Source organism: Sunxiuqinia indica, from assembly GCF_009847015.1.
GTDB classification, from domain to species: Bacteria; Bacteroidota; Bacteroidia; order Bacteroidales; family Prolixibacteraceae; genus Sunxiuqinia; species Sunxiuqinia indica.
The window spans coordinates 288356-346026 of sequence record NZ_WVEM01000005.1 but is presented as its reverse complement, the minus strand read 5'-3'; the positions used below and the strand labels follow the sequence as shown (position 1 = coordinate 346026).

The 57671-nt window shown below is 39.9% G+C and carries 56 protein-coding genes and 1 tRNA gene (2 of these 57 running past the window's edge); 31 read left to right on the top strand and 26 right to left on the bottom strand.

The genetic code is table 11. The features are described 5' to 3' along the window. Nucleotides 1–815, bottom strand: partial view of a M23 family metallopeptidase gene (locus tag GR929_RS10140; protein WP_159519347.1) — the start only. 895 nt of this gene lie to the left of the window's left edge; only the first 815 of its 1710 coding nucleotides appear in the window; the start codon lies at nucleotides 813–815; its stop codon lies beyond the left edge, outside the window. Nucleotides 816–957: 142 nt separating this feature from the next. Here GR929_RS10140 and GR929_RS10135 point away from each other — a divergent pair, with 142 nt between their 5' ends. From GR929_RS10135 to GR929_RS10090, 10 genes are all read left to right on the top strand, one after another. Next, nucleotides 958–1251: a hypothetical protein gene (locus GR929_RS10135; protein WP_159519345.1), complete on the top strand. Its 294-nt coding sequence runs from the start codon at nucleotides 958–960 to the stop codon at nucleotides 1249–1251. A gap of 15 nt (nucleotides 1252–1266) precedes the next feature. Next, entirely contained in the window at nucleotides 1267–1560 is a 294-nt protein-coding gene (locus GR929_RS10130; protein WP_159519343.1) for a cell division protein ZapA, read from the top strand. Between the two features lie 117 nt (nucleotides 1561–1677). Beyond that, nucleotides 1678–3228 (top strand): ribonuclease Y, encoded by a 1551-nt coding sequence (rny, locus tag GR929_RS10125; RefSeq protein ID WP_159519341.1) that lies wholly within the window; start codon nucleotides 1678–1680, stop codon nucleotides 3226–3228. Between the two features lie 217 nt (nucleotides 3229–3445). Continuing rightward, nucleotides 3446–4207 (top strand): 5'/3'-nucleotidase SurE, encoded by a 762-nt coding sequence (gene surE, locus GR929_RS10120; protein WP_159519339.1) that lies wholly within the window; start codon nucleotides 3446–3448, stop codon nucleotides 4205–4207. After that, nucleotides 4207–4515 carry a hypothetical protein gene (locus GR929_RS10115; RefSeq protein ID WP_159519337.1) on the top strand — a complete coding sequence of 103 codons (309 nt, stop codon included), beginning with the start codon at nucleotides 4207–4209 and terminating at the stop codon, nucleotides 4513–4515. The genes surE and GR929_RS10115 overlap by 1 nt, the downstream gene beginning before the upstream one ends. Beyond that, the gene (gene lpxB, locus GR929_RS10110; RefSeq protein WP_159519335.1) at nucleotides 4512–5645 is read left to right on the top strand and encodes a lipid-A-disaccharide synthase; all 1134 of its coding nucleotides are present in this window, start codon (nucleotides 4512–4514) and stop codon (nucleotides 5643–5645) included. Before GR929_RS10115 ends, lpxB begins: the two co-directional genes overlap by 4 nt. 40 nt (nucleotides 5646–5685) lie before the next feature. Next, the gene (gldG, locus tag GR929_RS10105; protein ID WP_159519333.1) at nucleotides 5686–8097 is read left to right on the top strand and encodes a gliding motility-associated ABC transporter substrate-binding protein GldG; all 2412 of its coding nucleotides are present in this window, start codon (nucleotides 5686–5688) and stop codon (nucleotides 8095–8097) included. Between the two features lie 130 nt (nucleotides 8098–8227). Beyond that, nucleotides 8228–9358 (top strand): DNA polymerase III subunit beta, encoded by a 1131-nt coding sequence (gene dnaN, locus GR929_RS10100; protein WP_159519331.1) that lies wholly within the window; start codon nucleotides 8228–8230, stop codon nucleotides 9356–9358. A gap of 81 nt (nucleotides 9359–9439) precedes the next feature. Continuing rightward, complete coding sequence (locus GR929_RS10095) at nucleotides 9440–10243, top strand: 3'-5' exonuclease (protein ID WP_159519329.1); 804 nt, start codon at nucleotides 9440–9442, stop codon at nucleotides 10241–10243. Nucleotides 10244–10362: 119 nt separating this feature from the next. Continuing rightward, nucleotides 10363–10977 carry a fumarylacetoacetate hydrolase family protein gene (locus GR929_RS10090; protein ID WP_159519327.1) on the top strand — a complete coding sequence of 205 codons (615 nt, stop codon included), beginning with the start codon at nucleotides 10363–10365 and terminating at the stop codon, nucleotides 10975–10977. A gap of 252 nt (nucleotides 10978–11229) precedes the next feature. On the opposite strand, the gene GR929_RS10085 is transcribed toward GR929_RS10090, so the two are convergent. Next, nucleotides 11230–12519 (bottom strand): hypothetical protein, encoded by a 1290-nt coding sequence (locus GR929_RS10085; RefSeq protein ID WP_159519325.1) that lies wholly within the window; start codon nucleotides 12517–12519, stop codon nucleotides 11230–11232. A 429-nt stretch (nucleotides 12520–12948) separates the two neighbouring features. Here GR929_RS10085 and GR929_RS10080 point away from each other — a divergent pair, with 429 nt between their 5' ends. From GR929_RS10080 to GR929_RS10065, 4 genes are all read left to right on the top strand, one after another. Further along, complete coding sequence (locus tag GR929_RS10080; protein WP_159519323.1) at nucleotides 12949–14508, top strand: reverse transcriptase domain-containing protein; 1560 nt, start codon at nucleotides 12949–12951, stop codon at nucleotides 14506–14508. A 25-nt stretch (nucleotides 14509–14533) separates the two neighbouring features. After that, complete coding sequence (locus tag GR929_RS10075) at nucleotides 14534–15754, top strand: metallophosphoesterase family protein (RefSeq protein ID WP_159519321.1); 1221 nt, start codon at nucleotides 14534–14536, stop codon at nucleotides 15752–15754. Next, nucleotides 15751–18831 carry an SbcC/MukB-like Walker B domain-containing protein gene (locus tag GR929_RS10070; RefSeq protein WP_159519319.1) on the top strand — a complete coding sequence of 1027 codons (3081 nt, stop codon included), beginning with the start codon at nucleotides 15751–15753 and terminating at the stop codon, nucleotides 18829–18831. The genes GR929_RS10075 and GR929_RS10070 overlap by 4 nt, the downstream gene beginning before the upstream one ends. A 111-nt stretch (nucleotides 18832–18942) precedes the next feature. Continuing rightward, the gene (locus GR929_RS10065) at nucleotides 18943–20295 is read left to right on the top strand and encodes a voltage-gated chloride channel family protein (protein ID WP_159519317.1); all 1353 of its coding nucleotides are present in this window, start codon (nucleotides 18943–18945) and stop codon (nucleotides 20293–20295) included. Nucleotides 20296–20390: 95 nt separating this feature from the next. On the opposite strand, the gene groL is transcribed toward GR929_RS10065, so the two are convergent. The 6 genes from groL to GR929_RS10035 all read right to left on the bottom strand — a co-directional run bounded on the left by groL (nucleotide 20391) and on the right by GR929_RS10035 (nucleotide 25329). Continuing rightward, a complete protein-coding gene (gene groL, locus GR929_RS10060) occupies nucleotides 20391–22031 on the bottom strand; it encodes a chaperonin GroEL (RefSeq protein ID WP_159519315.1) in 1641 nt (546 codons plus the stop codon). Between the two features lie 33 nt (nucleotides 22032–22064). After that, nucleotides 22065–22343: a co-chaperone GroES gene (locus GR929_RS10055; RefSeq protein ID WP_159519313.1), complete on the bottom strand. Its 279-nt coding sequence runs from the start codon at nucleotides 22341–22343 to the stop codon at nucleotides 22065–22067. A gap of 261 nt (nucleotides 22344–22604) precedes the next feature. Beyond that, entirely contained in the window at nucleotides 22605–22964 is a 360-nt protein-coding gene (gene secG, locus GR929_RS10050) for a preprotein translocase subunit SecG (RefSeq protein WP_159519311.1), read from the bottom strand. 13 nt (nucleotides 22965–22977) lie between these two features. After that, entirely contained in the window at nucleotides 22978–23580 is a 603-nt protein-coding gene (locus GR929_RS10045) for a hypothetical protein (protein WP_159519309.1), read from the bottom strand. Then, entirely contained in the window at nucleotides 23580–24110 is a 531-nt protein-coding gene (locus GR929_RS10040; protein ID WP_159519307.1) for an LptE family protein, read from the bottom strand. The genes GR929_RS10045 and GR929_RS10040 overlap by 1 nt, the downstream gene beginning before the upstream one ends. Further along, on the bottom strand, nucleotides 24097–25329 hold the full coding sequence (locus tag GR929_RS10035) for a sigma-54 interaction domain-containing protein (protein WP_159519305.1): 1233 nt from the start codon (nucleotides 25327–25329) through the stop codon (nucleotides 24097–24099). The genes GR929_RS10040 and GR929_RS10035 overlap by 14 nt, the downstream gene beginning before the upstream one ends. Nucleotides 25330–25497: 168 nt before the next feature. Between GR929_RS10035 and kdsB the strand changes: the two genes are divergently transcribed. Further along, nucleotides 25498–26265 (top strand): 3-deoxy-manno-octulosonate cytidylyltransferase, encoded by a 768-nt coding sequence (kdsB, locus tag GR929_RS10030; RefSeq protein ID WP_159519303.1) that lies wholly within the window; start codon nucleotides 25498–25500, stop codon nucleotides 26263–26265. 19 nt (nucleotides 26266–26284) lie between these two features. Here kdsB and GR929_RS10025 read toward each other — a convergent pair whose 3' ends face one another. The 3 genes from GR929_RS10025 to GR929_RS10015 form a co-directional block, all read right to left on the bottom strand. After that, nucleotides 26285–26560, bottom strand: coding sequence for a hypothetical protein (locus GR929_RS10025; RefSeq protein WP_159519301.1), 276 nt, complete (start codon nucleotides 26558–26560; stop codon nucleotides 26285–26287). A gap of 56 nt (nucleotides 26561–26616) precedes the next feature. Further along, nucleotides 26617–27054: a peptidylprolyl isomerase gene (locus tag GR929_RS10020; RefSeq protein ID WP_159519299.1), complete on the bottom strand. Its 438-nt coding sequence runs from the start codon at nucleotides 27052–27054 to the stop codon at nucleotides 26617–26619. A 66-nt stretch (nucleotides 27055–27120) separates the two neighbouring features. After that, nucleotides 27121–27924, bottom strand: a complete 804-nt coding sequence (locus GR929_RS10015) for a CPBP family intramembrane glutamic endopeptidase (protein ID WP_159519297.1) — start codon at nucleotides 27922–27924, stop codon at nucleotides 27121–27123. A 346-nt stretch (nucleotides 27925–28270) separates the two neighbouring features. On the opposite strand from GR929_RS10015, the gene gdhA (GR929_RS10010) reads away from it, so the two are divergent. The 10 genes from gdhA (GR929_RS10010) (at nucleotide 28271) to GR929_RS09965 (ending at nucleotide 36361) form a co-directional block, all read left to right on the top strand. Continuing rightward, nucleotides 28271–29623, top strand: coding sequence for an NADP-specific glutamate dehydrogenase (gene gdhA, locus GR929_RS10010; RefSeq protein ID WP_159519295.1), 1353 nt, complete (start codon nucleotides 28271–28273; stop codon nucleotides 29621–29623). A gap of 239 nt (nucleotides 29624–29862) precedes the next feature. Continuing rightward, on the top strand, nucleotides 29863–31197 hold the full coding sequence (gdhA, locus tag GR929_RS10005; RefSeq protein WP_159519293.1) for an NADP-specific glutamate dehydrogenase: 1335 nt from the start codon (nucleotides 29863–29865) through the stop codon (nucleotides 31195–31197). Between the two features lie 99 nt (nucleotides 31198–31296). Next, nucleotides 31297–32076 carry a TatD family hydrolase gene (locus GR929_RS10000; protein WP_159519291.1) on the top strand — a complete coding sequence of 260 codons (780 nt, stop codon included), beginning with the start codon at nucleotides 31297–31299 and terminating at the stop codon, nucleotides 32074–32076. A gap of 142 nt (nucleotides 32077–32218) precedes the next feature. Continuing rightward, a complete protein-coding gene (locus tag GR929_RS09995) occupies nucleotides 32219–33247 on the top strand; it encodes an asparaginase (RefSeq protein WP_235934248.1) in 1029 nt (342 codons plus the stop codon). A 66-nt stretch (nucleotides 33248–33313) separates the two neighbouring features. After that, nucleotides 33314–33401, top strand: a tRNA-Ser gene (locus GR929_RS09990). Nucleotides 33402–33568: 167 nt separating this feature from the next. Continuing rightward, nucleotides 33569–34396 carry a MotA/TolQ/ExbB proton channel family protein gene (locus tag GR929_RS09985; protein WP_235934245.1) on the top strand — a complete coding sequence of 276 codons (828 nt, stop codon included), beginning with the start codon at nucleotides 33569–33571 and terminating at the stop codon, nucleotides 34394–34396. A gap of 8 nt (nucleotides 34397–34404) precedes the next feature. Continuing rightward, nucleotides 34405–34860 (top strand): hypothetical protein, encoded by a 456-nt coding sequence (locus GR929_RS09980; protein ID WP_159519289.1) that lies wholly within the window; start codon nucleotides 34405–34407, stop codon nucleotides 34858–34860. A 37-nt stretch (nucleotides 34861–34897) separates the two neighbouring features. Next, nucleotides 34898–35476: an ExbD/TolR family protein gene (locus GR929_RS09975; RefSeq protein WP_159519287.1), complete on the top strand. Its 579-nt coding sequence runs from the start codon at nucleotides 34898–34900 to the stop codon at nucleotides 35474–35476. A gap of 1 nt (nucleotide 35477) precedes the next feature. Beyond that, nucleotides 35478–35945, top strand: coding sequence for an ExbD/TolR family protein (locus GR929_RS09970; protein ID WP_159519285.1), 468 nt, complete (start codon nucleotides 35478–35480; stop codon nucleotides 35943–35945). Between the two features lie 77 nt (nucleotides 35946–36022). Next, the gene (locus tag GR929_RS09965; RefSeq protein ID WP_159519283.1) at nucleotides 36023–36361 is read left to right on the top strand and encodes a cupin domain-containing protein; all 339 of its coding nucleotides are present in this window, start codon (nucleotides 36023–36025) and stop codon (nucleotides 36359–36361) included. 48 nt (nucleotides 36362–36409) lie between these two features. Here GR929_RS09965 and aspS read toward each other — a convergent pair whose 3' ends face one another. Then, entirely contained in the window at nucleotides 36410–38170 is a 1761-nt protein-coding gene (aspS, locus tag GR929_RS09960) for an aspartate--tRNA ligase (protein ID WP_159519281.1), read from the bottom strand. Nucleotides 38171–38234: 64 nt separating this feature from the next. Here aspS and GR929_RS09955 point away from each other — a divergent pair, with 64 nt between their 5' ends. Beyond that, the gene (locus GR929_RS09955) at nucleotides 38235–38702 is read left to right on the top strand and encodes a nucleoside deaminase (RefSeq protein ID WP_235934242.1); all 468 of its coding nucleotides are present in this window, start codon (nucleotides 38235–38237) and stop codon (nucleotides 38700–38702) included. Between the two features lie 57 nt (nucleotides 38703–38759). On the opposite strand, the gene nqrF is transcribed toward GR929_RS09955, so the two are convergent. From nqrF to GR929_RS09925, 6 genes are read right to left on the bottom strand one after another with little or no spacing between them, the layout of a single operon-like run. Then, nucleotides 38760–40022 (bottom strand): NADH:ubiquinone reductase (Na(+)-transporting) subunit F, encoded by a 1263-nt coding sequence (gene nqrF / locus GR929_RS09950; RefSeq protein WP_159519279.1) that lies wholly within the window; start codon nucleotides 40020–40022, stop codon nucleotides 38760–38762. 20 nt (nucleotides 40023–40042) lie between these two features. Continuing rightward, complete coding sequence (nqrE, locus tag GR929_RS09945; RefSeq protein ID WP_159519277.1) at nucleotides 40043–40660, bottom strand: NADH:ubiquinone reductase (Na(+)-transporting) subunit E; 618 nt, start codon at nucleotides 40658–40660, stop codon at nucleotides 40043–40045. A 20-nt stretch (nucleotides 40661–40680) separates the two neighbouring features. Beyond that, entirely contained in the window at nucleotides 40681–41331 is a 651-nt protein-coding gene (locus GR929_RS09940; protein WP_159519275.1) for an NADH:ubiquinone reductase (Na(+)-transporting) subunit D, read from the bottom strand. Between the two features lie 6 nt (nucleotides 41332–41337). Then, nucleotides 41338–42030: an NADH:ubiquinone reductase (Na(+)-transporting) subunit C gene (gene nqrC, locus GR929_RS09935; RefSeq protein WP_159519273.1), complete on the bottom strand. Its 693-nt coding sequence runs from the start codon at nucleotides 42028–42030 to the stop codon at nucleotides 41338–41340. Between the two features lie 19 nt (nucleotides 42031–42049). Then, the gene (locus GR929_RS09930) at nucleotides 42050–43207 is read right to left on the bottom strand and encodes an NADH:ubiquinone reductase (Na(+)-transporting) subunit B (protein WP_159519271.1); all 1158 of its coding nucleotides are present in this window, start codon (nucleotides 43205–43207) and stop codon (nucleotides 42050–42052) included. Nucleotides 43208–43241: 34 nt separating this feature from the next. Continuing rightward, entirely contained in the window at nucleotides 43242–44594 is a 1353-nt protein-coding gene (locus GR929_RS09925; protein WP_159519269.1) for a Na(+)-translocating NADH-quinone reductase subunit A, read from the bottom strand. Nucleotides 44595–44790: 196 nt separating this feature from the next. On the opposite strand from GR929_RS09925, the gene GR929_RS09920 reads away from it, so the two are divergent. Further along, a complete protein-coding gene (locus GR929_RS09920; RefSeq protein ID WP_159519267.1) occupies nucleotides 44791–46074 on the top strand; it encodes a type IX secretion system plug protein in 1284 nt (427 codons plus the stop codon). Here GR929_RS09920 and GR929_RS09915 read toward each other — a convergent pair. Next, on the bottom strand, nucleotides 46071–48161 hold the full coding sequence (locus GR929_RS09915; protein WP_159519265.1) for a PAS domain-containing sensor histidine kinase: 2091 nt from the start codon (nucleotides 48159–48161) through the stop codon (nucleotides 46071–46073). The genes GR929_RS09920 and GR929_RS09915 overlap by 4 nt on opposite strands. A 179-nt stretch (nucleotides 48162–48340) precedes the next feature. On the opposite strand from GR929_RS09915, the gene pruA reads away from it, so the two are divergent. The 3 genes from pruA to GR929_RS09900 all read left to right on the top strand — a co-directional run bounded on the left by pruA (nucleotide 48341) and on the right by GR929_RS09900 (nucleotide 51122). Further along, the gene (gene pruA, locus GR929_RS09910; RefSeq protein WP_159519263.1) at nucleotides 48341–49978 is read left to right on the top strand and encodes an L-glutamate gamma-semialdehyde dehydrogenase; all 1638 of its coding nucleotides are present in this window, start codon (nucleotides 48341–48343) and stop codon (nucleotides 49976–49978) included. A gap of 99 nt (nucleotides 49979–50077) precedes the next feature. After that, nucleotides 50078–50380, top strand: a complete 303-nt coding sequence (locus tag GR929_RS09905; protein ID WP_159519261.1) for an FtsB family cell division protein — start codon at nucleotides 50078–50080, stop codon at nucleotides 50378–50380. Nucleotides 50381–50528: 148 nt separating this feature from the next. Next, on the top strand, nucleotides 50529–51122 hold the full coding sequence (locus GR929_RS09900) for a YqgE/AlgH family protein (protein WP_159519260.1): 594 nt from the start codon (nucleotides 50529–50531) through the stop codon (nucleotides 51120–51122). Here the strand turns inward: GR929_RS09900 and GR929_RS09895 are convergent. Genes GR929_RS09895 through GR929_RS09875 form a run of 5 tightly spaced genes read right to left on the bottom strand, consistent with a single transcriptional unit; the run spans nucleotide 51114 to nucleotide 54830 of the window. Beyond that, nucleotides 51114–51938, bottom strand: coding sequence for an aminotransferase class IV (locus GR929_RS09895; protein WP_159519258.1), 825 nt, complete (start codon nucleotides 51936–51938; stop codon nucleotides 51114–51116). The two genes, GR929_RS09900 and GR929_RS09895, sit on opposite strands and share 9 nt — an antisense overlap. Further along, entirely contained in the window at nucleotides 51935–52423 is a 489-nt protein-coding gene (locus GR929_RS09890; protein ID WP_159519256.1) for a D-glycero-alpha-D-manno-heptose-1,7-bisphosphate 7-phosphatase, read from the bottom strand. Before GR929_RS09890 ends, GR929_RS09895 begins: the two co-directional genes overlap by 4 nt. 3 nt (nucleotides 52424–52426) lie before the next feature. Continuing rightward, nucleotides 52427–53035 (bottom strand): rhomboid family intramembrane serine protease, encoded by a 609-nt coding sequence (locus tag GR929_RS09885; protein ID WP_159519254.1) that lies wholly within the window; start codon nucleotides 53033–53035, stop codon nucleotides 52427–52429. 10 nt (nucleotides 53036–53045) lie between these two features. Beyond that, nucleotides 53046–54044, bottom strand: coding sequence for a DNA polymerase III subunit delta (holA, locus tag GR929_RS09880; protein ID WP_159519252.1), 999 nt, complete (start codon nucleotides 54042–54044; stop codon nucleotides 53046–53048). 15 nt (nucleotides 54045–54059) lie between these two features. Continuing rightward, nucleotides 54060–54830: an AMP nucleosidase gene (locus GR929_RS09875; protein WP_159519250.1), complete on the bottom strand. Its 771-nt coding sequence runs from the start codon at nucleotides 54828–54830 to the stop codon at nucleotides 54060–54062. 186 nt (nucleotides 54831–55016) lie between these two features. On the opposite strand from GR929_RS09875, the gene GR929_RS09870 reads away from it, so the two are divergent. After that, nucleotides 55017–55469, top strand: coding sequence for a type I restriction enzyme HsdR N-terminal domain-containing protein (locus GR929_RS09870; RefSeq protein ID WP_159519249.1), 453 nt, complete (start codon nucleotides 55017–55019; stop codon nucleotides 55467–55469). Here the strand turns inward: GR929_RS09870 and GR929_RS09865 are convergent. Together GR929_RS09865 and GR929_RS09860 are read right to left on the bottom strand one after the other, a co-directional pair. After that, complete coding sequence (locus GR929_RS09865) at nucleotides 55464–55991, bottom strand: GNAT family N-acetyltransferase (RefSeq protein WP_159519247.1); 528 nt, start codon at nucleotides 55989–55991, stop codon at nucleotides 55464–55466. The genes GR929_RS09870 and GR929_RS09865 overlap by 6 nt on opposite strands. Then, a protein-coding gene (locus GR929_RS09860; protein WP_159519245.1) for a glycosyltransferase family 2 protein crosses the window boundary here: on the bottom strand, nucleotides 55988–57671 show its 3' portion. 266 nt of this gene lie beyond the right edge of the window; 1684 of the gene's 1950 nt are visible here — the last part of the coding sequence; its start codon lies off the right edge, out of view; it ends in the stop codon at nucleotides 55988–55990. Before GR929_RS09860 ends, GR929_RS09865 begins: the two co-directional genes overlap by 4 nt.

Genomic DNA, 57671 nt, shown 5'->3' with positions numbered 1-57671 from the left:
AAGCTTAGTTTATTCATTTGAAAGGAGTAGATAGCCTGGTTGTCCACTTTTAACTTAATCTCGTAGATGCCACATTTGCTCCAGCTTCCGTCAAGGTAATCAATTGTTTGGAGGCCAAAACCAATATTTCCATAAACAGGGACAGTCGGATTTCCTTTTAAATGGTAAGCGCCGTCGTAAAAAACTGTTTCAATCAGTGTTTTTTGTGTTTTTCCATACACATGAGAATCATCCGTTAGCGGATAAATTGCAGCTGATAAGATCTTTGGTTTAATCTCATCTTTAATCGGGAAATTGAAAAGTAAGGGATTTAGAGGGTGTTGACTGTCGGTATCGCGTATCTCGAAATGGAGATGCGGGCCACCGGAGCCACCGGTATTTCCACTTAGAGCAATTTGGTCGCCCTTGTTTACCGAGAATGTTCCTTTGGGAACAGCTAAGTCAACATCGAATGATTGACGCTCATATTGAATGTTCTTTGCATATTCCTGAATGTCATCACGAAAGCTCAATAAGTGTCCATAAACAGTCGTTTGCCCATTCGGGTGATCAAGATAAAGTGCAAGCCCAAATCCGTAGGGCGATATTTTTATTCGCGAAATTTCTCCGTCGGCAGCAGCATATATCGGGAGTCCGGTTTTGCCCTGAGTTTTGATGTCAATGCCCGAGTGAAAGTGGTTAGATCGAAGTTCTCCGAAATTACCCGATAAAATAAGAGGGATGTCAACAGGTGGTCGAAAGTAGTTTCGATCAGGGGCTTGAGCCAATATGATGGATGAAATCAGAACAAAAGATATTAGAAAACGAATTTTCATAAATAGAATCCTTAAGTGTTTGGTGATTAAAACTAGTCAGAGCCAGAATTGTTGTACGGCGGTTTGCATTAAGCAAAATAAAACTATCTTCGTATAAACTATTGGGCAAAAATATTAATTTTGTCCTAGAAAGCATGCAGAAATGACCGAGAAGGATCAATATTTAATTGATGAATTTAAGACCCGACTCAGACTGCTAATTGGCAAGCAAAATCGCTTGAAAGATGAAAATAAACAGCTGCGGGATCAGCTGAAAGGCATGCAGGATGAGTTGGATGTCGTTCGCAATGAAAATGAGATTTTGGTCAAAAAGTATGAAAATCTTAAGTTAGCAAAGATTTTTTCTGCTTCGGATGATGAAAAACAGGATGCGAAGCAAGTGATAAATAAAATAGTGCGGGAAATTGATAAATGTATTGCTCAACTAAACGTGTAGCCAATACAAAAAGAAATGACAGATAAGCTTTCAATAAATATCAACATCGATGGGCGAGTTTACCCATTGACTATTGTTAGGGAAGACGAGGAGAAATACAGGAAAGCGGCGAAAATATTAAATGACATTATTCTTCAATACAGAAAAAAATATGCTGACCATGATTCTAAAGATTTTCTTGCAATGACTGCTTTTCAGTTTGTATTGAAGAATTTGGCGTTGGAAGAACAAGCAGACGATTCTCCTTTTATTGAAGAAATAAAAATACTTAATGAGCAGTTAGGTGATTATTTGTCGATTAACGAGTAGATTTAAATAAGATTATTGAAGCCCGCTTTTTATTCACTCCCAACTGATTTGTCTTGGGAATGAATGTATTAGCGGGCTTTTTGTTAAACTAAATATATACAGTAATAATTTATTGAAATGGAAATAATATATGCTATTTCCGGGTTCTTGCTAGGCGGAGGGCTTTCCTACTTTTTGTGGGATAAAGCACTAAAAAGCAAGAAAACGAAGATCATAACAGAGGCCGAGGCTGAAGGCGACGTAATAAAAAAAGATAAGATACTTCAGGCAAAAGAGAAGTTCTTACAGTTAAAAACAGAACATGAAAAGTTTATTTATGAGAAGAACAACAAGATTGATTCGGTCGAAAATAAACTAAAACAAAAAGAAAGTGCTTTTTTACAACGTCGGGATGAACTGCAACGAAGAGTAAAGGAGTTTGAAACAACCAAAAAAGATGTTGACGTTATTCGCGAGAACCTGACAAACCAATTGAATGTGGTTCAGCAAAAGGAAGATGATCTGGATCGTATGCACAAACAACAGGTTGAGCAGTTAGAAGCGATCTCCGGACTGTCAGCAGAAGAAGCCAAAAGCCAGTTGGTGGAATCATTAAAAGGAGAAGCACAAACGGAAGCCATGTCTTACATTAACGAAATAATGGAAGAGGCTAAACTTACTGCCAATAAAGAGGCGAAGAAAGTTGTGGTGAAAACCATACAGCGAGTGGCAACCGAAACTGCAATTGAAAACTCCGTTACGATTTTCCACATCGAGAGCGATGAAATTAAAGGTCGGATTATTGGTCGTGAAGGACGTAATATCCGCGCATTGGAAGCTGCAACAGGTGTTGAAATTATTGTTGATGATACTCCCGAAGCGATTGTGCTTTCAGGTTTCGATCCGGTACGTCGTGAAATTGCCCGTTTGGCTTTACACCAACTGGTAACTGACGGACGTATTCACCCTGCTCGTATTGAGGAGGTTGTTTCGAAAGTGAAAAAACAGATTGAAGAAGAAATTATTGAAACCGGTAAACGCACCACGATTGATCTTGGAGTACATGGTCTGCATCCTGAGTTGATCCGCATGATTGGTAAAATGAAGTATCGTTCGTCGTACGGACAAAACTTATTGCAGCACTCCCGTGAGGTGGCCAATCTCTGTGCAATTATGGCTTCAGAGCTTGGACTAAACACCAAGTGGGCTAAGCGTGCCGGCTTGCTTCACGATATTGGTAAAGTGCCGGACGACGAGCCGGAACTTCCACACGCAGTGTTGGGCATGAAACTGGCTGAAAAATTCAAAGAAAAGCCGGATATCTGCAATGCCATTGGAGCGCACCACGACGAGGTGGAGATGCAAACCATGTTGGCGCCTATTGTTCAGGTTTGCGATGCTATTTCAGGTGCCCGTCCGGGAGCTCGCCGCGAAGTGGTGGAATCATATATCAAGCGTTTAAAAGCATTAGAAGATTTGGCGCTTTCGTATCCAGGCGTATTGAAAACTTATGCCATTCAGGCAGGACGCGAATTGCGTGTAATTGTTGGTAGCGATAAGATTTCTGATAAAGAGTCAGAACAGCTGTCATTTGATATTGCGAAGCACATCCAGGATGAAATGACTTATCCGGGACAAATTAAGATTACTGTTATCCGCGAATTGCGTGCAGTAAACTACGCGAAATAGTCAATTATTTTTTCGATATAATAACAGCCCGACTTCAATTGAAGCCGGGCTGTTTTACTTTGCAGAAAACCGAAAAGTTTACCACCTTTAATGGTCACCACCGATCAGTTTATTGAGTGTAACAATTGGATTGATGCTGTTGGAAAATTGGGATTAAAAATTTAGTCAGGCAAGGAGATAAACGTATCTTTGTGTTTCGCAAAAAAGAAATGTAAAAATGAAACAACGTCCGCTCATATTTATTACCAACGACGATGGAATTCAGGCTAAAGGACTGAAAGAGGTTTCTGATGTGATGCGTCTTTTTGGAGATGTCGTGGTAGTTGCTCCCGAGATGGCTATGTCGGGTATGTCCAATGCAATTTCAGTTGATCGTCCGTTGCGGGCTTCTAAAGTTGAGGAAGAGGACGGATATATTTCGTATAAGTGCAATGGTACTCCGGTAGATTGCGTGAAACTGGGGTTCAATCATTTGGTGGATCGATTACCTGATTTTGTCATCTCAGGCATTAACCATGGTTCTAATTCATCGATAAGTGTGGTGTATTCCGGAACAATGGGAGCTGCCATCGAAGGGTGTTTGCATGGTGTGCCGTCAATCGGATTTTCGTTGTGCGACTATTTGCCGGATGCTGATTTTTCGAAGGCAAAGATGTGGGTTGCCCGTGTTTTTCAATCGGTTTTCGAGCAAGGGTTACCACCTTTTGTCTGCCTGAATGTGAATATCCCCAAGGGAGATGTTGAAGGCATTGAAGTATGCCGGCAGACCTCAGGCAAGTGGGTGGAAGAACTGGAAAAACGTACCGATCCGCACAATCGTGAGTATTACTGGTTGTCTGGATACTTTAAAAATTTTGAACCCGATGCTGAAGATACTGACTTGTTTGCTTTAGACAATCAGAAAGTGTCGGTGGTGCCTATTCATGTAGATATGACCTGTCAAGGGACATTGGAAATAATGAAAGACTGGAAGTTTTAATGAATAACTCAGCATCAAATATCAACCACCTGAAATATGGTTTTTGGCCCGGGCTAATTTTCCCGCTAATCATGTTTCTGATTATGTACCTCGTTCGTTATCACGAAGTAGGAATTCTTGAATACTTGTCAAATCTTTGGCGGTTTCAAATTCTCATCAAATTGATGACTCTGTGTGTATTACCCAATCTGCTGCTTTTTCTGGTGTTCTTCAAAAAAAAATATGACATGGCAGCCCGCGGTGTTTTAATGGCGACATTCATATATGCTTTTTTTGTAATCATTTCAGTGGCTATCCAATCATTATGAAGTACTATTTTATAGCCGGCGAAGCTTCGGGCGATTTGCATGCTTCAAACCTCATCGCAGAACTTAAAGAGAAAGATTCAAAAGCCGAAGTTCGCGGATTTGGTGGCGAGCTCATGGAACAAGCCGGAATGCAGTTAAGCAAGCATTATCGTGAAATGGCTTTCATGGGCTTTTTGCCGGTGCTGATGAACCTGAAAACCATTCAACGAAATTTTAAAGCCTGCGAGGAAGATTTATTCGAATTTCAGCCGGACGTATTGGTGTTGGTTGATTATCCCGGGTTCAACCTTCGTATGGCTGAATTTGCAAAAAAGCATGGCATTCGGGTATTTTACTATATTTCTCCTAAAATATGGATTTGGAAGAAATACCGAATCAAAAAGATCAAGGCTTTTGTTGATGAAATGTTTACCATTCTTCCATTTGAAACCGAGTTTTATAAAGGGCTTGGTTATGAGGTAAACTATGTTGGCAATCCGGTATTGGATGCAATAAGTGCCAAACCTGCGAAAACTGATTTTTCCGATTTTATCAATCAAAATAAGTTAGCGGATAAACCCATCATCGCATTGCTTCCGGGTAGCCGGCTGCAGGAAATAAAATCGTTGTTGCCCCGAATGCTGGAAGGCACAACCTCTTTTTCGGAACACCAGATTGTGGTAACAGCTGCACCAAATATTGACGAGCCTGTTTATGAGAAGCTGATTCAGGCTTATCCTGAAGTGCGCGTTTTGCATGACAAAACCTACGAATTAATGCAGCAAGCAGAAGCTGCCGTGTTGGCATCAGGTACCGTTTCGCTGGAAGCTGGTGTTTTACGATGCCCGCAAATTGTGTGCTACCGAATGGATGGCGGAACCCTGTTTTATTGGATTGGCCAATATGTTGTTGGAATTACATTGGTGTCGTTGGTAAATCTTATTTTGAAACGGATGGCCGTGAAAGAATTGTTGCAACACCACTGCACTGCGGCCAATATTCGCAAAGAGCTGAACTTGATTCTGAATGATGCCTCGCACAAAAAGCAAATCATGAAAAGCTACGACGAATTAAGCGAAAAATTGGGAGAGCCGGGTGCTTCTGCCCGTGCTGCATCGATGATGATTGATAAATTGAACGAAAAGAATTAATCTTTTTCTATCTTCGTTTGAGCAAAAAGCGAAAGCCAATATGTACAGTTTATTTCGAAAAGAAATCACCAGTTTTTTTGGATCAATAACAGGATACTTAATTGCCTTTGTGTTTTTGATTACTAATGGTCTTTTTTTATGGGTGTTTCCCGGTACTTACAATCTATTAGACGGTGGTTATGCTACACTCGATGGCTATTTTTCACTAGCCCCATGGATTTTTCTTTTTCTGATTCCGGCATTGACCATGCGGTTGTTTGCCGAAGAAAAGCGATCCGGCACTCTCGAGATTTTGATCACCAAACCAATATCGTTGTTACAACTCGTTTGGGCAAAATACTTCGCCGGACTTGTGCTTGTATTGCTGTGCCTGCTTCCAACTTTGGTTTATTTCTACTCTATTTATTGCTTGGGTAATCCGGTTGGAAACTGGGATTCCGGCGCGGCCTGGGGATCGTTTATTGGCCTGTTTTGCTTGGCAGCTGCCTATGTTGCGATCGGTGTTTTTGCCTCGGCCATTACTGATAACCCGGTGTTTGCTTTCGTAGTTGCTTTGTTCTTGTCGTTTGCTGCTTACCTGGGCTTCGAGTTTGTTGCCTCGTTAAACTGGCCGTCGTCAGTCAACGGGTTTCTAATTGAACTGGGTATCAACGAGCATTACCTGTCTGTTAGCCGGGGGGTGGTGGATTCACGCGATCTGTTTTATTTTATTGCTTTTAGTTTCTTTTTCCTGTTATTAACCAGCGTTTTTTTGCGTCAAAAGCAGACTGCAATTAGTGGTCAGTTGAGAAAAATGGGCATGCTGGTTGTCGGACTTGTTTTGTTGACTTATATCTCGTCGGTTTGGTTTTTTCGTATCGACCTGACTTCTGAAAAAAGATACAGCTTATCGCCAATTTCGAAGCAGTTTATTAGTCAGCTGGACTCACCCGTGAAAATTGATATTTTTTTGGAAGGGGAGTTGCCTCCCGGCTTTCGGAAGTTGCAGCAAGCAATCATCGAAAAAATACAGGATATTAACGCTTATGCCAACTACCAGATTCGCGACGAATTGATGGATCCGTATGAAATGGTTAGCAATACAGAAGAGCAAAAGCAGTTGTTTGAACGCCTCGTGTCGTTGGGGCTGAAACCAACTGATTTGCGCTTACAGCGTGACGAGGGAACGGTAACAAAACTCATTTTCCCGGGAGCAGTCATCCATTACAAAGATTATGAAATAGGCATCAACCTGCTGAAAAATAACCCATCCTTATCGGCCGAACAAAACTTAAATCAATCAGTTGAAACACTCGAGTTTGAGCTGATTCGTGCTTTTAAACTGTTGGTTGACGATAATCGTCCAACTGTTGCTTTTATGGGTGGTCACGGAGAATTGGGAGAGCCTGAAACCCGGGATATCCGCCAGGCACTTTCGGAGAATTTCTCGCTTGCCGATGTGGTTGCCGATGAGTTGATTCAGGATACCTTGCCTGATGCGGTGGTCATTGCGGACCCTGTTCAGGCCTTTAGCGAAAAGGACAAATTCTACATCGACCAGTATTTGATGCGTGGTGGAAATTTGCTTTGGCTGATTGATCCGGTGCAGGTAAGCTTGGATAGTTTAAGTAGTGGGGAGACAACTATTGCTTTTCCTCGCGACCTGAATCTGAATGATCAGTTGTTTCGATATGGCGTTCGGGTAAATACCGACTTGGTGCAGGACGTGGAGTGCGTCATGATTCCGGTAAATACCGCACCACTTGGAAGTGCGCCAAAATACACACCCGCTCCTTGGTATTATTCTCCTTTGCTCAGCCCGTCTCAATCACACGAGTTAAGTCGCAATCTGAATCGTGTCAAGTCAGAGTTTATTAGTTCGATTGATACGGTTGGTAAAAATCCGGCAATCAAAAAGTCAGTTGTTTTGCACACGTCCAATTATTCACGGCGGGTAGAAACTCCTGTAGAGGTGAGTTTGCAAAGTATAAATAGTCCGCCGGCCCGCAGTTTGTTTAGTCAATCGGAACTTGCTGTTGGTGTTTTGTTGGAAGGACAGTTTGCATCGGTGTTTCAAAATAGAATGTTGGGCAATTTCAATACAAAAAATATAGAAGTACTTCCCCAATCAAAACCGGCAAAAATGATGGTGTTGTCCGATGGTAGTCTGATCGCTAATCAGGTTTCCAGGCGCAATGGTCAGATTCAGACGCTTCCTTTGGGCTACGATCGCTATTCGCAGCAAACGTTTGGCAATAAAGCCTTTTTAGTCAATGCCATTAGTTATTTGTGCGACGATGCCGGAATTATGTCGCTGCGGACGCAGGTATTTAAAATTCGCCTGCTCGATAAAGTTCAAATTCGGGAGCAACGCTTGTTTTGGCAGCTGTTAAATGTGGTGGCTCCACTTGTGTTGATCTCCTTATTGGGACTGATTTTCAACATTGTTCGCAGACGGAAATATGGTCGTTAATTACTTTGTATAAAATCTCATAAGAAAGGATAGGTTAAAAAAACCAAAGTTTGTATATTCGTGTAATTGTGCTGAAAAATATTTCAGTGAACAGCGCAGGATCTAGAACAAAAATTTAAAATACATATCAATGAAATTTGTTGTTTCCAGTACCGAATTACTGAGTCATCTGAACGCGATCAGTAAGGTGATCAGTTCAAAAAATACATTACCCATTTTGGATAATTATTTGTTTCAACTGGAAGATAATCGGTTAACGATTACTGCCTCAGATTTGGAGTCGACCTTAATTACCAGCATTGAACTGGATAATACCGAAGGAACTGGTGATGTTGCTGTTCCTGCAAAGTTGCTCAACGACACGCTGAAGGAGTTTCCGGAGCAACCGCTGACCTTCCAGATAAATGGCGAAAATTCGGCGATTGATATTTATTCCGAAAACGGTAAGTTCAGTATTGTTGGGCAAAACGGAGAAGATTTTCCTGAGCTGCCTGAGCTAAAGGAAGAAGCAACTGCGACTATTGATGTGAACCACGATGTGCTGTTGAATGGAATTACAAAAACATTGTTTGCCACGGCCGATGATGAACTTCGCCCGGTAATGAATGGTATATTTGTTGAATTGGGAAATGACGATCTGACTTTTGTGGCTTCTGATGCACATAAGTTGGTGCGTTACAAACGCGCTGATGCCAAAGCGGAAGTGGAATCATCATTTATTTTACCTAAAAAACCGGCTGCCTTATTGCGCAACCTTCTTCCAAAAGAAGAGTTCGATGTGAAATTGCAGTTTGATGATAAGAATGCTTTTTTCACCCTGAGTAATTATAAATTGATTTGTCGTTTGGTTGAAGGAAATTATCCAAGCTATAACTCTGTAATTCCGACCAATAACAGCAATCGAATGATTGTTGACCGTCTGGAATTATTCAACACAATTAAACGGGTTTCAGTGTTTGCTAACCAGGCCAGTAATTTGGTTAAGTTACACATCGATGATAACCAGTTGGTGGTTTCAGCACAAGATGTTGATTTCTCCATTTCGGCTGTCGAACGATTGAAATGTCAATATGAGGGTGATGAAATTGAAATTGGATTTAAATCAACCTTCTTACTGGAAATCCTTTCAAACTTGTCGTCTTCTGATGTTAAAGTTGAACTTTCTGATCCAACTCGCGCAGGCTTATTGCTGCCGGCTGAGAAGGAATTTGACGAAGAAGATGTACTGATGCTTTTAATGCCAATGATGATAAATGCGTAAATTGTAACTGAATACATGCTAAAACCTAACAAGATTTTGTTTTGTTAGGTTTTTTTTATTTCAGTAAACTAAAAATATACCATGAATTTAAATCTGAAAAATCCACTGGTCTTTTTAGACCTCGAAACAACCGGAATTAATATTGTAACTGATCGTATTGTTGAAATCGCTCTGGTAAAAGTGCATCCGGATGGGAAGGAGGAAGAAAGGGATCTGCGTATAAACCCGGAGATGCCAATTCCTGAACATGTCAGCAAAATTCATGGCATTTATGATGAAGATGTAAAAGATGCTCCAACCTTTAAAGAGGTTGCCAAGTCGTTGGCAAAGTTTCTGGAAGGAGCCGATTTGGCCGGCTTTAATTCGAATCGGTTCGACATTCCCTTGTTGGCTGAAGAGTTTTTGCGGGTTGGTGTAGATATTGATTTTAAAAAGCGCAAGTTTATTGATGTGCAGGCCATATTTCATAAAATGGAAAAGCGCACACTGGCGGCGGCTTTCAAGTTTTATTGCAAGCAAGAATTGGTTGATGCGCATAGTGCCATGGCCGACACCAGAGCAACGTACGATGTGCTGAAATCTCAGCTTGATATGTATAAAGAGACTGAATACGAGGATAATAAAGGGAAGAAAACTACACCGATTCAAAATGATGTGAATGCGCTGAGTGAGTTTTCATCGTACGATAAAAATGTGGATTTCGTTGGACGCATTGTTTTTAATGAAGATGGTGTTGAGGTGTTTAACTTTGGCAAGAACAAAGGAGTTCCGGTCGAAAAAGTACTGCGCGAACAGCCCGGCTATTTTGGTTGGATCATCAACAGTGAATTTCCGCTTTACACTAAAAAGGTGTTAACTGCTATTAAACTAAGAATGAAAGACTGAGAGAAGCGGTTGACGAAGAGACAGTTCGAACTCGAGAAAGTGAGAGTTGTAGTCATGCTTTTAACAAAAGACTAGTTTCGAGTGGCCGATTTTCTAAAGACCAAATAACTAATTGTATCATGAAAATCATTTGTATCGGACGAAATTACAGTGATCATGTGCGGGAGTTGAATAATGAAATTCCGGACGAACCGGTTATTTTTATGAAACCGGATTCCGCTTTGCTTCGCAATAATGATCCTTTTTACATCCCCGATTTTAGCCAGAACGTACATTACGAATGTGAACTGATTGTTCGCATCAGCCGATTGGGAAAAAACATTGAACCCCGTTTTGCAAATCGTTATTATGATGAGATTGGATTGGGGGTTGATTTCACCGCGCGCGACCTTCAAAATAAACTGCGAGACAAAGGTCTACCGTGGGAGAAAGCAAAAGGCTTTGATCGGTCGGCTGTTATTTCGGCCAACTTCGTAAAAAAGGATCGCTTGCCTGATTTGAATGCCATCAAGTTTGAGCTCAAAAAGAATGGAGAAATGGTGCAGCAGGGAAATTCTGACTACATGCTTTTCCCGATTGATGAAATTATCAGTCAGGTATCTAAATACTTCACCTTGAAAATTGGTGACCTGATTTATACCGGAACACCGGCAGGAGTTGGTCCGGTGGCCATTGGCGATCGGCTGGAAGGGTTTTTGGAAGGTGAAAAGATGTTTGATTTTCAAGTGAAATAACAAACAGTAAAAAAAAATGCAAATAAAGCCCGGAAGTTATCTCCTGGCTTTATTTTTTTACGCTGTCGCTTGCTCGGTGGAACAAATTTATTCCCTTTTAGTTTTTGGCAGTGTCCGGTGAATTAATTCTTGCGAAGTTTTTTATCCGATCAATGAGGTTAAGGAAATAAATTTTGTTGATTTGACATCAAAATTCACAATATTCGGATAATTTATAAAAGGGAATTTTTAAGGGTGTGTGGAAAGTTAACTCTATTGTTTAGTAACCTTCTTCAAAGAAACAGGACATTCAATTACATCAAATTCTTTGATGATATTATTCAGTTTGTTATTAATGATTAGAAGTTTGGATTTAATATCCTTACGGTTGTACTTCTCCTTTAGTAGTTCTTGAATGATATAAGCCCGGCCATTATAAAGAGAAATTTCTTGGCAAATTTCATTACTCCTCTCATTCTCCTCTCCCTCTTGACGTTTTTGAGACAGTGAGTTCAATTCTGATGTTATCTGACCATCGTTAATTAGGCTATTTCCAGAAATTAAATCGATAGCAAAAGATTCATCAGAACCTTTCTTTTTAACGATTAAATCAACAGGAGCATAGAACGATTTAAAGCGATTTATGCCTTCACTATTTACTGATATATTGAACTTTTCTATCTCGTATTTATTCTTTTTCAGGTATTCATCAAAAGCATGTACCCGTTCGTCAAGAATTACTCTTTGGCTATTCTGATGATAGTAAAATATTAAGCTTTCTAAATTTTGACCTAAGAGACTATTTTGAATAAAGTAGTTGTGATTGCTGCTATTTAAATAATCCATTAATTTAGTAGAAGTTTCCGCATTAAAAGATTTATCAGAATCGGTTAAGAATGTCCATTTTTTTCTCATTAACTCAGGAGTTGCTTTAAAGAACTCAAAGGGTAACCACTCTTCACTGTACTTGCCTTTGGCGACATTAAACCATTGAACTTTAACTTTTGTTTTGGAAATGAGCTTCTCTGTAAATCCGTGTTCGCTATTAAGCCATTCGTATTGGCTTTCAGCTCTTTTTTCTTTGATAACAAATGAAGACGAAACGAAACGATCATTTTCCCTAGCCTGATTTTTTATCGTTTTGTAACGCTCGATAATTGTGGTTCGGAGAAAAGCCTGGAAGGGAAATTTAGTCTCGTCTATTGAACAGGGGTCTTTGTCTTCCTCCGATACCGTAGGAAAATCAACAAGTGAATCTTGATAGAACCAAGCCTCTTGGAATCGTCCTAGCTTTGAATCGTACCAAGAACACAAGTATTTTGTTTTTAATTTTGGATTTTCATTCAGTGTTAATGTATTTTCGTTAAACTTTTTTCCCGTATCAAAGCTTTGTGTATATTCCTTAACTAGCATTAACGGATAGTTGTCTGAAGAGGAAGTGATGGTACTTCCAATATATTTAGCATTTAGATTCTGTTTGTTGTCCTTTTCTCTTGGAATTACAAAATAAGGATGATTGCGAATAGCTACTAGCTGACCGATTTTATAATGAATTTGATTCATGAGTGTTGTTAGTTTAGTTTTTTGACTAATTTAAATATAATATTTAAATTAGCGTAGTTTCTGAAACCAAGAGCCGGAGGTTTGTTATTGTTGGTACCATTGTGCCTTGGTAAAGGTCAACCGTTATTTTATGAATTAACGGGAACATTTAGTTAGGATAAATTTATTTAATTTCCAAATTTGCAACTTAAATAAATTTCCTGTAATACTAGCAACATTGTATATCATTGCAACTGTCAAATCAATTAAGATTGTTTGGGCTATTTGGTCTATCATCATTATTGGATCGTTGTTTGTCGATATTAATAAGCTTGTAATAAGCAAAGTATAAAGTAAAGAGAGTTCGGGAATCTGGATTACGGTACAACTGAAAAGTGTAAACAGACCTTGTTATCGATATCTCTACTTGGTTTCAGAAACTTTTTTTATATGGAAAATAAGGATTGGTTCAAAGCGAGGGGTTATCGGCATATTGACAATAAAATTACGTTCTCAGAGAAACGTCTTATTCAGAAAAGTGTATCTAACCCCAGGTGTATAGCGAAGCATGCTTTTCTACCATTGATTTATAAAACAATCAATGAACGAAAATACAAAAAGCTGAAAGATGGCGATGGGGTGTACTACCGTTCCCACTCAGATAGAGGAACTGGTGAATCGACCAAGAAGGTTCGGCCCATTCACTACGCCTGCCATCTCGATGCTCAAATTTATTCCTACTATAATCATAAAATCTTAAATCCTGCTTATGAGAGCTTGATAAAAAATACTTCAGGTTTATCCGATTGTATTTCTGCTTACCGAAGTATACCAGCGCCGGAGGGCTTTCGAAGCAAATCGAATGTGCACTTTGCCAAAGATGTTTTTGATGAAGTGAGAAAACGTGGCGAATGCATAGCTATTGCCATAGATGTAAAAAGCTTTTTTAGTACGCTTGATCACAAAATATTACTCGAAAGATGGAAAGAAGTATTAGGAGTTAGTTTTCTCCCTCCTGACCATTTTAACTTGTATAAGTCAATAACCAGATTTCGATATCTCAGGTTGAATGATTTAAGAACCGTAAAAGGGGGATTTGACGAGCGAGAGATAGCAAATTATCAAAAAAATGGTGTCGATGCTTTTTTTAGATCGATGACTGATTTTCGAGAGCGGTTAAAAGCAAAAGAATTTATTGTGCGGAAGAATCAGTTCCATAAGTCGGAGAATGGAAAACGCTATTTGATTGGTATTCCCCAAGGGCTGCCAATTAGCGCTCTGCTAGCTAATATTTATATGTACAGATTTGATTTAGAGGTGTACAACGAGCTTTCTCTGGAGCAGAATGTCTTTTATCGAAGATATTCTGATGATATTGTTTTGGTCTGTTCAATCAATCAGAGGGAATATGTAGAAAACTTCATTCGCGATACAATTGAAGGTGAGTTGGCAAAACTAAAACTGTCGGAAACTAAAACTGAACGAACAGTTTTCAGGGAGTTCAGAGTTGGTGGAAAGGCGAGGCTGCAATCTTCTGCATTATCAAAAGGTGGAGAAGAAACCTTCAATATTCCATTTAATTATTTGGGCTTCCAGTTTTATGGGTATCAAACGTTAATCAAGAATAATCGTGTATCTAATTTTTACCGAAGGATGAAACGTGCAGTAAGAGTACAGCACTTAAAAGCAGAGAAAGCAAAAGAAAAATACCTTACAGAAAGTAAGACCATTTATAAGGCAAGGCTTTTTCGATTATTTAGTTACAAGGGAATAAAAAAGCGAGAGCTTCCTCGAAGGAGCAGATATATTCTGACTAAAAGTCGTTTGGGGTATTGGGAGCGAAAGACGAATGGAATTCCAAGAAGACACAGAGGGAATGCCCTTAAATATGCCCAAAATGCTGCTGATATTATGGGGGCGCCAGAAATAAACAGGCAATATAGGAATCATTTTAAGATTCTTCAAAAGACTATTAAAAGATACAATTTTGATAATTGTAAGAAAGATTGATGTTTTAAAAAAAACTAGAAAACCAATGAAACTTCTCCATACTTCCGATTGGCACCTTGGCAAACGACTCGACGATTTTTCCCGCATGGAAGAACAGCTGGCAGTGTTGCAGGAAATCTGTGAGCTAGCCGAACAAGAACAGGTGGATGCAGTGCTGGTTGCAGGCGATTTGTTTGATACCTTTAATCCGCCTACCGAAGCGGTCGACCTATTTTATAAAACTTTGAAGCGGCTTTCCAATAATGGCTCTCGCCCGGTGATTGCCATTGCCGGCAACCATGATTCGCCCGATCGTATTGAATCGCCCGATCCGCTGGCTCGCGAGTGCGGGATTATTTTTGCAGGATACCCAAATTCAGTCGTTTCTCCATTTGAGCTGGAATCAGGACTGAAGGTGCTAAATAGCAGCGAGGGTTTTTTGGAACTTCATCTGCCGGGAACCGACATTCCGCTAAGGATTTTATTGACTCCATATGCGAACGAATATCGGCTTAAAACCTGTTTAGGCTTGGAAAATAGCGAAGCGGAACTTCGGGCAGTTTTGGAAGAAAAATGGAACGAGCTGGCTGATCAATATTGCGATCAGAATGGAGTGAATGTGCTCATCTCACATCTTTTCATGATAAAAAAAGGGAATGAATTGCCGGAGGAGCCCACTGATGAAAAACCTATTTTGCATGTTGGAGGGGCGCAGGCTATTTTCTCCGAAAATATCCCCAAACAGATTCAATATACCGCGCTGGGCCATCTTCATCGCATGCATCAGGTGGATGCCGATCCTTGCCCCACATACTACAGTGGCAGCCCGTTGTCGTATAGCTTTTCAGAAGCGAACCAGAAAAAGTACGTGCTGTTGGTTGATGTTGAGCCCGGAGCAGTAGCAACCGTTAGGGAGCTTGAGTTGACAAAAGGGAAGAAGTTATTGCGCAAACGAGCCGAAGGAATGGAGGAGGCATTGAACTGGCTGACTGAGAATCAGGAATGCTTGGTTGAATTGACTTTGGTAACTGAAACCTTTCTGACTGCTGTGGAGCGCAAACAGCTGAATGGCGCCCACTCGGGAATTGTAGCTATTATTCCTGAAGTTGAAAATGCAGAAGAGCTTATTGATGGGAATCAAAAGAAGATTGACCTGACTCGCAGCATGGAAGAACTTTTCCGTGATTATTTTAAGCATGAAAAAGGTCAGAATCCCAATGACGAACTCATGGATTTATTCACCGAAATACTGGCAGAAGAAGAATGATACCTGTACAACTCACCATACAAGGTTTGTACTCCTACCAGGAAAAACAAACCATTGATTTTACAAAACTAACAGCCGCCAGCTTGTTTGGAATTTTCGGATCGGTTGGCAGCGGGAAGTCGTCCATATTGGAAGCGATTACCTTTGCGATTTATGGTAAAACCGATCGGCTCAACCTGTCGGGAGATAACCGGAATTACAACATGATGAATCTGAAATCGAATGAGCTGCTGATCGAGTTTGTTTTTGAAACAGGGAAGGATCAAACAGCTTACCGGGCGGTGGTACACGGAAAACGAAATAGCAAGCGTTTTGATGATGTTAAGAAGCTGGATCGCTCAGCTTACCAAAAGCAGGATGGCTCGTGGTTTCCGATTGAGCCGACGGCGCTGGAACAGGCAATTGGTTTGAGTTACGATAATTTCAAACGGACAATCATCATTCCACAAGGGCAGTTTCAGGAGTTTCTGCAGTTGGGCAATAAAGATCGTACCCAGATGATGAAGGAACTTTTCAACCTGCAAAAGTTTGAACTGTATTACAAAGTAACAGCGCTCGAAGGAAAAAACAATGCCCGAAAGCAACATCTGGATGGGCAGTTGCAACAACTGGGTGAAATTGATCTGGAGCAGGTGAAAAAGTATCAGGAGCAGCTTGCCCGCTTGAAAAAGGAGATGGCTGAGCAGCTCGTTAAGTTAACGAATTCACAAAAGCAGGAGCAGGAATGGAAACAGCTGCTGGACTTGACAAAGAAACTGGAGCAAACAGAAGTTGGCTTAAAAGCTTTGCAAAGTCAAGAGCCCGAATTTAAGAAACTGGAGCAAAATATTGCTAACTATGAGTTGTGTGTCATGCAGTTCAGGCATTTGTTTGAATCGCTTCAGGCAAGCACAAAGAGGATAGCCCAAAAGGAGGTACAGATTAAGCAGGACGACGACAAACTAAAACGGGAAGATGAGGGAATTAGTCGGCTGGAAAAGGAGTTGAAAGAACTAAAGCCAGTCTACGAAAAGCGCGACGAGCTGAAGCAAAAAGCGGATGAATTGGAGCGCATGATCAAAATTAAAGATTTGGCCCGTAAAGTTAAAGATGACCAGGATCGATTGAAGAAGGGAAACGAAATATGCGATAAGCTTTTGGAAGATGTTGAAAAGCTGAAGAAAGAAAAGGCTGAGTTGGAGGGCACTCTTAAATCGGATAAAGCCAAGCTCCCGGATATGGCTGTTTTAGCAAATGCCAAAGCCTGGCATGTTGAGGATCAGAATCTTGCCAAGCAGCTATTGGAGATTCACAATCAGGAGAAGAAATATGAGGATGAGATAAAAACAGCGAAAGATGTCATTCTGAAATTATCGCAGAATTCCTTATTCGATGGTTTACCTGAGGAATCAGATGTTTCCGCAATGGTCAAATTCTTAGATGATAAGCTTGTAAAAATCAAAAAGGAATTGAAATTGCTGGAGAAAGAGGCTGGTGATTTACAGTTGAAAGAGAGGTTGAAGGCTTTTGCCGATGGCCTGACGGATGGAGAGCCTTGTCCGCTTTGCGGTTCCGATCATCATCCACAGATTTACAGTGCTGAAAGCTCGCATGAGGTACAGCAGCAATTAATGCAAAACCGGGAGAAAAGAGAAAAAGAGATTGAACAGATCAGCGAGCAAATAAATCGGTTAAAGGAGCTGGATAGTCATCTGAAATATACGGATAGAAACCTAAAGGAGTGGGCGGAGAAACGGACGGAGGTTGACAAAAAAAGAAAGGTTCACCAGTCTGGTTTTAAGTGGGAGAAGTACCGCGACATCGTTCTTTTAGAAAAGGCATTTCAGGAATCCAACTTACTTCAGGTTTCAATTAAGAAAAAGGAAGCCGAGCTGGAAGAGTTTACTAAAAAGCAGGAAAAAGCTGCTAAAGACAAGGAGAGATATCAGCTTGGAATCGATAAAATTAAGACGGATTTAACCGTTCGGCAAACCGAGCAAAAGACACTGCAAGAGCAGTTGAAGTTGATCGACTTGGTTCAATATCAGCATAAGCCGAACGAGGAAGTTGTCGCAGAGCAGCAGCAATTGATGAAAGATTTTACCAGATTAAAGGAGCAGTTTGAGAAACAAAGCAATTTGTTGATGGAAGGCAAAAAGCGAAAAGATATCCTGACAGGTAGTCTGAATGCGAGCCGCAAAGAGTTGGAGGAGGAAAAGCAGAACCATAAAAAACTGGCGACGGGGATTCATGAAGAGTTGAAGAAAACGAAATTTCAATCAACGGATGAGGTAAAAGAAATATTGGCACAGTCAATTAATCTGAAACAGGAAAAGCAAAAACTGGCTGATTTTAAAGAACAGTTGGTGCTTTCCAGAAAACAGCAGCAGCAGTTGCAGCAGGAAATTGGTGATCGAAAATATGAGTCCGAAAAGCATCAAGCTTTAATTACCGAAATTGGCATGATAAGCGAGCAAACGAAGCAAATGAATCAAGAGTTTGGAAAGCTTACAGAATTGCTGAAGAAGCTGCAACAGGATTTGGAGAGTCAAGGTGCGCTGCGAAAGGAACTGGAAGCACTGAATTTGCGAGAGGAAAACATTCGTACCATGAAGTCCCTGTTTAAAGCAAGTGGCTTTGTTAACTATATTTCGTCGGTTTATTTGCAAAACCTGTGTAATGCAGCCAACGATCGTTTTTTTCAATTGACCCGGCAAAAGTTAAGTCTGGAGATCACCCCCGATAACAACTTTCAGGTACGCGATTTTATGAATGGCGGTAAAGTGCGCAGTGTGAAAACGCTTTCGGGAGGACAGACTTTTCAGGCGGCTTTATCGCTGGCGTTGGCACTGGCCGATAACATTCAGAAAATAACAGAATCGAATCAAAACTTTTTCTTTTTGGATGAGGGATTTGGTTCGCTCGATAAAGAGTCATTATCGATTGTGTTTGACACGCTGAAGTCGCTTCGAAAAGAACGACGCATTGTGGGAGTGATTTCGCATGTTGAGGAAATGCAGCAGGAAATTGATGTCCATCTTCGTATTGATAACCAGAGCGAACGCGGGAGCCTGATTCATGCAAGTTGGAAGGAGTAGTGACTTCACATAAAGTGAGTTGGTAAAAATTGCTAATTTCGTAGGCTGTTAAGCATTTTCATAAAAGTATGTATAGCAGCTTAACTCCGATATTCTGAAAACTTTTTACACATGGTAAAGCGAATTCAATGGTCTTTTGACCAATGGGAAATTCTAAAATATGTTGTTCGTTGGTTTTTACTGGTAATACCGGTTGCCCTGGTTTCCGGATCCATGGTGGCACTATTTTTATACCTGCTCAATCAGGCTACTTTGTTGCGGTGGAACTACGGGTGGTTGATCTATTTTTTACCACTTGCCGGTGTTGTAATTGTTGCTTTGTATCGGTTTAAGGGGAAAAACTCGGAGGCGGGCAATAACCTGGTGATGGATGAGATTTCTAAGCCGGGTGGGGGTATTCCGGTTCGAATGGCTCCTTTTGTGCTGATCACTACGGTGGTTACTCACCTATTTGGAGGGTCGGCCGGGCGAGAGGGAACGGCGGTGCAAATAGGTGGAAGCATGGCTCATTATATCGGCAAAAAGTTAAAGCTAAATAAAGATGACATGCGTATTCTGTTAATCTCGGGAGTGGCTGCCGGCTTTGGTGCTGTTTTTGGAACCCCGGTTACCGGTGCAATCTTTGCCCTTGAAGTAATGGCCATTGGTCGGATTAAGTACGATGCTTTGCTGCCTGCCTTTCTGGCTTCGGTAATGGCCGATATCGTGTGTTCTGCCTACGGAATCCAGCATACCCATTACCATATCGATTTTCAGGACACGCTGTCGGGAAGTACAGCATTTCTTCATTTCGATCTTCCACTTTTACTTTCGGTAATGGTGGCGGGGGCATTGTTTGGTTTGGCCGGGTTTGCGTTTTCTGAGTTGTCGCACGTTATAAAAAGCTTGTCGAATAGGTACATCAGCAAAAAATTGCTGATTCCGGTTATTGGAGGGGGGCTGGTTCTCGTGATCTCGTTCTTGTTAGGCACAAGAGATTACTTGGGTATTGGAGTGACCACTCCTGATGGAACGGGAGTCAGCATTGTGAATGCGTTTAAAGCAGGAGGATCTGACGCCTTTAGTTGGTTTTGGAAACTTTTGCTTACGGCAATTACACTGAGTACCGGATTTAAGGGAGGGGAAGTAACTCCTCTGTTTTTTATTGGTGCTACTTTAGGAAATACCCTGGCAATGGTGTCGGGAAATCCGGTTGAGTTGTTTGCCGGCCTCGGGTTTATTGCCGTTTTTGCCGGAGCAACGAATACTCCACTGGCTTGCACTTTTATGGGAGTCGAGCTTTTTGGCGGCGAATATGTATTGTACTATGCAGTGGCTTGCTTTATTGCTTATTATTTCTCTGGACATACGGGTATTTATACTTCTCAGCGGGTAAGCGTTTCCAAAGCCAATCTGAATAATAGTGTTGATAATAATAACACCTTGAAATCGATTCGGGATCATAAAAGGAAAAGAAAAGGATAATCGAGACATACACACTTTGTGATACAGTATCAATAAACGAAAAAAGAGGATGACCTTTTGGGACACCCTCTTTTGTATTTATTTTTGTGTGTGGACTACATCATGCCGCCCATACCACCGCCCATGCCGCCGCCCATTGGAGGCATAGCAGGAGCATCTTCTTTTTCGTCAACTAAGACACATTCGGTTGTCAGCAACATACCGGCAATTGAAGCTGCATTTTCAAGTGCTACACGAGTTACTTTAGCTGGATCAATAACACCAGTTTCGTATAAATTTTGGTATTCGTCAACACGTGCGTTGTAGCCGAAGTCGCCTTCGCCTTCAATAACTTTTTGTACAATTACAGCACCTTCTTTACCTGCATTAGAAACAATCTGACGCAATGGTTCTTCAATGGCACGTTTTACGATCTCAATACCTGTTGTCTCGTCATCGTTTTCTCCGGTTAAGCCTTCCAGCGAAGCAATGGCACGGATATAAGCTACACCACCACCAGGAACAATTCCTTCTTCAACAGCGGCGCGGGTTGCACTCAATGCATCGTCAACACGGTCTTTCTTTTCTTTCATTTCAACTTCCGAAGCAGCACCAACATAAAGGACTGCAACACCACCGGCTAATTTAGCCAAACGCTCTTGCAGTTTTTCACGATCGTAGTCAGAAGTTGTTGATTCAATCTGACGTTTGAGCATGCTTACACGAGCTTTGATTGCTTCATCATCGCCAGCTCCGGCAACCACCGTTGTGTTTTCTTTATCAACAGTAATTTTTTCAGCCTGACCAAGCATTTCGATGGTTGTGTCTTCCAGTTTCATACCTTTTTCTTCGGTAATTACTGTTCCACCTGTCAATATAGCCAAGTCTTCCAGCATTTCTTTGCGACGGTCGCCAAATCCGGGAGCTTTTACAGCACAAACTTTTAGTGAACCACGTAAGCGGTTAACAACCAAAGTAGCTAATGCTTCACCATCAACATCTTCGGAGATGATCATCAATGGACGTCCGCTTTGAGCTGTTTGTTCCAATACAGGAAGCAGATCCTTCATCGTGCTGATCTTTTTGTCGTGGATCAGGATGAACGGATTTTCAAGGTCAGCTTCCATTTTTTCGGTATTGGTAACGAAATATGGAGAAATGTAACCACGGTCGAATTGCATACCTTCCACAACATCAACATAGGTTTCTGTTCCTTTGGCTTCTTCAACTGTAATTACACCTTCTTTGTGTACTTTTTCCATGGCTTCAGCAATCAATGAGCCGATTTCCTCGTCACCGTTTGCCGAAACTTTGGCTACTTGCTTAATTTTGTTGTTGTCGTCGCCAATATTGTGTGATTGCGATTTAATGCTTTCAACCACTTTCGTGACAGCTTTGTCGATACCGCGTTTCAAATCCATTGGGTTAGCACCTGCAGCAACATTCTTCAAGCCAACATTAACAATTGATTGTGCCAATACAGTCGCTGTTGTTGTTCCGTCGCCCGCATCGTCACCGGTTTTGCTGGCTACTTCTTTCACCATTTGAGCACCAATGTTTTCGTAGGCATCTGCAAGATCAATTTCTTTAGCTACCGTAACACCGTCTTTGGTGATTTGAGGAGCTCCGAATTTTTTCTCAATAACTACATTGCGACCTTTTGGTCCTAAAGTTACCTTAACAGCATCAGCCAGTTGGTCAACACCCTTTTTCAGCAAGTCTCTTGCTTCAATATCGAATTTAATTTCTTTAGCCATTGTTATTTTCTTTTAATTCTCTGTTAAACTTAATTAAACGATGTATAATACATCAGTTTGTGACATCAACAAGTAGTCAGTCCCATCAATGTTCAACTCTGTACCGGAATATTTTCCATAGAAAACAGCATCTCCAGCTTTCAGTTCCATTGGCTCGTCTTTTTTATCGGCACCAACCAAAACTACTTGACCAACTTGTGGTTTTTCTTTTGCGGAATCGGGAATGATAATTCCACTAGCTGTTTTTGTTTCTGCTTCCTGAGGTTGAACCAGGATTTTACCTGCAAGGATTTTACCTTTTAACTCTGCCATTTTTTTAATTATTTTAGTTAGACATTTTTTTAAATTGACACCTTTATATATCGAATTTTGTGCCAAAAGAAGTAGGTCTCAAAAAGTCTTCCTTTTTGAGACATTTTTTCATTTTTGACAGTCCCTGATTTTTGGAATATCGTTGTTTGTACATGTTTGTCAGAGTTTTGCAGGTTTTGTCAGTTTGCGGTTTAACCTGACATATGGACATAAAAAAAGCCACTCAAATGTTGAGTGGCTTTTAAATATTTTTTCTGCGTTTTATTCAGCAGGGGTTTCTTCTGTTGTATTATCCTGTTCTTGATCTGGCACTGTTGTAGGAAAGTTGGGAACAGCATTAGGATCAACTGCATTTTCAATTTGTTCCTGAATAGCCGATTGATTTACTTGTTCAGCTGTTCGTGGAATAAAAGCACTTCCTAAAACAGAAAAGAACAATAAAGCTCCAGCGAGAGCCCAAGTTGCTTTTTCCAAAAAATCGGTGGTTTTACGAACACCCATAATTTGGTTTGATGACTGGAAGTTGCTGGCTAAACCACCACCTTTTGAATTTTGAACCAACACAATCAGGATCAAAAGAACACAAGTGATGAAAATTAAAACAGTAATTAGCGTGTACATGGTGTGCTTTTATTTAATTCGTTAATTTTTTTATTTTCTCAATCTGCCCGGCAAAGTAAGTACTTTTTTCCGGATATTTCAAACTTAAATTTTCATAAGCTTGAATTGCTTTTCGGTAGTGTTTTTGTTGCCAGTAAATTTTAGCAAGTGTTTCAGTAACAAATGAATTGTCCGATTTTTCTTCTTCCTTTTCTTCAACAGGCTGGTCAACCTCCTCTAATTCTTTTGTCACTTCCTTTTTACGAATGGAACGAATCAGATCAACGAGCGACTCATCTTTTTGCTCAGTCGGTTCTTGCAGTCGATAAAAGCCGGGAGTCATGTATTCCAAGGCTAATGGATCAACTAGAGTCTCTGCGGGCGATTGTTCTTCATTCTTAGGGATTTCTTGATGGATGAAGTGGTAAAGTATTCGCCTGTCTGCTACATGAATGGCTCCTTGTTTTAGGTATTGTTCAAAATCAGGATGATCCAGTATTTTTAGATTTTTTAAGAGTAACATCCATGCCGATTGAAAAGTAGGATAATTTTTAACCAAGGTTTTTAACTCGGTTAAACTTTCCTGATTAAGGGTTTCAGGATGTTTCAGATAATTATAGAAAACGTTTTTTTGCATTACCAGTTCGCGATAGAAGCATTAAAAATATCTTCGGTTAATTTATCCAAAATATCAACAATTAGCTCGTCTTCAACTGAACTTAAGATTTGATTGCTATTAAAGTCTTCATAGGCCGAGAATGTTTTTTCCCAGTTATCATCAGGGCTTTTGTTGTTGGTGTATTTTACTTTTATAGTTACTGTTAGTCGTGTTTCAGCTGCCAAATCTCCTTCCGAAATATTCATCGGTCGTGTGTCGTAGCCTGTGATTTGTCCTTCAAATTCCAGATCGCCTTTTTCTTGCATTTGATCTAACGATGTTTGACGCAATAACTTATCCTGCAAGGCTTCAGTCATTTGCTGGCTTAAATTTGGATTGATTAACCGTGCCCTGTTGGGGAAATAATAAACGGTAAATGTTTTTACATCGGGCGCAATCGAAGCTCCTGTAAATGAGTAGGATACTTTGCAGTTTTGAAACAGACCACCTCCGACTAACACAAATAGTATAATAAGTATGAGGCCATTGAATCGATTAGTTAATGTCATATTCCTTAATTTTTCGATAAAGGGTGCGTTCTGAAATTCCCAATTCCTGAGCGGCATATTTCCGTTTGCCTTTGTGTTTGTTCAATGCTTTTTTGATCAACTCAATCTCTTTATCTTCCAACGATAATGATTCTTCAACAAATTCTTCAGTATCCTGAATATCTTCCCGGTTGATGGGCTCATTGTAATGAGTCGGCGGATGATTGTGAGGCTCAGGAACTGTGGGGTTTTCTTCTTGCTGATAAATTTTACGAATGATTTGCGCATTGTCTGTGTGAAATTCAGGTCGATCAGCTCCATCTACCATTAAGTCATGGACTAACTTTTTTAAGTCGTTCACATCTCGTTTCATATCAAACAGAACCTGGTACAGGATTTCCCGTTCGTTGGCGAAAGTTTTTTGATCAATGCCATTGTACAGTGCAGGCAACTTGCTGGCTTCAACCGGCAGGTAGCCACGCATCGCATTTCCATCAATCATCCGGTTTTGCTCAATAATTGAAATTTGCTCGGTAATGTTTTTCAATTGGCGAACATTGCCCGGCCAGTCAAAGTTGATCAATAAATTCTGAGCGTCTTCGTCTAAACGAACAGGGGGCATCCGGTATTTTTCAGCAAAATCCATCGCAAATTTCCTGAATAACAAGTAGATGTCCTCTTTCCGATCACGAAGAGGAAGTATGCGGATAGGGACCGTATTAAGTCGATAGTACAAATCCTCGCGAAATTTCCCTTCCTGAATGGCGACAGGGATGTCAACATTTGTTGCAGCCACAACTCGCACGTTGGTTTTCAGGACTTTTGAAGATCCTACTTTCATAAATTCTCCGGCTTCGAGTACTCGAAGCAAACGAACTTGAGTTGATAGAGGAAGTTCTCCAATTTCATCTAAAAAGATGGTTCCACTGTCAGCTTCTTCAAAATAACCTTTGCGGTCGGACATCGCCCCGGTAAAAGATCCTTTCTCGTGACCAAATAGCTCGGAATCGATGGTTCCTTCCGGGATGGCTCCGCAGTTTACAGCAATATATTTCCCATGTTTGCGGGAAGAAAACTGATGTATAATTTGTGGGAATGCTTCTTTTCCTGTTCCGCTTTCTCCTGTAATTAAAACTGATAAATCAGTAGGAGCTACCTGTACAGCCACTTCTATGGCACGATTAAGTACTTCTGCATTACCAATTATTCCAAAGCGTTGTTTTATTTCCTGAACATCCATATTTTTGACACTGAATTTTCGACTGACAAAGTTACAATTTTAACTATTAAAGCCTTTGTTTTATCGGTTAAGAATGTTTTAGAGTCGGTATATAACGAGTTTTTTAACAATTTTTAGTTTTTTCTTGAATCTGGGAGTCATTACTAAAAAGAAAAATGTGATTTAACGATGGAATCAACCAAAACTAAGTTTATTGGAATTATACCGGCTCGATACGCTTCAACCCGATTTCCCGGTAAACCCTTGGTGAAACTGGGCGATAAGCTGATTATTCAGCATGTTTATGAGAATGCTGAAAAGGCGATAGACGATGTTTGGGTTGCTACTGACGATGAGCGGATTGCAAAAGCAGTTGCCGGATTTGGGGGGAAGTATGTGATGACTCGCGATGATCACCAGAGTGGAACCGACCGGTGTGCTGAAGCGGCTGCACTTTTGTCAGCCGAAATTCAGTTTGATGTGGTTATTAATATTCAGGGGGACGAGCCATTTGTGCGCCAAGAACAATTAAATGCGCTCAAATCATGTTTTGATGACTCGGAAACTGAAATTGCAACTTTGGTCAAGCAGATTGAAAGTTATGAAGTATTATTTAATACGAATCGCCCCAAGGTGGTGATGGATCGTAATCAGAATGCATTGTTGTTTAGCCGCGAGGCAATTCCTCATATTCGAGATGAAGAAAGGGAAAAGTGGTTAACCCGTCATGATTTTTTTAGTCATCTTGGGATGTATGCCTACCGGAAAGAGGTGTTGGAACAGATTACTTTACTATTGCCTTCGCGATTGGAACTGGCCGAATCTTTGGAGCAATTGCGTTGGCTGGAAAATGGATACCGGATCAAAGTGGCAAAAACCAGCTTTGAAAGTATCGGAATTGACATACCCGAAGACCTTACTGCTGCAGAGAAATTTATAGCGAAAAATGGAATGTAAACAACGGGAATGTTCGTGTTTATATTGAGATATAATAAAGGGCGAGTGATAGAATAAGAAGTAGAATCAGGTAAATGGTTATTCGAATCTTCTGTTCAAATTTTTTCTGCTTCAATAGTTTTTGCCGAAATTCCTGAAGTTCCTCGCTAGTGGCCTTTTTGAAGCTTAGTTTATTGTGTTTGTATGGAGAGTCATTAACAATTCTGTTTTTGAGTGCATGACCTTTTGCTTTTAAAAGATTACGATTACTCTTTATTGACTGCACCATAGCAGCAATGGCTCCTCCTCCAGACATAGGGTGTTGGTATTTGATAAAGGATTGGATGAGTTTGATCACCCAATCCTCCAATATTACTCTTCGATGATTACTATTTTTTCAATTTCATCTCCCTGACGGATATTATCAATCACTTCCAATCCCTCGTAAACTTTTCCGAAGCACGTGTGCTTGCGGTCAAGATGCGCTGTATTTTGTCGGCTGTGACAAATAAAAAACTGCGAACCTCCGGTGTCTTTTCCTGCATGAGCCATTGATAAAACACCACGATCGTGGTATTGATTGTCGCCATCCAATTCGCATTTGATTGTATATCCGGGGCCTCCGGCACCAGTTCCATCGGGGCAACCTCCCTGAACAACAAAATTTGGAATTACCCGGTGGAAAGTTACTCCGTCGTAAAAGCCTTCTTTCGATAGTTTGATGAAATTAGCAACTGTTAAAGGTGCATCATCTTCGTAAAAGTTAACTTTCATGATACCTTTTTCGGTATGAATTTCTGCTTGTTTCATTTTTATTTATGTTTTTATGAGTTGCAAAAATACAACTTTTAGCGATCTATTACTTTTTGTCCAAGTTTAAAGATTTCCTGAATTAATATGCTTTGTATAGTTTGTTTTGTAGATGAATAAGATACTAAAAGCCAAAGTTAAGGCTGCTGCCAAATATAAAATGAGGTACACCGATGTGTTGTCAATTGCTGATTCGATACTAAAATTAGTTCTTAAAAAGTGGTATGAAAAGAATGAAAAAGCATTGTACACCATGTGAGCCGAGATGCATGTTAGTATAGATTTTGTTTGCCAAAAAAGGTAGCCAAAAAAGATACCTCCAATAAATCCGGTTACTAATTGTGCCAGGTTAAAATGAATTGCAGCAAAGAGAAGTGCCGAAATCGCAATTGCCCGAAATGGGCTGAACTTATGGAGTAGGTTTCTCAGGATAATACCACGAAAAAGGATTTCTTCTAAAATCGGGACAATCACAACAATCACTATAAAGGAGTAGATTTTTAATTGCATTAGCTGTTCCAGGTAGTTTAAGTAAATTTTAGAAGAGGGAAGGATTAGGTCTAGTGGGTCAACTACAAAAAATAATGCCAGCGTGCTAACAAAAGCAATCGGAAGAAATGATAAGGGCAGCTGTTTCAAATCATTTTGAATCGTAAAGCTTTCAACGTTTTTTCGTTTAACGGCGTAGCTGATCACGAGCACGTTGGCGAGTATGGTAGAAAGAGAAAAGTATAAGACAATAAATGTGTTGTTACTGGGGGCTGCTTTTTTAAAAAATAGTTGGGCAGTTAATATCGGGAGGTAAAAAAACAGTGTAATTAAAATGAGTTTACCTATTGTAGAATTCTTCGGTGTCAATTTTTTGGGCATGTCGCTTCTGCTAGTTAATCGTAACAACGCAAAGTTATAGTGATGCAAGATTACTTCATATCTTTTTCATTACTTTTTGATAGACGCTACATTTCGAATGATGAATGGCACTTTTCCACGCATGAATAGACTTTTTTTAATTCTAGTAGAATGGCCCTGGAGTAATCAACAATTAGAAATGTTTCGATTCGAATGGATGCGAGAAAGAATTCTTCTTCTTGTTAAAAGAAAGCAGCTTGGATGTGTTGATTTATAGTTGCTGATGTCTTTTTCTCACTGCTCAATAACAGCTTGTAAGTTTCATGTTGGTTTGCGAACTTATAGATTAAAATAAAATTTATTTACTATGGAAAAATCAACAAGCAAGTTTATCCGTTCGTTTATGGATTATGTGAAAGCCAGAGATCCTTTTCAGAAAGAATTTCATCAGGCAGTGCATGAGGTGGTTGAATCTATCGCTCCCTTTTTGTTGAATAATCCCAACTATAATCAATCCAAGATATTAGAACGGATTATTGAACCTGAACGTATTGTTCAGTTTCGGGTTCCCTGGACGAATGATAAGGGAGTGGTTTCGGTAAATCGTGGGTTTCGTGTGGAGATGAATTCTGCCTTGGGGCCCTATAAAGGAGGGTTGCGTTTTCATCCAACGGTTAATCTAAGTATCTTAAAATTTCTTGCTTTCGAGCAGGTTTTCAAAAATAGCTTAACCAGCTTACCTCTTGGCGGAGGAAAGGGAGGATCGGATTTTGACCCGAAAAATAAATCGGATAACGAAGTCATGCGTTTTTGCCAGAGTTTTATGACAGAGCTTCAGAGGCACATCGGTCCAAATACTGATATTCCAGCCGGCGATATTGGGGTAGGAGGAAGAGAGATCGGCTTTTTGTTTGGTCAGTATAAACGAATACGAAATGAATTTACCGGTGTGTTAACCGGGAAAGGACTGGAGTGGGGAGGGAGTTTAATTCGTCCTGAGGCGACTGGTTATGGGGCGGTTTATTTTGCCGAAGAAATGATGAAGCGGAAGGGAGAATCGTTTGATGGAAAAGTTGTTTGCATTTCTGGTTCGGGTAATGTGGCTCAGTTTGCTGCAGAGAAGGTAATCCAATTTGGTGGGAAGGTTGTTACCATGTCTGATTCGAGCGGGTTTATACACGATCCGGATGGAATTGATCGCGAAAAACTAGATTATGTGATGGAGCTTAAAAACATCAGTCGGGGCAGGATAAAAGAATATGCTGAGAGGTATGGTTGTATTTACAAAGTAGGCGAGCGGCCCTGGTCGGTAAAATGTGACGTTGCTCTGCCTTGCGCAACCGAGAATGAAATTAATCAGGAAGAAGCAACGATGCTTCTTAAAAATGGATGTGAAGTTATATCAGAAGGGGCAAATATGCCGAGCACCCCCGAGGCTGTTCATGAGTTTCATAAAGGACGGATTTTGTATGCACCCGGCAAGGCTGCTAATGCTGGCGGTGTGGCTGTTTCAGGATTAGAAATGAGCCAAAACAGCATGCGTATAAACTGGACCCGGGAAGAAGTTGACGGCCGATTGCATACAATTATGAAAAGTATTCATGAAATGTGCGTGAGTTATGGAAAACATAATAACGGATGGGTAAATTATGTTGATGGAGCAAATGTGGCTGGCTTTGTAAAAGTGGCCAAAGCCATGATGGCTCAGGGATATGTATAGGAAAAGTAAATCTCGGGGGAGACTATCGCATGTGCGCAGGGTATGTGTGTTTTTATAAAATGTATCGTCATCTTATGGCTCAGTCAGTTATCTGTTTCTGTGGCTGAACCTTGATATTAGTTGCTGTTCTTAAACATTACTATTGTTATTAAGACTTGGGCTAAAATCAGTTTTTAAGGCTAATTTCGTCGTTTCCTTTGTTAAGGTAATTGGCAGTTTTATTCTGAAAAAATAATAAGATGAAAGCGGATATTAACGAATTTCTGACAGCATTAAAAGCAAAAACAGCTGGTGAAAAGGAATTTCATCAAGCGGTTCAAGAAGTGGTAGAAAGCATTTGGGATGTCTATCAACAAAATCCTCGATATAAAAAGGCAAAAATATTGGAACGTATGACTGAACCTGAGCGGGTAATTATGTTTCGCGTTCCTTGGGTTGACGATTTAGGAGAGGTCCAAATTAACAGAGGGTACCGTGTCGAATTCAATTCGGCTTTGGGGCCATACAAAGGCGGATTACGTTTTCACCCTACAGTAACTCTTTCAATTTTAAAGTTTTTGGGTTTTGAGCAGACCTTTAAAAATAGCCTCACAAGCCTGCCCATGGGCGGAGGAAAAGGAGGTTCAGATTTTAGCCCCAAAGGAAAGTCTGATAATGAAATTATGCGGTTTTGTCAAAGCTTTATGACCGAATTGCAAAGGCATATTGGTCCTCATACCGATGTTCCTGCCGGCGATATTGGAGTCGGCGGACGGGAAATTGGTTACCTGTTCGGGCAGTATAAACGAATTCGGAATGAGTTTACTGGCGTGCTAACAGGCAAAGGACTCGCTTGGGGGGGGAGTTTAATTCGCCCCGAGGCAACTGGTTTTGGAGCCGTATATTTTGTGCATCACATGCTCTCTCTGTTGGGTAAAGACATTGCCGGACAAACTTTTTCCGTCTCCGGATTTGGCAATGTAGCCTGGGGGGCAATCACTAAAATTGCTGAGCTTGGGGGTAAGGTGGTAACCATCTCGGGACCCGATGGCTACATTTATGATGCTGATGGTATTCATGGCGAAAAAATCGATTATTTGCTGGAGCTACGAGCAACGAATAATGATATTGTTGAACCATATGCCGAAGAGTTTGGTGCCAAGTTTTACCCCGATAGAAGACCTTGGGAGCAAAAGGTTGATATCGCCATTCCATGTGCTACCGAAAATGAGGTGAATTTGGAAGACGCTCAGTTGTTGGTTAAAAACGGCTGCTTCTTATTGGCCGAAGCTTCCAATATGGGATGCACTGCTGATGCTGCTGAGTATTTAATTAAAGCAATTAGTTATGCCCCGGGTAAGGCTGTGAATGCTGGAGGTGTTGCAGTATCTGGTTTGGAGATGACCCAAAACAGTCAGCGATTAAACTGGACACGAGAAGAAGTTGACGGCCGTTTACACATTATAATGCGTGAGATTCATGACACCTGTGTGCGTTATGGTCGAGAAGGTGATAAAATCAATTACGTGAAGGGAGCCAATGTCGGTGGTTTTGTGAAAGTCGCAGATGCGATGTTGGCGCAGGGGGTTGTTTAATCAGTGACGGTTCATACCAGAACGGAGTAAATTTCTGAGGAAATTATCAATTAGATAATATTCAGAGTAAGGATAACTAAGGCAAATTGGTTTTCTTTGATGCAAATTCTTGAAATGCTTATTGATACACATTCTCATATTTATTCCGAAGATTATAAAGACGACATTGACGAAGTAATAACAAGGGCTTATGACAATGATGTTCGGAAAATAATTCTACCCAATATCGACAGTTCCTCGATAAAGAAGATGTTGGATCTGGCTGATCAGTATCCTCAAATTTGTTATCCGATGATGGGCTTACATCCTACTTCTGTCAGCGAAGATTATCAGGAAGAACTTGAACTGGTGAAATTTTGGTTGAAAAGAAGACCCTTCTATGGAATTGGAGAAATTGGAATTGATTTATATTGGGAAACTACTTATTTAGAGGAACAGTCGATTGCTTTTAGGCAACAACTGAAGTTGGCTAAAGAATATAAGTTGCCGGCTGTGTTGCATGTTCGGGAGTCTTTTGAAGAAGTTTTTGCCATTGTAGAGCAGGAAAATGATAAAGATTTAAGTGGTGTATTCCATAGTTTTACAGGAACAATTGAGCAAGCAAAAAAAGTTATTGAGCAAGGATTTAAGATTGGAGTGGGAGGAATTGTCACCTTTAAGAACAGTGGGCTGGATCAGGTTATTGGGCAGATTGATCCCAAGCATCTAATCCTTGAAACCGATGCACCTTACTTGACACCTGTCCCATTTCGAGGTAAGCGCAATGAAAGTTCCTATCTGATTCATATCGCACGGAAAATTGCGGAACTTCATCATGTCTCGGTTAATGAAGTAGCTAAAGTAACTTCAGCCAATGCGACTGAATTATTTGGGATTTAAGGTCACGGACCTATTTGATATTTTCGGTTTCGCTTCTATCACAAATTGTTAAAGACTCGAAACGTGACACTAAGTTATTCGCACTACTTAGTTCAAATTCTTTCTTTACATTTGTGCACTTATTAAATTAAATTAAATTGAGGTGGAAAATAAATCTATACTCATAATCTATACGGGCGGTACTATTGGGATGGTTCAAAAAAATGGACGCGGCGCTTTAGCTCCGGTTCGGTTTGACCAGATCGCTGATGAAGTACCCGAAATCAGACGGTTAGGTTGCCATCTGGAGGCTATTGCATTTAATCCTCCTATTGATTCGTCTGATATGTCGCCAAAGACCTGGGCTCGTTTGGCAAAAATGATTCAGCGAAACTATAGTAAATTCGATGGCTTTGTTGTGTTACATGGAACCGATACGATGGCATACACGGCTTCGGCATTGAGTTACATGCTTGAGAATCTGGATAAGCCGGTTGTAATGACTGGCTCCCAATTACCAATAGGCGTGTTGCGGACTGATGGGAAAGAAAATTTAATAACTGCTATAGAAATTGCTGCGGCACAGGATAATGGCATGGCTATTGTTCCTGAGGTTTCAGTTTATTTTGATAATAAGTTGTACCGGGGAAACCGGATTACGAAAAGGCATGCTGATCATTTTAGTGCTTTTGATTCGGTCAACTATCCGATACTAGCAAAAGCCGGGGTCGATATTAAGTTTTTTCATGAGAATATTTACCATTCCGAAAAGAAAGGAATATTAAAAATTAGTCCCAATTTCGATGATCATGTAGTGATTTTAAAATTTTTTCCGGGTATGAATCGTGAGATCTTTGAACAAATATTATGTATGCCAGCAATTAAGGGTGTAGTTCTGGAGACTTTTGGTTCCGGAAATGTTCAAACAGCAAGCTGGTTATTAAGAGCGGTAAGGAAGGCACTTAGACGAAACGTTATCTGTGTCAATGTTACGCAATGTCAGGGTGGTACGGTTAAAATGGGGCAGTATCAAACCAGTCGGGAATTAAAAAAAATGGGTGTGATAAGTGGCAAAGATATGACGACAGAAGCAGCAGTAACCAAGCTTATGTTTTTGCTTGGACAAGGCTTGGGGCTTGATGATATCAAGTTACATTTGAGAAAAAATTTGAGTGGTGAAATAAGTGAGTAGCGTATTTTTATTTCACATTTTTTTTGTATTTTGCAGCCCTGAAAAATTTTGGCTCCCAAAATGATTGGAGAGGTGCAGGAGTGGCTTAACTGGCACGCCTGGAAAGCGTGTGTACCCCTAAAGGGTACCGAGGGTTCGAATCCCTCTCTCTCCGCCGACAAGGGGACGTTGTTTTAATTAACAAGATGATTAAAAAAAAGTTTGAAAAAAGCAGATAATTCGACTATAATTCACTCGTCTTTATATTATAGATTAAAAACAAAAAACAAATAGTATTATAAACTTAAAAATTCAGAAGATTTACTAATTAAAATTCAACCAATGATGAAAAAACTATTTGCGTTTATAGCAGTTTTTGGGATGCTTTATCTTGGAGCATCAAACAATGTTGTTGCTCAGGATCAAACAGAAGACACAACAGCAACAGAACAAGTAGCAGCAGAAGAAACTGCTCCTGCCGTTGATTTAACAGCCGATGCTGAGGAAGAAGCAGCAGCTGAAGCTGAAGCCGGAAAATCATTACACAGTCAGTTGAAACAAAAATTTATTGAAGGTGGTCCAACATTCATGTCAACTGTATTGATTTCTTTGATTTTGGGTCTTGCGTTAGCTCTTGAGCGGGTTATTTACCTAAACTTATCAACTACAAACACTAAAAAATTATTGGTGAATGTTGAAGAAGCTCTTGACAATGGTGGCGTTGAGGCAGCTAAAGAAGTATGTCGTAATACTCGTGGACCGGTTGCTAGTATTTTCTACCAAGGTTTAGACCGATCAGATGAAGGTTTAGACGTGGTCGAAAAAACGGTTGTTTCTTATGGTGGAGTTCAAGCTGGATTACTGGAAAAAGGATTAAGCTGGATTTCGTTATTTATCGCTCTTGCACCGATGCTTGGTTTCATGGGTACTGTAATTGGTATGATTGCTGCCTTCGATGCGATTGAAGTTGCCGGTGATATTAGCCCGTCTTTGGTTGCTGGAGGTATTAAAGTAGCTTTGATTACGACTGTATCAGGTCTTGTAGTTGCTATTATTCTTCAAATCTTTTACAACTATTGTATCGCGAAAATTGACAGTATTATCAACAATATGGAAGATGCTTCCATCTCTTTGATCGACATTTTGGTAAAACACAATCTTAAAAAATAATTAGACTTATGAAGCTAGAAAAAGTATTATCCATTGTATTGTGGGTGCTTTTAGGAGTTTCAGCGGTTCTGATTGTGTCTATGATGACCAATATCTCGGAGAACGAAGCTGATCCCACTATGGGTGCCTGGATCAATACCAATTTAACATGGTCTTACATACTACTAGGTGTAGGGGCAGTATTGGCTATTGTGTTCGCATTATATCACACATTTACAGATAAAGAAGCCGCAAAGAAAGGTGCTATGGCTCTGGTTTTTTCTGGAGTTGTTTTAGCTATTTCATATGTTATTGCTTCTGACGCTATTCCACAATTTTACGGAGTTGATAAATTTGTTGCCGAAGGAACTTTAGATGCTACAGTATCGAAGTGGGTTGGAACAACCCTTTATGCAACTTATATCTTATTAGGACTTACGATTCTGTCTATCGCAGGGTCTGCCGTCTTTCGTATTTTTAAATAAACCATTGTGGTAACTAAAAACAGGAAAAAATAATATTATGGCAAAAAAAATACCCGAAATACCGGCAGCATCTTTGGCTGATATTGCTTTTATGTTGTTGATCTTTTTCCTGGTAACTACCACGATGGATGTTGACAGCGGATTAGAGCGTCGTCTTCCTCCAATGCCTCCAGAGGATCAAGAAGAAGATGACACACCTCCAATTAAAGAACGAAATGTTTTTGTGGTTTTGGTAAACGCCAAAAACCAATTACTAGTTGAAGGTGAAATAACCGATATTGATGAACTACGTGATAAAGCCAAGGAATTTATGGCTAACCCATACAATGACGAAGATCTGCCAGAAAAGAAGATTGAAACTGTTGACTTTTTTGGACAGGTAGAAATTACGAAAGGGGTTATTTCGTTGAGGAATGACGTTGGAACTCAATATGGGACATACATCGCTGTACAAAACGAGTTGGTAGGTGCCATTAACGAGCTAAGAGAAGAGCTTGCAAAACAAAAGTTTGGCAAGCCTTATGAAAAACTTGATAGTGATCAGCAAGGTGCGATAAAAGATATTTATCCATCTCGGATCTCAGAAGCAGAACCTAAAAAAGTGGGAGGAAATTAGTATGTCAAAATTTAGAAAGAATGATACTAAAGAATTACCACCGATTTCTACGGCTTCATTGCCCGACATCGTATTTATGTTGTTGTTCTTTTTCATGGTTAGTACAACTATGCGTGAGGTAACTATGAAGGTACAAGTAACAGTCCCTTCAGCAACAGAGTTATCGAAGTTAGAAAAGAAATCGTTGGTGAGTTATATTTATGTAGGAACTCCCTTTAAGCAATACCAAAATGTATTTGGTTCTGAGCCTCGTATTCAGTTGAATGATCAGTTTGCAAAAGTATCAGATATACCTGATTACATTACAGCTGAACGTGAAGCTCGAGATGAAGCTGAGGTGCCTTTTATGATTACTTCGCTTAAAGTAGATGAATACACCAAGATGGGTATCGTTACTGATATTAAGCAAGAATTGCGTAAGGCTGCTGCGTTACACATCAATTATTCATCGCGGAAAAAGGAAAGATAATTTGAATTATCAGATATAGATGAAGGGAGAGCTGTTAAGTTCTCCCTTTTTTTATCTTAACAAAAAAAAAAGAAGTTATGGCGACATTAAAATTTGAAGAGATTCCATACGAGATTGTAAGGGAAGGATTAAACCGAAAAATTATTCACACAGATAGTTTGATGACAGTTTTAATTGACTTTACTGATGGCCCATGGACAAAGCCTGAACCAAAACATAGTCATCCGCATGAACAAACGTCGTATATCGCCGATGGTAAAATCATCTTTTTCTGCGATGGTGAAGAGCCGAAGGAACTTGTAGCAGGCGATATGTTTGCAGTGCCTTCTGGTGTACCCCATACCATTCAATTGCTGTCAGAAACAGCCCGTTTGGTTGATAGCTTTAATCCGATTCGGGAGGATTTCCTGAAATAAAAAAAGGGAGCTGCTAGCTCCCTTCATATCTTATAATCGTATTACTCTTTAGTTCTTTTTTGCTTTTAAATTTAGCATTAGATTCAGTTCATCTAACTGATCTTTAGCAATTGGAGATGGTGAATCAATCATTACATCGCGTCCGGCATTGTTTTTCGGGAATGCGATAACATCACGGATAGAGTCTAGTCCGGCAAACAGAGAAACCAGGCGATCAAATCCGAACGCAATACCGGCATGTGGCGGTGCTCCATATTTGAATGCATTCATTAAGAATCCAAATTGAGCGTCAGCTTCCTCTTTCGTGAATCCAAGTAAGCTGAACATTTTGGCTTGGAGTTCTGAGTTGAAAATACGAACAGAACCACCTCCAATTTCAACCCCATTAATAACCAAGTCATAGGCATTGGCGCGAACTTTTCCGGGTTCGGTATCTAGTAAATTAATATCTTCTAGCTTAGGCGCGGTAAATGGGTGATGCATGGCATAATGGCGTTTTGTTTCCTCATCCCATTCCAATAGTGGGAAATCAACAACCCAAAGTGGTTTAAACGTATTTTTATCCATTAACCCAAGCTGCTTTCCCATCTCTAAGCGAAGAGCTCCAAGAGCATCCAGCATATCCGATTTAGGTCCTGAGAGTACCAAAATCAAATCACCGGCTTTTGCTCCGGTGGTATCTGCCCATTTTTGTAAATCTTCTTGAGAATAGAACTTATCAACCGACGATTTGAAGGATCCATCTTCGTTGCATTTTACGTAAACCAATCCTTTTGCTCCAACTTGAGGACGTTTTACCCAGTTGGTCAATGCATCCAGTTGTTTGCGAGTGTAGTCAGCACAGCCCTCTGCGCAAATGGCTCCAATGAATTCAGCTTCGTCGAACACTTTAAAATCGTTGCCTTTTACAACTTCTGTTAAGTCACCAATAAGCATTTCGAAACGGGTGTCTGGCTTGTCTGATCCATACTTTGCAATCGCTTCAGAATAGGGCATGCGAGGAAATTCCTGAATTTCTATATGTTTAATTTCCTTGAACATGTATTTGGTCAGTCCTTCAAAAGTATTTAAAACATCTTCCTGCTCAACGAAAGCCATTTCACAGTCGATTTGTGTAAATTCAGGCTGACGGTCGGCACGAAGGTCTTCGTCGCGGAAACACTTTACAATTTGATAATAACGGTCGAATCCACCAACCATTAGTAATTGTTTGAATTGCTGTGGCGATTGTGGCAATGCATAAAACTCACCTTCATTCATACGGCTTGGCACAACGAAATCGCGAGCACCTTCCGGAGTCGATTTAATTAAAACAGGAGTTTCAGTTTCAATAAAATCCAGTTCATTCAAATAGGAACGAACAGCATGAGCCATTTTCGATCGTAAAATCAAGTTTTCACGCACCGGGTTTCTGCGTAAATCCAGGTAGCGATACTTCATACGGATATCGTCACCTCCGTCACTTTCATCTTCAATTGTAAATGGAGGAACTGCTGATGGGCTTAATACTTTCAAGCTTTTTACATCAATTTCAATTTCTCCTGTTGGAATATTATTGTTTTTGCTGCTTCGTTCACGAACAATACCAGTGGTTTGAATGACAAATTCGCGGCCAAGCTTTTTGAGTTGATTTGTAATATCGTCCGAAGAGGTTTCGTCAAATACTAATTGAGTAATCCCATATCGATCGCGAAGATCTACAAATGTCATTCCACCCAATCCACGTTTGCGTTGTACCCAGCCGGCAAGAGTTACTTCATTTCCTTGGTTTTCCAGTCGTAATTCACCACATGTATGTGTTCTGTACATATCTTTGTTCGTTTTTGTTTGAGTGCAAAAATAAGGAGATTTTAGCAATTAAAATTGTAGGTTTGTGATTAATTCTGAATGGATTTTAAAGATGGAGGCTTTTGATGATACATACTTTATGAAGAAAGCCTTTCAGGAAGCTCAGCTTGCTTACGATGAAGGTGAAATTCCTGTTGGTGCGGTGGTGGTTGCTCAAAATCGGGTTATTGCTCGTGCGCACAACTTGACCGAAACGTTGACAGATGTGACTGCACATGCCGAAATGCAGGCAATTACTGCTGCGGCAAATCTTTTGGGCGGAAAATACCTGAATGAATGTACACTTTATGTGACCCTTGAGCCTTGTGTGATGTGCGCTGGAGCACTCGGATGGGCTCAATTGGGGAAGCTTGTTTTTGGGGCTTCTGATGAGAAAAGAGGCTTTTCAAAATTCGCACCCAAAGCTCTTCATCCAAAAACTGAGTTGGTAGGTGGAGTGATGGCTGAAGATTGCGGAGACTTAATGACTGCTTTTTTTCAGGATAAGAGATAAAAAAAAGAGCTTCCAACTGCAGTTGAAAGCTCTCTGTATTTTTTTTGATTGCTGGAATTAGCTTCCAAAGTCGTCAAACATTACATTTTCATCAGGAACTCCTAAGTCATAAAGCATTTTCTGAACGGCATCGTTCATCATTGGAGGTCCACACAAATAGTAATCAATTTCTTCCGGTTCATCATGTTTACCAAGGTACATATCGTGAATTACTTGGTGGATAAACCCTTTTGGTCCATCCCAGTTGTCTTCCGGCTGTGGGTCAGATAAAGCCAAGTGGAATGAAAAGTTCGGGAATTTCTCTTCAATATCTCGGAATTGGTCGTAGTAAAAAACTTCTCTCCAGGAACGGGCACCGTACCAAAAAGTAATTTTTTTATCCGATTCTTTCAGGGTATGGAACAGGTGAAACAAGTGCGAACGCATGGGAGCCATACCTGCACCTCCACCAATAAACATCATTTCGTTATCATTTTCCTTTAAAAAGAACTCTCCATAAGGGCCTGAAATTGTTACCTTATCACCTGGTTTGCGTGAGAAGATGTAAGAAGAACAAATACCAGGGTTTAGCTTTTGGAAACCTCCATTAACACGGTCGAAAGGAGGAGTTGCAATACGAATGTTTAGCATTACAATATTTCCTTCGGCAGGGTGGTTAGCCATAGAGTAGGCACGGAATGTTGGTTCCGGGTTTTTCATTTTCAGGTCGAATAGATTGAATTGTTCCCACTCAGGTTTAAACTTGTCATCAACTTCAATGTCTTTAAAGTCAACTTCAATTTTAGGAACATCAATTTGAATATAACCTCCCGATTTGAAATCTAAGTTTTCACCTTCAGGTAATTTTACCACAAACTCTTTAATATAGGTCGCCACGTTGTCGTTGGAAACCACTTCACATTCCCATTTTTTGATTCCCATAATTTCCTGAGGAATCTTCAACTCCATGTCTTCTTTTACTTTTACCTGGCAAGCTAAACGCCAATTGTCGTTTTGCTCTTTACGGGTGAAGTAACCGGTTTCGGTTGGAAGAATTGAACCTCCACCATCGACTACCTGGCAACGACACATGGCGCAAGTTCCACCACCACCACATGCTGATGGAAGGAAGATCTTGTTATTTCCCAAAGTGGTTAACAAGGTGTCGCCAGGGTTGGTTTCAAGTACCGTATCGCCTTTATTTATATCAACTTTAACAACACCCGATGGGGTTAACTTTTGTTTGACAAACAGTAAGATTGAAACCAGTAGGATCACCATCAATAGAAAGACGGCGATACTGGTAATAACCACTGTAGCTTGAGCTGCTAAAAATATCATTGTTCTTAGTTTTTATCTGATTATAGTTTTATTCCCATGAATCCCATGAATGCTAATCCCATTAAACCCGTAACAATAAAGGTTATACCAAGACCTTTTAAAGGACCCGGAACATGAGAGTATTCAATTTTTTCACGAATTGCAGCAATACCAACAATAGCAAGGAACCAACCGACGCCGGAACCTAAACCATAAACCGAAGCTTCACCAATATTTAGAAAGGCTTTTTGCTGCATAAACAAAGATCCCCCGAGAATAGCACAGTTAACAGCAATTAGCGGTAAGAAAATACCTAACTGCGTATAAAGTACCGGGGCAAATTTTTCAACAACCATTTCAACCAACTGTACCATGGATGCAATAACTGCGATAAACATGATAAAGCTTAAGAAACTCAGGTCAACATTACCAAAAGTTGGGCTTAACCAAGTTAAGGCTCCTTCTTTTAATACATAGTTTTCTAATAAGTAATCAACAGGAACGGTTATACCCAAAACAAAGATAACAGCTAGTCCAAGTCCGGTAGCCGTTTTTACTGATTTGGATACCGCCAGATAAGAACACATGCCTAAGAAGTAGGCAAAAACCATGTTCTCAATAAAGATGGATTTGATAAATATATTAATCAGGTTTTCCATAATTTCAATTCTTTTGCGGGTTAGTCTTCAATCAGTTTTCGGTTTCGGCTGCGTTGAACCCAAATAATTGCTCCTACAGTTATTAAGGCCATAGGAGGCAAGATCATCATACCATTATTGGCGTAAAAACCTCCGTTTTCGATGTACCAGCTCTCTGGGATAATACGAAATCCCCAAAGTGTGCCACTTCCAAATAACTCGCGGAAGAAACCAACAATAACTAAAATTGCACCGTAGCCGGCGGCATTTCCAATCCCATCGAGGAATGACGGCCAGGGTTTGTTTCCTAAGGCAAAGGCTTCCAGTCGTCCCATGATGATACAGTTGGTAATAATCAAGCCCACAAAAACTGACAGTTGCTTACTTACATCGTAAACAAATGCTTTCAGTACCTGGTCAACCAGAATTACTAAGGCTGCAATTACCACCAGCTGAACAATAATTCGAATCCGGTTTGGAATTGTATTTCGTAACAGCGAGATAATAACATTTGCGAATGCCAATACTGCCATTACTGATAAAGACATAACAACCGAAGGTTTTAATTGGGCGGTTACAGCTAAGGCCGAACAAATACCCAGAACCTGCACGGTAATCGGGTTACTGCTGTCAAGCGGATCGCTAAGCAGTTTTAAATTTTTCTTTGAAAATAAAGGTTCTTTATCGCTCATTTTCTTCTATTTTTTCTGGTTGAAAAAAGCATTATAGAGACTCAAATCATCAGAAATCATGTTCTGTAATCCTTTTGATGTGATTGTGCCTCCAGAAATTGCATCGACTTTATGGATTTCCGGAGCTGTTTCATTTGACTTAGCAACGGTGATTGAGACTAACTCGCCATTGTCGTAAATCTCTTTTCCTTTAAACTGGCTTTGAAAAACCTGCGTAGAAATTTCGGCTCCAAGTCCGGGAGTTTCTCCCTGGTGGTCAAACGAAGCACCATAAATAGTCGACATATCGGAGTTCAATGCCAGGTATCCCCAGATTGGCCCCCAAAGACCAGCTCCACGAAGTGGAACAATGTATTTGATGTCGCCATCAATCTGGCATTCGAAAACCGGTAGTTGTTGTTGGTCAGATGCTTTTGCACGTTCTTTTTTCAAGTCAACGGTAAAAGCGTTACCTTCCAATTTCTCACCTTTCGAATTGACAATATAGCTATTGACAATTTTTTCAGCGTAGATTTCTTCTGCATTTGTCGCATCAGCTGCTATATTGACAGAGGAGAGAATGTTTTGCTTTTTCTCAATCTCAATATTTTTATCCTGAAATGGTTTTAAATTGATGGCAGCCAATGAAAGTATGGCAGCAACCAAAATCACCATTCCCGATGCGTATATAAATGTGTAAACATTACTGTTCCTATCCATTTCTTTATTCTTTTAGGGATTAAGCGCTCTGTTGAACACGTTTTAAACGACGTTTGATATTGCCCTGAATGATGTAATGGTCGATCAGTGGAGCAAATGTATTCATCAGTAAGATGGCCAACATCATTCCTTCCGGATAAGCAGGGTTTACTACGCGAATTAAAATGGCTAACACACCAATTAAAAATCCGTAGATCCATTTCCCTTTATCTGTTTGTGCTCCTGATACCGGATCAGTTGCCATAAATACAGCACCAAATGCAAATCCTCCAATGATTAAGTGTTCCCAGAAAGGCATTTCCATATAAGCATTTACTGCAAAAATATTCAACAGAATACCCATAAACAGTCCACCTAAAACAGTCGAGAGCATAATTTTCCAGTTTCCAATACCGGTGATGATAAGAATTGCAGCACCAATAAGAATGGCTAATGTTGAAGTTTCGCCAATTGAGCCGGGTATCAAACCTACAAAGGCATCCCAAACATTAAGGTTTGTTTCTCCTAAAACAGCTTGGGCCATCGGCGTTGCACCGGTAAAACCATCTGCCATTTTTTCAATCCCACTGGCTGAAATCCACACGGAATCACCAGACATTTGTGCCGGATAAGCAAAGAATAAGAATGCCCGGGCGACGAGTGCCGGGTTCCAAATATTCATTCCCGTTCCTCCAAATACTTCTTTTCCAAATACAACAGCAAAGGCTGTGGCCACACCAATCATCCAAAGAGGTGTATTGATCGGCATTACCATCGGAATTAAAATACCGGAAACCAAAAATCCTTCGTTCACCTCATGACCTCGGAATTGGGCGAAAATAAATTCAATACCCAATCCAACAATGTATGAGACAAGAATAACAGGCAGTACTTTTAGGAATCCAAAAAGAAACAGATCGAAAAATGCAGCCGTTTCCAATTGGCCTAAAGCACCAAAGTGTTGGTACCCGATATTGTACATTCCCATAAGTAATGCAGGGACAAGAGCAAAAACCACGATTCCCATGGTTCTTTTCAAATCAATATAATCATGGATATGAGTTCCTGATTTGGATGTATCTTTCTGGACGAAGGCCAATGTAAAGAAAGCATCGTGTGTCGAATGTAGCCAATGGTATTTGGCTCCTTTCTGTACATATGGTTTCGTTTTCTCAAAAAAGTTCTTTAACGCTTTCATTGAATTATCTATTTTGTTTTGAGAACAACATCATTTATCCTAACTCTTTAATCATTGAGTTGATTCCTTCACGTAAAATATTCTGTACTTTGATTTTGGATGTACAGGCATATTCACATAAAGCCAAATCTTCCTCAATTACTTCATAAATTCCGAGTTGTTCCATTTTGTCGATATCGTTAACCAAAATGGCTTTTAGCAAATGAACTGGCAGTAGGTCCATCGGAAGGAATTTTTCGTATTGTCCCGAAAGAACAAATGCGCGTTCACCACCATGCATGTTGGCACTCAGCGCATACTCTTTTTTTGGAAGAAGCTTGGAGAAAAAGGCCTTGCTGGCTGAAAATTTATCAAAGCCAGGAGCAGCCCAGCCCATAAATTCATACTCATCACCTTCAGGGATAATTGTGATTTGTTGATCGAAATAACCCAAGAAGTTATCTGAATCAACTTTTTCCCCGGTCAGTACATTTCCACTGATAATTCTTTCTTTGACTTCTCCTTTTGTTTTTCCTTTTAAAAGGTCGGTCAATTCAGTTCCGTGGATGGTTTTTATGTATTTGGGAGTTTTCACCTCCGAGCCTGTCAAAGCAATCGTTTTACTGAAATCAACCTGCCCTGTAGCAAATAAACGACCAATATAAACAAGCGCCTGTGGACTTAGTGTCCAAATAAGATCGTCTTTGCCAATTGGGCAAACTTTACTGATTTGGATACCTACATTTCCTGCCGGATGTGGACCGCTGAATGTATTGGTTTCAACGTTTTTCAGTTTCGAGAATACACCGGAAGATTGTTCCGGGGATAATCCCAAAAATACTTTTCCATCCGTTAGTTTGCTTACTGCATCGATTCCGGTTTGAAGTGCTGCTTGCTCTTTGGAGAACAAGAAATCGAAATCAGGTGCCAGTGGTGATGAATCGAAAGCTGAAATAGCGATGTGGGTTGGTACATCGCCGGGCTTTGCTAAGACACCATAAGGACGTTGCTTAATAAATGGCCAGATGCCACTTTTTAGGATTTGTTCCCGAATTTGTTCACGTGACAAGGTTGACGGATCAGCCTTTGTGAATTTGATATATTCACTAGTGCTGTCGGGCTCAACCACAATCTCTAAAACCTTTCTACGCTCGCCTCGGTTGACAGACTTTACTGTACCACTTACGGGAGATGTAAATATAATTTCTGGATTGTACTTGTCGAAAAAGAGGGCATCACCAGCTTTTACCTTTGCTTCTGCTTTCACTTTCAGCTTAGGCGTTAAGCCTGGAAAATCAGTTGGCTTTAGGGCTACTGTTTTCGGTGCGGGAGCATCCTCCAGAACCACCTCGGCAGTTCCTTTCAACCGGATATTGAATCCGCGTTTCAATTTAAAATGCTTTGACATTGTAATCCCTTGTTGTAGTTATTATTTAGGGTGGCAAAAGTACATATTTAAAAAACTTTTCACAATCTTTGTTTTACAAACTTATAAAGATTGAAATATTTATATACGTTTAAACGTTCGAACCAAAGAGCGTTTAAACAGTAATCGTAAGTTCTGACTTGAAAATGTAGAACTTAGATAAAAAAAGATCAAACAAATGCGGGTTTTAGTTTATATAATAGTCGTGAATTGCTGCGTTATTTTTACATTAAATTCTCAGGCGCAAAATGAGAGCGAGTACCATTATGAAAATGCAGTTTTCAAAGAAGAGATCAGAACGGTAAAGGCTTTTCGGGAGGGATATGAGCTTAGTGATCCAATCTATGAATCGGGAAGTGATGTTAATCTGATTTTTAAGTTTGATGATTTATCAAACGAAACAAAAAACTACTACTATACGATCTTGCATTGCGATGCTGATTGGAATGAATCATACATCCTTCAGAATGAATATTTAGATGGATTTTTTGATAATCCTGTGACCGATTATGCCCCCAGTTTTAATACGACAATGACATATGTCAATTACCTGATCCGGGTGCCAAATGATGATGTGCGCATTACCAAGTCGGGTAATTATGTATTAGTTGTATACGAAGATCAGGATAAAGAGAAATTAGTGCTTACCCGCAGGTTTCAGGTTCTTGAACCCAAGGTTAGAGTTGCGGGAATTGTGAAACGGGCTACGTTCGATCCGTTTAAAGGAGATAACCAGGAAGTTGACTTTACAATTTATCACGAAAATTTACCGATTCTTAATCCAAGAGAAGAGGTGAAAGTGGTGATCATGAAAAATGGAAGGTGGGATACCGCAATTCGGGATTTGAAACCACTTTTTATTAAGGAGCATGAGTTGGATTATAATTACGATAAAGAAAACGTTTTTCCCGGGGGAAATGAATATCGGTATTTTGATATTCGTACCCGAAAGTATACCGGGGAGAATGTCGCGTCAATCGATTTTTTCAGACCATATTATCATGCAACATTGATGGCAGATGAGCTTCGGGCAAATAAGAAATATTTTCCGTATAAAGAAATGAATGGAAAGTACGTTGTTGAAAGCCAGGATAGGGTAGATGATTATGACACCGAGTGCGATTACTTTTTTGTGCATTTTACTTTGCCGTTAGAAGCACAATTGGTTGGCGGGTCGGTGAATGTATTTGGAGCATTGACCAGTTGGAATGCCAATAAAAGTAATGAGATGACCTGGAATTATGAAACCGCCAGCTATGAATTGACACTATTGTTGAAGCAAGGGTATTACAACTACCAGTATGTTTATGTTCCAGAAGGTAGTAAAAAGGCCGATGCGACGGTTCTTGAAGGCTCGCATTACGAAACCGAAAATGAGTATCAGATTTTCGTATATTATAAAGGCATATCCGGCAGGTATGATCAGTTGGTAGGCTACAAACAACTAAAAGCCGATTTCTAACGAACGACCTGAAGGGTTCCTTCTCCGTTTTTAAAAGGTATACTGAAATAGAATCTGGAGCCTTTGTCGATTTCTGAATTAACTTCAATTGGGCCGCCCAGTAAGCTAGCGTAATGTTGAGCAATCGCCAGTCCCAGTCCCGTCCCTTCGTATTTCCGGGTTGTCTTATTGTCTAGTTGATGAAAGCGTTCGAAGATGCGGATGATTTGGGCCTCATCAATTCCAATGCCGGTATCCCTTACAAAAAACTGGAGTCGCTCTTTACCATCCATTTGATAGCCAAACTCAATTTCTCCTTCATTGGTGAACTTCACGGCATTATCGAGCAGTTTTTTTAATATTTCGTTTAGTAATTGTTTGTCGGTTACAACACCAAACTTGGGATTGGCATTTTGGTTGTTTAGTTTCAATCGGATCGGTTTTGAAGTCAAATCAAAACTATACTCACGGTAAAGGTCAACCATCAGGTCATTAACTTTACAAAAGCTTTCTTTTACATACACCTGTTTACTTTCAATCTTCGAAAGGCTGATCATGTCATTGATCATTTCCATAAGTAATTTACCATTGGAGACGATAATGTCGATGAATTTATTTTTTTCTTCCAGGTCGAAATCCGAAGAACCAATCATTTTTGAAAATCCAATAATCGCATTCATCGGAGTTCTGATTTCATGAGAAATATTGGCTAAAAAGGCTGATTTCAACTGGTCTGCTTCTTCTGCTTTATGTTTGGCTTCTTCCAGGCGAATTTCAGCTATTTTTCGTTTGGTAATATCGCGGGCGATCGAAATGACTGAGTTATCATCTAAACGGGCAATGCGCATTTCAAACATCGCGGTTCCTTTTTTTACATCTAACGCATATTCAATGGTCTCAATGGTATCCCGGCTAATGGCATCCTGAATACATTGAAAGATTTTCCGCGACATCTTTTCAGAAAAACCAACCTCGAAAATAGAATTTCCAATAATATCATCAGCATTAATCTGAATCAACTCCGATTCTTTAATGACAAAGTCCATGTAGATGCCATCTTTATCGATAATGAAGAAGATGTCTGGAATTGCTTCCAGCAAGACCTTGTAACGCCTGCGGCTGTCCCCCAATTCTTTTATGGTTTCGTTATGAGTGGTTGTGTCATAAAAAATACTGGCAATCTGATCTGAGCCGGGATTCAGCACATAAACATCGAACCACTTGTCGAGGTGCTCTACAAAAATCTCGGTCCGTTGTTTTGTTTTGCTGTGTAAATAGTGGTTGTTCCAGTCGAATGAGTTGCGAAAAACTTTTGGGAAAATAACATCTGCGTCGGTATTATGAATTTCCCGAGGATTAATCTTAAACATCCGTTGAAATGCCGGGTTCGTTTTGATGACCTTCAACCCAATAGGAGTGTTCATTTCATCTTTAATGATGCGCATTAATAAAACCCCTTGCTGAAACGTTTTTACCGTATTGTTAATTTGGTAATCGGTTGTTTCAACCTGATTTCGTAGTTCTTTAAGTACAAGTTCGTAATTGGTGGAAATGAGAAAAATTACCGTAAAAGCAATTGTAATGATTAGCAGAGGGTTTAATATTAGCTCGTCGGTTGGCCAATAGATACCTGTTGCATCTCCCAAACGACCTGCCTTGTATAAATGAAAGCAAACTGTAACAATGCTCACTGCATAGTTAATCAGTAATTTTTGTCCGGTTTTGCTACTTAAAAGAAGAATGAATAAAAATCCGGGAATGAGCGACCACACGGTGTAGGGAAGAGCATTCTTTATTGGAAGAATTGAATACTGCGACGAGATAAAAAAGAAATAGACGGCAAAAGGTATAAGAAATACGGTATTTACAGCGCATTGAGGACGTGCATTGCGCAAACAATACAGGCCAACAATCGTGATTGCCATTATTGAAACATCCCCAGGAATACATTCATTCAGATTATAACCTGAAATAGAAATAGTAAAGTCGGTTAATGAATATAGTAATCCCAGAAACAAAACAATGTGAAGTCCGATAATTTTTCGTTTATCTTCACTTGTTGATAATAAATAGGGTTTCGTAATGAAGTGATATATCGCTTTAAGCATGAAAAAAATGTGCCGTTAAAAATCGGACTAAATATAGCAATTTTTAAGGGGGAATAAATTTTATCCAACATATTGTTTGTTCTAATTTTCAAAACTGATTTTTATTAGTAATTAATTGTTGTCCTTTCGATAGTTTTGCAATAATACTGATGTAGAAATCACTACTAAATGAATTGGTTATGGCAAAAGGTTTTTTTAACGTTCCGGTTGTAAAGAATGAACCGGTAAAAAGTTTCGCACCCGGATCACCCGAAAGAGTCTCGCTAAAAGCTAAGCTTAAGGAGTTGAAAAGTGTGGAGGTTGAGCTACCCATGATTATTGGAGGAGAGGAAGTTACAACTAACAGACGAATGAGAATTTCGCCGCCACATGATTTTAAACATACCTTGGGGTATTACTATCAAGGTGATGCGTCGCATGTTCAAATGGCTATTGAGTCGGCTCTTGAAGCACGCGAAAAGTGGGCTGCCTTGAGTTGGCAGCATCGGGCATCAATATTCTTGAAAGCCGCTGATTTGCTGGCCGGACCTTACCGTGATAAAATTAATGCTGCCACGATGCTTGGTCAGTCGAAAAATGCTTACCAATCTGAAATTGATGCCGCCTGCGAATTGGCTGATTTTTTCAGGTTTGGCGTAAAGTGCATGTCTGATATTTATAAAATGCAACCCGAATCAGCGCCGGGAATCTGGAACTATAGCGAGTTCCGTCCGCTGGAAGGTTTTGTATTTGCATTGACGCCGTTTAATTTTACCTCAATTGCCGGAAACCTTCCTGCTGCGCCTGCAATGATGGGGAACGTTGCTGTGTGGAAGCCTTCAAAAACAGCTGTTTATTCAGCTGCTGTAATCATGGAGATTTTCAAGGAAGCTGGATTGCCTGACGGAGTAATTAATATTGTTTACACTTCAGGACCTGTTGCTGCCGAAACCGTTTTTGCTCATCCTGATTTTGCAGGTATCCACTTTACAGGATCAACAGGCGTATTCCAAAGTATTTGGAAAACAATTGGAGAAAATATTTATAAGTATAAATCATATCCTCGTATTGTTGGCGAGACTGGTGGCAAGGATTTTATTTTTGCTGATAATACGGTTGATCGTCAGGCATTGGCCATTGCGATGGTGCGCGGTGCTTTCGAATATCAGGGGCAAAAGTGTTCGGCGGCTTCACGCTGTTATGTGCCTGCAAGTATTTGGGACGATGTTAAAGAACGTGTAGGAAAGGCTTTGTCAACGATAAAAATGGGGTCTCCCGAAGATTTTACCAACTTTGTAAATGCAGTGATCGATGAAAGCTCATTTGATAAGCTTTCGGCATACATCGATCGAGCTAAAGAGGACGAAGATGCTGACGTTATTTTTGGAGGAAATCATGATAAGTCGGTGGGGTATTTTATTGAACCAACAGTAATTTTAGCTAAAAAGCCGGATTACGCAACCATGGTCGATGAATTGTTTGGCCCTGTGTTGACGGTCTATGTTTACGAAGATGAAAAAATGGACGAAACGCTTACCATTTTGGATAATACTTCAATTTATGCACTAACGGGAGCTGTGATGTCGCAAGACCGTTACAATATTGAAAAAATAACCAAGCGGTTGGAAAATGCTGCCGGTAACTTTTATATTAACGATAAACCAACCGGCGCAGTTGTGGGGCAGCAGCCATTTGGAGGCGCAAGAGGTTCCGGCACCGATGATAAAGCTGGTTCTGTCTTTAATTTCTTGAGATGGGTGTCTATTCGCACCATTAAAGAAAATTTTGTGCCGCCTCATGACTATATGTATCCGAGCTTTTTGCCAGATAATAAATAACAACAAATCAATATTTCTCAGAAGAGGGGATGAATTTTTTCATCTCCTTTTTTTTTGACTGAATATACCTTACTTTTGTTATTGTAAACTTACAAGCTCATGAATAAAATGATTGCAATCGTCTGGTCTAAACTTCGAACAAAGTATGGTATTGTATTGGCCGTATTTGTTTTGTGGGTTGGTTTTTTTGATGAGCATAGTTTGTTGCAACATTTTCAAAATAAACGAAAGCTAGCCCGGTACACCGAGCAGGAGGCTTACTTGAGAAATAAAATAGTTTCCGATAAACGCAAGATTCATGAGCTTCAAACCAACCAAACAAATCTTGAAAAATTCGCACGGGAAGAATTTCTGATGAAGAAGGAAAACGAAGATGTCTATGTAGTGGTTGAGGAGGATTAATTCATTTCGTTTTTTTTACCGGACCTCTTTTTTCTTGATAATCAGCGTTGCGAAATCATCGTGCAAAGCACTTATTTAGAATAAATTTTAATAAGGTATTTGATTTATGCCTGTTTTTTTCATAAATTGACTAAGAATTTAATCAATTATGAACTTGAATATCAATTTGTTTAAAATAGAAACGAATCATGTCGCACCTTCCAAAGGTCGCATGTTGATTGCTGAGCCCTTTCTGCCCGGTAGTTATTTTAATCGTTCGATTGTTCTATTGGTTGCTCATAGTGAAAAGGGTGCTGTTGGTTTTATTCTGAATAAAAAAATAGAGTATCCTGTAAACGAAATTCTGGGAGATTTTCCTGATTTTGAGGCCAATGTATGCATTGGCGGCCCGGTAAGTACCGACACTTTGTATTTCCTGCATTCATTAGGTTCGCTAATTCCCGGTAGTGTGCACGTAAAAGATAACCTATACTGGGGTGGCGATTTTGATGAGGTGAAGAAGTTGATCGGCGAGGGACTGATTCTTCCAAATCAAATACGTTTCTTTTTAGGGTATTCCGGCTGGGATGATGGTCAACTGGAAGATGAGATCAATGAAAATTCCTGGTTAGTTTCCGAAATTAACGATGACTTTGTTATGATGGATCGACAAACCAAAAGCATGTGGGTGCATGCTGTTCGCGATATTGGAGGTAAATACTCGCTATGGGAGCATTTCCCCGAAAATCCTTCTTTAAACTAGCACTAGCCGGTTGAATTCCTGTTGAATAACTTTTACCTTTTTATTGAAGTATCGTTTTTGTTTGAACGCTTTGATCCACTGTATTCCGTTCAACGAATTTGCGACAAAAACTTCATCTGCTTTTAATAGATATTCTTCTCTTAAATCTTCTGTAGCCGTCAATTCCATTCCTGAAATTTTCAGTGTTTTAGCTATTGCCGATTGAACCGGATCAATATAAGCTCCGCATGTCGGGGATGGAGTTAAAACCTGATTTTCTCTGACAACGTAGATGTTTTTTCCAGGAGTCTCCAGTATCGCTTGCTTGCTGTTAATCAGCAATAGCTCATCGTAGCTGGCTTTTAGTTTTTCAGCTTCTACAATCTTCCAGATAGGCATAGATCCAAAATCGAGCGACGATAAGAGTGAAAAGTCTTTAGGAGCTTTTTCGAAGATATTTACACTAAGACCAACGGTGTTGAGCGCAAAACTTGTTGATTCAATGGGATTTGCTTGAATAACATAGCCGATCGTCTCGTTTTCACGTGTAAGATAAAGCTTGATGTGACTGCTTTTGAAAAATTTATTTTTTGTAAGGGTTCGTTCGATTTGTCTTTTTAGCTCCTTGCCGTTATTTTGAAGAAAGGGAGCCGGATTTGCACCTAGTAAGCGGAGTTTTAGTTCAATTAATTGAAGGTGTTCGCTCCAAAATGGCAGCAGGTTTCTCACCGAACGAATCTGCTCGCAAAATAAAACATTCTCCAAAAAGTCGAACGGAAATACCTTTTCGTTGGCTTGTTCAAATTGACCATTATTCAGCAAGAAATTAGTTCTCATGGGGTGAGTAATTCCTGTATGAAAGAATTCATATTTAGGTTTGGTGTAATTTTAATTCCTTTAATGCCGGCCGATTGAGCAGCGTGCATGTCAGTCGCCTGATCTCCAATAAATAGGGCATTTTCGGGTTTTATTTCGTATTTCGCCATTAACTTTTCAATCATCAGAGATGATGGTTTTCGGCAAATGCAAGCTTCAATCGTATGATGATGCGGACAATAATAAATGTCCTTGAAGGAAATATCATACTTCTCAAATTCATCCTTTAAATACTGATGTACTTGTTTAACTTCTTTGTGTCCGTATTGTTTTTTAGCTATTCCTCCCTGATTGGTGACAATGAAAAATACAAAGCCCTGAGATTTGAGCAGTTTTAAATTCTCAAAAACACCATCAACAAATTCAATATCCTTTACACGGTAAATATAATAGTGTTTTGAGTTGTCGATCAACACTCCGTCACGATCAAAGAAAATAGCTTTCATAAATCAAATCAACATAAAAAGCTTGTCCATAAAGCGTTCCAACAATCGGCCGTTTAGTAAGATTGGAAAAACAAAGCCAAAAACAGCTCCTAAAAAGTGAGCATCGTGGGCAACATTATCACTCTCTTTTCTACCCATATAATAAGAATAGGCAAGGTAGAGGCCGGCAAATACAATTCCAGGAACAGGCACAATTCCGAAAAAATAAACTTTATTCCATGGTTCAAAGAATATGGCTGCAAACAAAACAGCGGATACCGCACCTGATGCACCAACCGCATTGTAATAGTAATTGTTTCGGTGTTTGTACAACGCATATGCATTTGAGATGATCATTCCCCCGAAATATAAAATGAGGAAATAAACACTGGCCATTTTTTCAAAACCGTATGTAAAATAGTTTTCAACCGCGCGACCAAACGAAAACAGGACGATCATATTTACAATGAGGTGCTCCCAGTTAGCATGCACAAAACCATGCGAAACCAAGCGATAATACTCATTTTTGTGCACGACTTTGCTGGCATTAAATTGGAGCTTGTCCATCATGTCAGGACGGTTGAAAGCTAAAATGGAAACAATGGCAGTAATTGCAACTAGTAATAATGTCATAGGCGAATTGCTAATGTAGTATTTTATAAATCATTTCTTTTTGAAGATCTCCAGCCGAAGTCGAAACGTTGCCGAATCCTTTTGATTTCATATCATATTCACGAAGGATTTCCATAATGGCGACTAACTTTTTAGGGTTGTAAACCTTGGCTGCTGCCGTATAGGAACGCACAAAGTAAGGGTTTACCTGCAAAGCAGATGCAATGGCGTTGGGTGACTTATCGGTTAAAAAATGGTAAGTCAGTATCTTCATGAAATAGTAATACAAGCTTGAAATCGTTCGTGGAATAGGACTGGTTGCCGGATTTGCGGCAAAGTAGTTAATGATTTGATTGGTTTTTAAAATATTTTTTTCACCCAGCGCATTTTGCAACTCAAAAATATTGTAATCTTTACTGATGCCAATATTCTTTTCAATATGGTCGGGTGTTATTTTAGTTCCCTTCGGAAGGCTAATAATTAGCTTGTCGAGTTCGTTGGAGACTTTGCTTAGATTGGTGCCCAGGTATTCAGCAAGCATTGCAGAAGCCTGTGGGGCAATGGAGTATTCATGAGCTGATAAGTAACTATTTATCCAGCTCGGTAACTGATTGTCGTATATTTTTTTTGATTCGAAAAGAACCGATGTTTTCCCCAATTGCTTCGCAAAGCTTTTCCGTTTATCAATAGTTTTGTATTTATAATTGATAACCAGAATCGTAGATTTTAACGGAGCTTTGATGTATGAGTCCAGATCTTCAATCTTTTTAATATTCTGGGCTTCTTTTACAATAACAACCTGGTGATTGGCCATCATTGGAAAACGTCTGGCGTGGGTGATGATAGTGTCTACATCTGTATCTTTTCCATATAAAGTATGCTGGTTGAAACCTTTTTCAGCCTCAGTGAGCACGTTTTTGCTGATGTAGTCTGTTATTTGGTCAATAAAATAACTTTCTTCACCCATTAAAAAATAGACAGGATGATAAATTTTCTTTTTGAGATTGGTTAAAATATCTTCGTAATTCATGTTCCAACTGACAGTTTAAAATCGTAAGTGTTTTACTGATCGGCCATTGTTTTTGATCTCCATAAGAGCTTCAATTCCTACCTTTACATGGTTTTGCACATAGTCAGAAGTAACTTTCTTATCGCTGGCTACAGTCTTAATCCCGGTGGAAATCATGGGTTGATCAGACACCAGCAATAAGGCTCCGGTTGGGATTTGATTGGCAAAACCGACTGTAAAGATAGTAGCAGTTTCCATATCAATAGCCATTGCTCTGGTTTTGTACAGGTATTTTTTAAACCGGGCATCGTACTCCCAAACCCGTTTGTTGGTTGTGTAAACAACGCCGGTCCAGTAATTAATTCGGTTTTCGCGAATGGCTGTAGAAACAGCTCGTTGCATGCTAAAAGCCGGAAGTGCCGGTATTTCAGGCGGTAAATAATCGTCCGAAGTTCCATCGCTTCGAATTGCGGCAATAGGCAAAATTAAATCGCCCAGTTTGTTTTTTCGTTTCAGACCTCCACATTTCCCAAGGAACAGAACTCCTTTGGGTTTGATAGCACTTAGCAAATCCATTATCGTGGCGGCATTGGGGCTTCCCATTCCGAAATTGATAATGGTGATATCACCGTTTGATGCATTGGGCATATTTTGATTAATCCCCAAAATGGGCACATTAAATTTTTCAGCAAAAAGTTCAACATAGAGTTGAAAATTGGTCAGCAAGATGTATCCGGCAAAATCTTTCAAATCCCGCCCGGTATATCGCGGTAGCCAATTGTCTACAATTTCCTTTTTTGTTTTCATGCAATCTTGATTTTAGTGCAAGAATTGTTTCTACAACAACTAAAAAAATGACTTGTTTTATTTGATCAAAAATAAAAGTCCATTTTATCTATGCAGAATTTTTAGCAATTTTGAACGAAATTCAATCCCCAAAGATTTCGCTCGGATTGTACATCATACAAAAATACAACTTTGTAGCTTCTAACTATGTTTGCTGAACTAAATTTACCAACATATTCTTTCCGTTTTCAAGACCAGGATGGCAAAAAGCTCATTTTTGATGAGTTGCGAAAAAAAATGATTGTGCTAACTCCTGAAGAATGGGTTCGTCAGAATTTTATCAGGTATTTAGTTGATGCAAAAGGTTTTCCTCCCTCATTAATGGCGATCGAAACCGGATTAAAACTAAACCGAAATCAATTTCGAGCTGATTTGTTGGTATATAATCGTCGGGGAAAGCCACTGCTGATTGTTGAATTTAAAGCTCCATCTGTGAAAATAGCACAGCAAACATTTGACCAAATTACTCGATACAATATGACTTTTCAGGTTCCGTATTTAATCGTTTCCAACGGATTATGTCACTATTGCTGTTCTGTTGATATTGAAAAGAAATCCTATTCTTTCTTGAAAGAGATTCCTGATTTTCAGCAGTTATAAGATCAATTGGTACAAATCCTCATCCACTCGGCCGTCTGACGTTTTTATCCAGTCTTTTTTAGTGCCAACAAGCTGAAACCCGACTTTTTTAAACAGATGAATGCTCGCTTGGTTGTCTACGGTAATGTTAGCGTACAGCTGATGCAGTCCTATTACTTCGCGGGCGTATGATGCCATTAATCGAAGAGCGTCAGAGGCGAGTCCTTTGCCTTGGTCTTTTTTATTGTAAATCAAGATTCCGATACCGGCTCGCTGATGATACGGATCAAAGTCAAAAAGATCAATAGCGCCAACTGCATTTTGTGCAATATCTTCAATAATGAGTCGAAGCTGCTTGGTTTCGAAAATATCCTTGTGAGATTCTTCAATATACTGTTTCAAAATATATCTTGAAAATGGAACCAACGTGTTGCTCACTTGCCAAATTTCCGGATCATTTTCCCATTGGTAAACCAATTCCAGATCCTCAGGTTCCAAAGGTCGAAAGCGAATATTTCCGTGCGCAAGTTTGTTTAATGTCATCGTCCAAGGTTTTTCCAGGCATGCCAAATAATATCTACATCTTGCAAGATGCTGTAATTTTGGGCGTATACCATATCAATTTCTAATTTTTTCTCTTCGTTAATTTCATGTTCAAATTTGTCAGCAGGCGAAAGCACTCCGCTCTTTATTTTAGGAAGACGAGACTTCGTCTCTTCATTACCAGAGAACCCAACCCATGTTTTTGTGCCAAATAGAATGGTCAAAATATTATTCAGGAAACCCGGTTTTTTCTTGACTGACCAGCACGTAACCGGAAAAGTAACCAGTAAAATTAAACTCAGCAGAAGGTCAAGAAGTCTCTTGTTTCGTTGGTTGTTTTCTTTTGTAATTGCGTTTAGATGAACCACGTAGAGCTCGCCGGCTGTGTCAATTGAACTGCTTCCAATGATTGATAAACTTTCAGGTGGAGCGATTTTGTATTCGATATTTAGCCGACTGAGCTTAAGCATGATGTTGATGATTTCTCTGGATGGAAGATCGTTGGCGCTGAAAATAAGTTCTTCTATTTTATGAATACTGATCACTTCGCTTAGTTGACTGAGATTTCCCAGAAACTCCTTTTCTGCATGATTTTTTGTTGGTTGAACCAATCCAATAACGTTGATTTTCATATTCGACTGATCGATTAATTGATTGATTCTGGAGGCCTCTTCTTTGTTGGCAATCAATATGACGCGTTTTCTCCGATTTCGATCAAATTGAACTCGTTTCGACTTGCTATGGCTTAGAATATATCGGTAGCTCAAAAGGCTTACAAAAGCCCAGGCTGAACCTAACAGTATCAATGCCCGCGAAAAGCGTAAGCTTTCGTCGACCAGTGAATGAAAAACTAAAATGGTGATGCTGCCCCAAAACAAACCTTTAAAAATATTAAGGATTTTTATAGGTTTTTGGTAGCCTCCCGACATCCAAGTGCTTGCGATCCAGATCAGGATATAAATCGGAACGATTGTATTCATAAACCGGGCAGGATAGTAACCCGGTTCAAATTTGAAGCTTTCCCAATAAGGGAGAAGCCATAAAAAGCCGCCGTAAATAACCAGTGCGTCAACAATTGGGAGGAAGATGCTTTTAGCAAATCGGGTTACGATGGCTAGAAAAGCCCGGAAATAAATCGCCAGATTGATTAAAACAGAGAATAAATCAGCTCGCCCTTTCGAAAAATGTTTACGGGCAAAAATAACCATGGCCTGATAAAAAATTTTGACATAGTTGATACTGCCTTTTTTTGTGCTTTCTCCTTTGTAATGAATGATGGTGGTATCGGCAAAATAGTAGTTTTTGTAGCCACTTTGGGTAATACGATACGATAAGTCAATATCTTCGCCGTACATAAAGTAATCTTCATCGAGTAGACCAACCTGATCCAATGTTGTTTTTCGCAGGAACATGTAGGCGCCGGCTAAAACTTCCACTTCATGGGTTTGCTCTTTATCCAGATGACCCATGTGGTAACGGGCAAATCGCTTCGATTTACTGAAAAGACGTGATAGCCCAAAAATCTTATAAAATGCAACAAGCGGCGTTGGAAGTCCTCGTTTCGATTCAGGTAGAAAACGGCCCTTTCCGTCGATCATCTTTACGCCCAGGCCTCCGACTTCCTGATGTTCATCCATAAATTGAATACACTTGATAAAGCTGTCTTCTTCAACAATTGTA

Excerpts from the sequence above, each read along its gene's own strand:
- aspS (WP_159519281.1), bottom strand. The coding sequence starts at position 38,170 with ATGTACAGAACACATACATGTGGTGAATTACGACTGGAAAACCAAGGA.
- gdhA (WP_159519295.1), top strand. The coding sequence starts at position 28,271 with ATGGAAAAATCAACAAGCAAGTTTATCCGTTCGTTTATGGATTATGTG.
- GR929_RS09970 (WP_159519285.1), top strand. The coding sequence starts at position 35,478 with ATGTCAAAATTTAGAAAGAATGATACTAAAGAATTACCACCGATTTCT.
- GR929_RS10085 (WP_159519325.1), bottom strand. The coding sequence starts at position 12,519 with ATGAATCAAATTCATTATAAAATCGGTCAGCTAGTAGCTATTCGCAAT.
- pruA (WP_159519263.1), top strand. The coding sequence starts at position 48,341 with ATGGCAAAAGGTTTTTTTAACGTTCCGGTTGTAAAGAATGAACCGGTA.
- GR929_RS10070 (WP_159519319.1), top strand. The coding sequence starts at position 15,751 with ATGATACCTGTACAACTCACCATACAAGGTTTGTACTCCTACCAGGAA.
- gldG (WP_159519333.1), top strand. The coding sequence starts at position 5,686 with ATGTACAGTTTATTTCGAAAAGAAATCACCAGTTTTTTTGGATCAATA.
- GR929_RS10055 (WP_159519313.1), bottom strand. The coding sequence starts at position 22,343 with ATGGCAGAGTTAAAAGGTAAAATCCTTGCAGGTAAAATCCTGGTTCAA.
- rny (WP_159519341.1), top strand. The coding sequence starts at position 1,678 with ATGGAAATAATATATGCTATTTCCGGGTTCTTGCTAGGCGGAGGGCTT.
- GR929_RS09900 (WP_159519260.1), top strand. The coding sequence starts at position 50,529 with ATGAACTTGAATATCAATTTGTTTAAAATAGAAACGAATCATGTCGCA.
- GR929_RS10015 (WP_159519297.1), bottom strand. The coding sequence starts at position 27,924 with ATGCCCAAAAAATTGACACCGAAGAATTCTACAATAGGTAAACTCATT.
- GR929_RS10075 (WP_159519321.1), top strand. The coding sequence starts at position 14,534 with ATGAAACTTCTCCATACTTCCGATTGGCACCTTGGCAAACGACTCGAC.
- gdhA (WP_159519293.1), top strand. The coding sequence starts at position 29,863 with ATGAAAGCGGATATTAACGAATTTCTGACAGCATTAAAAGCAAAAACA.
- GR929_RS10095 (WP_159519329.1), top strand. The coding sequence starts at position 9,440 with ATGAATTTAAATCTGAAAAATCCACTGGTCTTTTTAGACCTCGAAACA.
- GR929_RS10135 (WP_159519345.1), top strand. The coding sequence starts at position 958 with ATGACCGAGAAGGATCAATATTTAATTGATGAATTTAAGACCCGACTC.
- nqrC (WP_159519273.1), bottom strand. The coding sequence starts at position 42,030 with ATGGATAGGAACAGTAATGTTTACACATTTATATACGCATCGGGAATG.
- GR929_RS09965 (WP_159519283.1), top strand. The coding sequence starts at position 36,023 with ATGGCGACATTAAAATTTGAAGAGATTCCATACGAGATTGTAAGGGAA.
- lpxB (WP_159519335.1), top strand. The coding sequence starts at position 4,512 with ATGAAGTACTATTTTATAGCCGGCGAAGCTTCGGGCGATTTGCATGCT.
- GR929_RS10090 (WP_159519327.1), top strand. The coding sequence starts at position 10,363 with ATGAAAATCATTTGTATCGGACGAAATTACAGTGATCATGTGCGGGAG.
- GR929_RS09930 (WP_159519271.1), bottom strand. The coding sequence starts at position 43,207 with ATGAAAGCGTTAAAGAACTTTTTTGAGAAAACGAAACCATATGTACAG.
- GR929_RS10040 (WP_159519307.1), bottom strand. The coding sequence starts at position 24,110 with ATGACATTAACTAATCGATTCAATGGCCTCATACTTATTATACTATTT.
- GR929_RS10065 (WP_159519317.1), top strand. The coding sequence starts at position 18,943 with ATGGTAAAGCGAATTCAATGGTCTTTTGACCAATGGGAAATTCTAAAA.
- GR929_RS09895 (WP_159519258.1), bottom strand. The coding sequence starts at position 51,938 with ATGAGAACTAATTTCTTGCTGAATAATGGTCAATTTGAACAAGCCAAC.
- GR929_RS09985 (WP_235934245.1), top strand. The coding sequence starts at position 33,569 with ATGATGAAAAAACTATTTGCGTTTATAGCAGTTTTTGGGATGCTTTAT.
- groL (WP_159519315.1), bottom strand. The coding sequence starts at position 22,031 with ATGGCTAAAGAAATTAAATTCGATATTGAAGCAAGAGACTTGCTGAAA.
- GR929_RS10080 (WP_159519323.1), top strand. The coding sequence starts at position 12,949 with ATGGAAAATAAGGATTGGTTCAAAGCGAGGGGTTATCGGCATATTGAC.
- GR929_RS09925 (WP_159519269.1), bottom strand. The coding sequence starts at position 44,594 with ATGTCAAAGCATTTTAAATTGAAACGCGGATTCAATATCCGGTTGAAA.
- GR929_RS09920 (WP_159519267.1), top strand. The coding sequence starts at position 44,791 with ATGCGGGTTTTAGTTTATATAATAGTCGTGAATTGCTGCGTTATTTTT.
- GR929_RS09885 (WP_159519254.1), bottom strand. The coding sequence starts at position 53,035 with ATGACATTATTACTAGTTGCAATTACTGCCATTGTTTCCATTTTAGCT.
- GR929_RS10115 (WP_159519337.1), top strand. The coding sequence starts at position 4,207 with ATGAATAACTCAGCATCAAATATCAACCACCTGAAATATGGTTTTTGG.
- GR929_RS09865 (WP_159519247.1), bottom strand. The coding sequence starts at position 55,991 with ATGACATTAAACAAACTTGCGCACGGAAATATTCGCTTTCGACCTTTG.
- GR929_RS09870 (WP_159519249.1), top strand. The coding sequence starts at position 55,017 with ATGTTTGCTGAACTAAATTTACCAACATATTCTTTCCGTTTTCAAGAC.
- GR929_RS10035 (WP_159519305.1), bottom strand. The coding sequence starts at position 25,329 with ATGGATGTTCAGGAAATAAAACAACGCTTTGGAATAATTGGTAATGCA.
- GR929_RS10025 (WP_159519301.1), bottom strand. The coding sequence starts at position 26,560 with ATGTCTGGAGGAGGAGCCATTGCTGCTATGGTGCAGTCAATAAAGAGT.
- nqrE (WP_159519277.1), bottom strand. The coding sequence starts at position 40,660 with ATGGAAAACCTGATTAATATATTTATCAAATCCATCTTTATTGAGAAC.
- GR929_RS09915 (WP_159519265.1), bottom strand. The coding sequence starts at position 48,161 with ATGCTTAAAGCGATATATCACTTCATTACGAAACCCTATTTATTATCA.
- GR929_RS09975 (WP_159519287.1), top strand. The coding sequence starts at position 34,898 with ATGGCAAAAAAAATACCCGAAATACCGGCAGCATCTTTGGCTGATATT.
- nqrF (WP_159519279.1), bottom strand. The coding sequence starts at position 40,022 with ATGATATTTTTAGCAGCTCAAGCTACAGTGGTTATTACCAGTATCGCC.
- GR929_RS09980 (WP_159519289.1), top strand. The coding sequence starts at position 34,405 with ATGAAGCTAGAAAAAGTATTATCCATTGTATTGTGGGTGCTTTTAGGA.
- dnaN (WP_159519331.1), top strand. The coding sequence starts at position 8,228 with ATGAAATTTGTTGTTTCCAGTACCGAATTACTGAGTCATCTGAACGCG.
- kdsB (WP_159519303.1), top strand. The coding sequence starts at position 25,498 with ATGGAATCAACCAAAACTAAGTTTATTGGAATTATACCGGCTCGATAC.
- GR929_RS10130 (WP_159519343.1), top strand. The coding sequence starts at position 1,267 with ATGACAGATAAGCTTTCAATAAATATCAACATCGATGGGCGAGTTTAC.
- GR929_RS09875 (WP_159519250.1), bottom strand. The coding sequence starts at position 54,830 with ATGAAAACAAAAAAGGAAATTGTAGACAATTGGCTACCGCGATATACC.
- surE (WP_159519339.1), top strand. The coding sequence starts at position 3,446 with ATGAAACAACGTCCGCTCATATTTATTACCAACGACGATGGAATTCAG.
- GR929_RS09940 (WP_159519275.1), bottom strand. The coding sequence starts at position 41,331 with ATGAGCGATAAAGAACCTTTATTTTCAAAGAAAAATTTAAAACTGCTT.
- holA (WP_159519252.1), bottom strand. The coding sequence starts at position 54,044 with ATGAATTACGAAGATATTTTAACCAATCTCAAAAAGAAAATTTATCAT.
- GR929_RS09890 (WP_159519256.1), bottom strand. The coding sequence starts at position 52,423 with ATGAAAGCTATTTTCTTTGATCGTGACGGAGTGTTGATCGACAACTCA.
- GR929_RS10000 (WP_159519291.1), top strand. The coding sequence starts at position 31,297 with ATGCAAATTCTTGAAATGCTTATTGATACACATTCTCATATTTATTCC.
- GR929_RS09905 (WP_159519261.1), top strand. The coding sequence starts at position 50,078 with ATGAATAAAATGATTGCAATCGTCTGGTCTAAACTTCGAACAAAGTAT.
- GR929_RS10020 (WP_159519299.1), bottom strand. The coding sequence starts at position 27,054 with ATGAAACAAGCAGAAATTCATACCGAAAAAGGTATCATGAAAGTTAAC.
- GR929_RS10045 (WP_159519309.1), bottom strand. The coding sequence starts at position 23,580 with ATGCAAAAAAACGTTTTCTATAATTATCTGAAACATCCTGAAACCCTT.
- secG (WP_159519311.1), bottom strand. The coding sequence starts at position 22,964 with ATGTACACGCTAATTACTGTTTTAATTTTCATCACTTGTGTTCTTTTG.